At 62.4% G+C, this 57,671-nt stretch carries 32 protein-coding genes (1 of these 32 cut by a window edge); 15 read left to right on the top strand and 17 right to left on the bottom strand.

Annotated features, from left to right (window positions below):
* Nucleotides 1–227 precede the first annotated feature (227 nt).
* From HBN54_RS17490 to HBN54_RS17520, 7 genes are all read right to left on the bottom strand, one after another.
* Complete coding sequence (locus HBN54_RS17490; protein ID WP_168674519.1) at nucleotides 228–3,410, bottom strand: efflux RND transporter permease subunit; 3,183 nt, start codon at nucleotides 3,408–3,410, stop codon at nucleotides 228–230.
* A gap of 251 nt (nucleotides 3,411–3,661) precedes the next feature.
* Nucleotides 3,662–4,843, bottom strand: a complete 1,182-nt coding sequence (locus HBN54_RS17495) for an efflux RND transporter periplasmic adaptor subunit (protein WP_168674520.1) — start codon at nucleotides 4,841–4,843, stop codon at nucleotides 3,662–3,664.
* Complete coding sequence (locus tag HBN54_RS17500) at nucleotides 4,840–5,100, bottom strand: hypothetical protein (RefSeq protein WP_210428100.1); 261 nt, start codon at nucleotides 5,098–5,100, stop codon at nucleotides 4,840–4,842. The genes HBN54_RS17495 and HBN54_RS17500 overlap by 4 nt, the downstream gene beginning before the upstream one ends.
* Nucleotides 5,101–5,257: 157 nt before the next feature.
* The gene (locus HBN54_RS17505; RefSeq protein ID WP_168674522.1) at nucleotides 5,258–6,640 is read right to left on the bottom strand and encodes a sensor histidine kinase; all 1,383 of its coding nucleotides are present in this window, start codon (nucleotides 6,638–6,640) and stop codon (nucleotides 5,258–5,260) included.
* A 169-nt stretch (nucleotides 6,641–6,809) separates the two neighbouring features.
* Nucleotides 6,810–7,484, bottom strand: a complete 675-nt coding sequence (locus HBN54_RS17510; protein WP_168674523.1) for a response regulator transcription factor — start codon at nucleotides 7,482–7,484, stop codon at nucleotides 6,810–6,812.
* Nucleotides 7,485–7,565: 81 nt separating this feature from the next.
* On the bottom strand, nucleotides 7,566–7,931 hold the full coding sequence (locus tag HBN54_RS17515) for a hypothetical protein (RefSeq protein ID WP_168674524.1): 366 nt from the start codon (nucleotides 7,929–7,931) through the stop codon (nucleotides 7,566–7,568).
* 409 nt (nucleotides 7,932–8,340) lie between these two features.
* Complete coding sequence (locus tag HBN54_RS17520; protein WP_168674525.1) at nucleotides 8,341–9,582, bottom strand: replication initiation protein; 1,242 nt, start codon at nucleotides 9,580–9,582, stop codon at nucleotides 8,341–8,343.
* A gap of 1,410 nt (nucleotides 9,583–10,992) precedes the next feature.
* Here HBN54_RS17520 and HBN54_RS17525 point away from each other — a divergent pair.
* The 6 genes from HBN54_RS17525 to HBN54_RS17550 all read left to right on the top strand — a co-directional run bounded on the left by HBN54_RS17525 (nucleotide 10,993) and on the right by HBN54_RS17550 (nucleotide 19,449).
* Entirely contained in the window at nucleotides 10,993–11,370 is a 378-nt protein-coding gene (locus tag HBN54_RS17525; protein WP_168674526.1) for a hypothetical protein, read from the top strand.
* 127 nt (nucleotides 11,371–11,497) lie between these two features.
* On the top strand, nucleotides 11,498–12,175 hold the full coding sequence (locus tag HBN54_RS17530) for a response regulator transcription factor (RefSeq protein ID WP_168674527.1): 678 nt from the start codon (nucleotides 11,498–11,500) through the stop codon (nucleotides 12,173–12,175).
* A 123-nt stretch (nucleotides 12,176–12,298) separates the two neighbouring features.
* Nucleotides 12,299–13,870, top strand: a complete 1,572-nt coding sequence (locus HBN54_RS17535; RefSeq protein ID WP_168674528.1) for a TolC family protein — start codon at nucleotides 12,299–12,301, stop codon at nucleotides 13,868–13,870.
* Between the two features lie 61 nt (nucleotides 13,871–13,931).
* The gene (locus HBN54_RS17540) at nucleotides 13,932–15,071 is read left to right on the top strand and encodes an efflux RND transporter periplasmic adaptor subunit (protein WP_168674529.1); all 1,140 of its coding nucleotides are present in this window, start codon (nucleotides 13,932–13,934) and stop codon (nucleotides 15,069–15,071) included.
* A gap of 179 nt (nucleotides 15,072–15,250) precedes the next feature.
* Nucleotides 15,251–18,358, top strand: a complete 3,108-nt coding sequence (locus HBN54_RS17545) for an efflux RND transporter permease subunit (protein WP_168674530.1) — start codon at nucleotides 15,251–15,253, stop codon at nucleotides 18,356–18,358.
* 128 nt (nucleotides 18,359–18,486) lie between these two features.
* Nucleotides 18,487–19,449 carry a DUF2279 domain-containing protein gene (locus HBN54_RS17550; protein WP_317170246.1) on the top strand — a complete coding sequence of 321 codons (963 nt, stop codon included), beginning with the start codon at nucleotides 18,487–18,489 and terminating at the stop codon, nucleotides 19,447–19,449.
* 205 nt (nucleotides 19,450–19,654) lie between these two features.
* On the opposite strand, the gene HBN54_RS17555 is transcribed toward HBN54_RS17550, so the two are convergent.
* Genes HBN54_RS17555 through HBN54_RS17565 form a run of 3 tightly spaced genes read right to left on the bottom strand, consistent with a single transcriptional unit; the run spans nucleotide 19,655 to nucleotide 25,652 of the window.
* Nucleotides 19,655–20,494 (bottom strand): hypothetical protein, encoded by an 840-nt coding sequence (locus tag HBN54_RS17555; protein ID WP_168674531.1) that lies wholly within the window; start codon nucleotides 20,492–20,494, stop codon nucleotides 19,655–19,657.
* Nucleotides 20,494–21,216 (bottom strand): 4'-phosphopantetheinyl transferase family protein, encoded by a 723-nt coding sequence (locus HBN54_RS17560; protein WP_210428101.1) that lies wholly within the window; start codon nucleotides 21,214–21,216, stop codon nucleotides 20,494–20,496. Before HBN54_RS17560 ends, HBN54_RS17555 begins: the two co-directional genes overlap by 1 nt.
* Complete coding sequence (locus HBN54_RS17565) at nucleotides 21,198–25,652, bottom strand: Pls/PosA family non-ribosomal peptide synthetase (RefSeq protein WP_168674533.1); 4,455 nt, start codon at nucleotides 25,650–25,652, stop codon at nucleotides 21,198–21,200. Before HBN54_RS17565 ends, HBN54_RS17560 begins: the two co-directional genes overlap by 19 nt.
* A gap of 517 nt (nucleotides 25,653–26,169) precedes the next feature.
* Between HBN54_RS17565 and HBN54_RS17570 the strand changes: the two genes are divergently transcribed.
* From HBN54_RS17570 to HBN54_RS17595, 6 genes are all read left to right on the top strand, one after another.
* Entirely contained in the window at nucleotides 26,170–27,930 is a 1,761-nt protein-coding gene (locus HBN54_RS17570; RefSeq protein WP_168674534.1) for a HAMP domain-containing sensor histidine kinase, read from the top strand.
* A gap of 33 nt (nucleotides 27,931–27,963) precedes the next feature.
* Complete coding sequence (locus tag HBN54_RS17575) at nucleotides 27,964–30,006, top strand: KUP/HAK/KT family potassium transporter (protein WP_168674535.1); 2,043 nt, start codon at nucleotides 27,964–27,966, stop codon at nucleotides 30,004–30,006.
* Between the two features lie 387 nt (nucleotides 30,007–30,393).
* Nucleotides 30,394–30,834, top strand: a complete 441-nt coding sequence (locus HBN54_RS17580) for a hypothetical protein (RefSeq protein ID WP_168674536.1) — start codon at nucleotides 30,394–30,396, stop codon at nucleotides 30,832–30,834.
* 84 nt (nucleotides 30,835–30,918) lie between these two features.
* Nucleotides 30,919–33,012 carry a phosphate acetyltransferase gene (gene pta / locus HBN54_RS17585; protein ID WP_168674537.1) on the top strand — a complete coding sequence of 698 codons (2,094 nt, stop codon included), beginning with the start codon at nucleotides 30,919–30,921 and terminating at the stop codon, nucleotides 33,010–33,012.
* Between the two features lie 258 nt (nucleotides 33,013–33,270).
* Nucleotides 33,271–34,482, top strand: coding sequence for an acetate/propionate family kinase (locus HBN54_RS17590; RefSeq protein ID WP_168674538.1), 1,212 nt, complete (start codon nucleotides 33,271–33,273; stop codon nucleotides 34,480–34,482).
* 171 nt (nucleotides 34,483–34,653) lie between these two features.
* Nucleotides 34,654–35,052, top strand: coding sequence for a hypothetical protein (locus tag HBN54_RS17595; RefSeq protein WP_168674539.1), 399 nt, complete (start codon nucleotides 34,654–34,656; stop codon nucleotides 35,050–35,052).
* 237 nt (nucleotides 35,053–35,289) lie between these two features.
* On the opposite strand, the gene HBN54_RS17600 is transcribed toward HBN54_RS17595, so the two are convergent.
* From HBN54_RS17600 to katG, 4 genes are all read right to left on the bottom strand, one after another.
* Entirely contained in the window at nucleotides 35,290–35,850 is a 561-nt protein-coding gene (locus HBN54_RS17600; RefSeq protein WP_168674540.1) for a GAF domain-containing protein, read from the bottom strand.
* Nucleotides 35,851–36,156: 306 nt separating this feature from the next.
* The gene (locus HBN54_RS17605) at nucleotides 36,157–37,062 is read right to left on the bottom strand and encodes an alpha/beta fold hydrolase (protein ID WP_168674541.1); all 906 of its coding nucleotides are present in this window, start codon (nucleotides 37,060–37,062) and stop codon (nucleotides 36,157–36,159) included.
* Between the two features lie 278 nt (nucleotides 37,063–37,340).
* A complete protein-coding gene (locus HBN54_RS17610) occupies nucleotides 37,341–42,815 on the bottom strand; it encodes a T9SS type A sorting domain-containing protein (RefSeq protein WP_168674542.1) in 5,475 nt (1,824 codons plus the stop codon).
* 264 nt (nucleotides 42,816–43,079) lie between these two features.
* Complete coding sequence (gene katG / locus HBN54_RS17615) at nucleotides 43,080–45,374, bottom strand: catalase/peroxidase HPI (protein WP_168674543.1); 2,295 nt, start codon at nucleotides 45,372–45,374, stop codon at nucleotides 43,080–43,082.
* 359 nt (nucleotides 45,375–45,733) lie between these two features.
* On the opposite strand from katG, the gene HBN54_RS17620 reads away from it, so the two are divergent.
* On the top strand, nucleotides 45,734–47,779 hold the full coding sequence (locus HBN54_RS17620; RefSeq protein WP_168674544.1) for a HelD family protein: 2,046 nt from the start codon (nucleotides 45,734–45,736) through the stop codon (nucleotides 47,777–47,779).
* Nucleotides 47,780–48,013: 234 nt separating this feature from the next.
* On the opposite strand, the gene HBN54_RS17625 is transcribed toward HBN54_RS17620, so the two are convergent.
* From HBN54_RS17625 to HBN54_RS17635, 3 genes are all read right to left on the bottom strand, one after another.
* Nucleotides 48,014–50,302, bottom strand: a complete 2,289-nt coding sequence (locus HBN54_RS17625) for a glycoside hydrolase family 3 C-terminal domain-containing protein (RefSeq protein ID WP_168674545.1) — start codon at nucleotides 50,300–50,302, stop codon at nucleotides 48,014–48,016.
* Nucleotides 50,303–50,693: 391 nt separating this feature from the next.
* Nucleotides 50,694–52,199, bottom strand: a complete 1,506-nt coding sequence (locus HBN54_RS17630) for a RagB/SusD family nutrient uptake outer membrane protein (protein ID WP_168674546.1) — start codon at nucleotides 52,197–52,199, stop codon at nucleotides 50,694–50,696.
* A gap of 122 nt (nucleotides 52,200–52,321) precedes the next feature.
* Complete coding sequence (locus HBN54_RS17635; RefSeq protein WP_168674547.1) at nucleotides 52,322–55,549, bottom strand: SusC/RagA family TonB-linked outer membrane protein; 3,228 nt, start codon at nucleotides 55,547–55,549, stop codon at nucleotides 52,322–52,324.
* A 447-nt stretch (nucleotides 55,550–55,996) separates the two neighbouring features.
* Here HBN54_RS17635 and HBN54_RS17640 point away from each other — a divergent pair, with 447 nt between their 5' ends.
* Both HBN54_RS17640 and HBN54_RS17645 read left to right on the top strand, forming a co-directional pair.
* Nucleotides 55,997–56,785 carry an NUDIX hydrolase gene (locus HBN54_RS17640; RefSeq protein ID WP_168674548.1) on the top strand — a complete coding sequence of 263 codons (789 nt, stop codon included), beginning with the start codon at nucleotides 55,997–55,999 and terminating at the stop codon, nucleotides 56,783–56,785.
* Nucleotides 56,786–57,312: 527 nt separating this feature from the next.
* A protein-coding gene (locus HBN54_RS17645) for a site-specific integrase (RefSeq protein WP_168674549.1) crosses the window boundary here: on the top strand, nucleotides 57,313–57,671 show its 5' end (the start). 604 nt of this gene lie beyond the right edge of the window; the window shows 359 of its 963 coding nt (coding positions 1–359); its start codon is at nucleotides 57,313–57,315; its stop codon lies off the right edge, out of view.

Genomic DNA, 57,671 nt, shown 5'->3' on the forward strand with positions numbered 1-57,671 from the left:
TGGTTGATGAAGTGGGGCTGGCCTTGCGGTAACCCCACCCCCTAACCCCCTCCCCGATGGGGAGGGGGGACTAGTTTCGAATTTTAAAAATCAGTGCAATAAATTGATTTATAATGTTTTAACTAACAAATCACGCCATTACTAGAAACTAGTTCCCCCTCCCCATCGGGGAGGGGGTGAGGGGGTGGGGTGAGGAGGTGGGGTTACCGCAGGGCCAGCAGCGCAGTCTACACCACCAGCTCCCGCTCTTCCTCCTCCACCGTCACCCCAGCATCATCCTCCAGATTCTTCACCTTCTCCAGCGAAGCAAACAGCACGTACAGCCCCGGAATGAGCACCATGCCGAAGAGCGTACCGATGAGCATACCGCCCGCCGCCGCCGTGCCGATGGAGCGGTTGCCCAGCGCCCCGGCCCCGCTGGCCATAACCAGCGGCACGAGGCCCGCGATGAAGGCAAACGACGTCATCAGGATGGGGCGCAGGCGGGATACCGCGCCTTCGATAGCGGCCGCCATCACGGTGGCCCCGGCGCGGCGGCGCTGCTCCGCGAATTCGATGATGAGAATGGCGTTTTTGCCCAGCAGGCCCACCAGCATCACCAGCGCTACCTGCGCGTAAATGTTGTTTTCGAGGCCCAGGAGCTTGAGGCTTAGGAAGGCGCCGAAGATGCCCGTGGGCAGGCTCAGCAGCACCGGCAGGGGCAGTAGCAGGCTTTCGTACTGCGCAGCCAGCAGCAGGTACACGAAAATGAGCACCACGCCGAACACGTACAGGGCCTGGTCGCCACTCAGGATTTGCTCGCGGGTCATGCCGCTCCACTCGTACGCGTAGCCGCTCGGCAGCACTTTGGCAGCCACCTTTTCGATGGCCGTGATGGCATCGCCCGACGAGAAGCCGGGGGCCGCGTCGCCGTTGAGCATGGCCGAGGTGTACATGTTGTAGCGCGTGAGCTGGTCGGGGCCGAACACGCGCTCCAGCCGCACGAACGTGGAGAAGGGCACCATCTCGCCCCGGTTGTTTTTCACGTGCAGGGCCAGCAGGTCGTCGGGGCGGCCGCGGTACTCGGGACCGGCCTGCACCATCACCTTATACATCTGCCCGAAGCGGATGAAGTTGCTGGCATAATACGAGCCCATCAGGGTTTGCAGGGTGCTCATGGCCGCGTCGATGGTCACGCCCTTTTTGGCGGCCATGTCCTGGTCGACGTGGATGAGGTACTGCGGGAAGTTGGGGTCGAAGCTGGTGAAGGCCCCGCCGATGGCCGGGTCCTTGCGCAGCGCGGTGAGGAAGGTCTGCGCGACCTCGGCGGTTTTTTGTAGGTTGCCGGTGCCCGACTTATCCAGCAGGCGCAGCTCGAAGCCGCTGCTGTTGCCAAAGCCCGGCACCGTGGGCGGCGGCAGGAACTGAATTTCCGCGTCGCTGATATTCTTGGTTTTTTCTTCCAGCTCAGCAATGAACTCGGCCACCGACTGCGTCCGCTCGTCCCAGGGCTTGAGGTTAATCATGCCCATGCCGTAGCTCGCGCCGGCCACCTCGTTCACCAGGCTGTAGCCGGCCAGCGTCGACACCGATTCCACGGGTTTGAGCTGGTTGGCAATGCGCTGCACCTGCGCCAGCACGGCCTCGGTGCGCTCCACGGTGGCCCCGGCGGGCGTGGTCACGTTGATGTACACCATGCCCTGGTCCTCGGTCGGGATGAAGCCCGAAGGCAGGATTTTATTTACCCCCCAGGTGGCCACGCAGAAAATCAGGAGCATAGCCAGCGTCACCACGCGCCGCCCGGCCACGGCCGACAGTAAGCGCTGGTAGCGGTTCGAGAGCGCATCATAGCGCTTGTTGAAGCCGGCAAAAAACCGGCCCATCAAGCCCTTCGGCTTTTCGCCTTCGGCCAGCGGCGTGTGCTTGAGCATGAGGGCGCAAAGCGCCGGCGTGAGCGTCACGGCATTGATGCCCGAAATGACGATGGCAATGGCCAGCGTGAGCGAAAACTGGCGGTAGAACACGCCCACGGGGCCATCCATGAAGGAGACCGGGATGAATACGGCCGACATCACCAGCGTGATGGCAATGAGCGAGGAGCTGATTTCCGACATCGCCTCGTAGGTGGCGGCGCGGGCCGGCAGGTGCTTCTCCTGCATCTTGGCGTGCACCGCTTCTACCACCACAATGGCGTTGTCGACCACAATCCCGATGGCCAGCACCAGCGCAAACAGCGTGAGCAGGTTAATCGAGAAGCCAAGCATCTGCATGAAAGCCAGCGTGCCGATGAGCGCCACCGGCACCGCCAGTGCCGGAATCAGCGTGGAGCGCCAGTCCTGCAGAAACAGGTACACGATAACGAACACCAGCAAAAACGCCTCCACCAGCGTCCGCATTACTTCGTGAATACTCGCGTCGAGAAAGCGCGACACGTCGTAGGCAATGCTGTATTTCATGCCCGGCGGGAAGCTCGTGGCCTGCAATTCGGCCATGCGCTTTTTCACGTTGGCAATGACCTCCGAGGCGTTGGAGCCGGGCCGCTGCTTGAGCATGATGGCCGCCGAGGGCTGCCCGTTTTCCTTCGACGACATGCCGTAGGTCAGCGAGCCAAATTCCACGTCGGCCACCTCCCGCAGGCGCAGCACCGAGCCGTCGGCATTGGCCCGTACCACGAGGTCGCGGTACTGCTCAGGCTCGAAAAACTTGCCCGTGTAGCGCAGCACGTACTGCATGGACTGCGCCGCCGCGTCGGCCCGGCCGGCGCTCTCGCCCGATTTGCCGGGGGCCGCCTCCACGTTCTGCGCCCGGATGGCGGCAATCACCTCCTCCGTGCCCACGTCGTAAGCCGCCAGCCGGTCGGGCTTCAGCCACACGCGCATCGAATATTCCCGCGAGCCCATAATTTCGGCAAAGCCCACCCCATCGATGCGCTTGAGCTCCTGCAATACGTTGATATCGGCGAAGTTGTAAATGAACTTCTCGCCCGCCGCCTTGTCGTCGCTCGTCACGTTGAGGTAGAGCAGCATGGAGTTCACCTCCTTCTCCGTCGTCACGCCGGCCTTGATTACCTCCTCCGGCAGCTCGTCCAGAATGGTCGTCACGCGGTTTTGCACGCCTACGGCGGCCAGGTCGGGGTCGGTGCCCACCTTGAAAAACACCGTGATGAGCGTCACGCCGTTGTTGGAGCTCACCGAGTTCATGTACGTCATGCCCGGCACACCATTGATGGCGCGCTCCAGCGGCGTGGCCACGGCCTTGGCGCACACCTCGGCGTTGGCCCCGGTGTACTTGGCCGTCACCGTCACCGAGGGCGGCACGATGTCAGGAAACTGCGTGATGGGCAGCGTGAACAACGCCAGCCCACCCAGCAGCACCAGAAACACCGAAATAACCAGCGACAGAATCGGCCGACGAATGAAGATATTGAACATGAAGCGGTTATGCTATTTGATAAATAGGTTCTGGCGCGAGTTTAGCGTAGCGTAACTCGTGACCAGCTTTCGGGCGAGGCTGTGCCTCGCAACAGCACGATGTCGTTGCCCGATGCCGTCGCCCGAACCCAGCGGCGCGGCCCCGGCTTGCCGCTGGCGCGGCAGGGGAGGCGCAGCCTCCCCCTCATTTTCGGCACGAGTTACGCTGCGCTAAACTCGCGCCAGCCCCGGGCCTAAACTCGTGCCAGCCGCTACCGCGCCGCCAGCAGCGAGTCCAGCACCATGGGCCGGGGCGTGATTTTCTGGCCGTCTTTCAGGCCTGCCACGCCTTCATACACCACCCGGTCGCCGGGCTGCAGGCCGGTGCTCACCACGTAGAAATCGCCGGTGCGGGTCTGGGGCACGAAGTTGCGCCGGTGCACGGTATTGGCGTTATCCACCACGTACACGTAGTTTTTATCCTGAATTTCGAACACCGCCCGCTGCGGCAGCAGCAGCGCCGTGGGCAGCGTGTTGGTGAGGCGGATGCGGCCCGACGCGCCGTGCTTGAGCATGCGCTGCGGGTTGGCAAACCGGGCCCGGAAGGCCAGCGAGCCGGTATTGGGGTTGAACTCGCTTTCGGTGGTTTCGATGCGGCCCTCCTGCGGGTAGGTCGAGCCATCGGCCAGCGTAAGCCGCACCGAGTCGGAATGGCGGTCGGGGTGCAGCTGGCGGGCCTTCACATACTGCAGGTATTCGCCCTCGCCTACGTTAAAATAGGCGTACACCTCGTTCAGGTCCGACACGCTGGTCAGCAGCGTGCCTTCCTCCACCACACTCCCCATCTTAAGCGGAATGCGGTCGATAATGCCATCAAACGGCGCGCGGATGAGTGTGTATTCCAGGCTGGTGCGGGCACTGGCCACGCCCGCGCGGGCTTCGGCCACGCGGCCAGCGGCATCCTGCACCTTGCTATTAGCCAGGTCCAGGTCGGTTTTGGCCACAATTTTCTTCTCCACCAGCTGTTGCACCCGGCCCCGCTCCAGGCGGGCCGCACTCGCCTGCGCCTCCGCGCTGATAAGGGCCGCCTGCGCCTGGCTGAGCCGGTGCTGGTAGGCCGTGGCATTGAGCCGGAACAGCAGCTCGCCCTTTTTCACGGGCCGCCCCTCATCCACATAAATATGCTCCAGAAAGCCCGCCACCTGCGCCCGCACTTCCACGTTGCGCACGGCCTGCACGTCGGCCACGTAGTCGTGAAACAGCTCCTGCTCGGAGGCTTTCATCGTCACGACTGGCAGCACATCCAGCGCTACCGCCGTTGGGTTTTTGCCATCGGCCGAGCAGCTGCTCAGCGTTGCGGCCAGGGCCAGCGTGCCCGCCCAATAGGTATAGTGGCTCCACGTCAATTGCCTGGGCCCGGAATTCGGACACAATTTTACCAGTAAATCAGTCATTTAGGGGAATAAAAAGCGGGGGAGGGAGTCGGCGAGGCAGCGGCGGTGGGGTATGCCCGCAGCATCACCAGCAGGCTGTCCTGCCGCTGCCGTTGGCCCTGGCACTGCGTGAGCAGGCGCTGCGTGTGGTGCAGCTCGGCCGTGGCAGCAGTCAGCTCCTGGCTGTCGTCCTCGGGCAGGGAGTCGTCGTGGGTTTTCAGCAGCAATACGTTGAAGACCAACGACAGCGCCAGTACCCCGCCCAGCAGCAGCGCCATCCAATTAGTCGGTTCAGACTCAGAATCCATCATCGTGTTCGGGGCGCTGCCTGGCGCTAGGTGGAGGTGGCAGCAAAGGACCCGACCAGACTTAAGAACGAGATGAGAAGCGAATGAGAAAACATGAGAAAGCGGCTTGCGCGCTAATCGTCCTCCGCTACAGCGGCAGCACCGGCAGCCATACCGCCGCCACGGTGCCCTGGCCGGGCACCGACGTCAGCTCCAGCCGGCCGCCGTGGCGCTGAATGATGCGCTGCGTGAGGGGCAGGCCCAGGCCGTAGCCCGGCCGCCCCTGCGCCCCAGCCGACCGGTACAGGGGCTCATAAATGTGGCTGAGCTCCTCGGGCGAGAGGCCGGGGCCTTCGTCGGCCACGCGCAGGCGCAGGGTGTGCGGGTCGGCGTAGGCTATTTCGGTGCGCACCGGGCCCGCCGAGTATTTGCCGGCATTGTCGAGCAGGTTGAGCAGGGCGGTGGTCAGCAGCTCGGCATTGCCGGCCAGCATGAACAGGTCGGCTTCGGTTTCTGTGGGCAGGTTGGCGAAAGTCACCCGCCATTCGCGGCCGGGGTACTCGCCGCGTACCTGTAACAGGGCCTGGGTCAGGCATTCGTCGAGGCGCACGGGCGTGAAGGCCGGCAGGGCCCCATCTACCTTGGCCAGGTTGAGCAGGCCGTTGGTGAGGGCGCTGAGCCGGCGGGCGGCGTCCAGGCTTTGGGTGATGCTCTGGCGGGCTTCCGGCAGGGTGGTGTCGTATTCCAGGGCCGTTTCCAGGGTGCCCACCAGGCCGGTGAGGGGCGTGCGCAGCTCGTGCGAGGCATTGGACAGAAAGCTCTTCTGCGTCTCAAAAGCCTGTTCCAGCCCGGCCAGCATGGTGTTGAAATCCTGGGCCAGTAGGGCCAGCTCGTCGCGGCCGTTGCCTTCGGGCAGCCGGCGGCCCAGGCTGGTGGCCGAGATGCGCCGCGCCTGCTGGCTGATGCGCGTGACGGGCCGCAGGGCGCTGCCCGCAAAAAACCAGGCCGCGGCAATAGTGAGCAGCAGCGCGCCCATGTTGGCCAGCAGCAGCAGCCGGCCCAGGCGCTCCTGCTGCGCCCGCCCCACCCGGTCCTCCGCCGATACGAAGATGCGGTAGTGCCCCGCACCGGCCGGCGCCGGGTAAGCCAGTCCGATGGTTTCCAGCCAGCCCCGAGCCCGGTAGCTCATCTGCCGGCCGGCACCCAATCCCGCCAGCCGGGCCCGGTTGGCGGCCTGGTCGATGTGGTCGTCACTGCTGTAAAACAGCCTATTATCCGGGCCGTAGATGCTGATTTCTTCGCGGGGCAGCGTGAGCAGGTCACCCCGACGCGAGCGGTGCGTCAGGTCGGTTTCCAGCGTGGGCAGGCGCAGCAGCAGGCGGCCCGCCAGCGTGGCACTATTCGCCAGGCGATGCTCAAAGCGCTGCGCCCGCATCGCCGCATTGAAATAGTACACAAAAGCCGAGAAGCTCAACTGAATGCCCAGCACCAGCAGGGTAAAGCGCAGCATCAGCTTATTGCGAATCAGCATGGTGTTTTTAGGGTAGGAGGGTGTGGGGGTATGGGGGTAGGAGGGTAGGAGGGTGTGGGGGTAGGAGAGTGTGGGGGTAGGAGGGTAGGAGTAGCTGGAATTGACTTCAAAACTCCTATCCGCTTACCCCCACACCCTCCTACCCCCACACCCTCATACCCTGAAAACGCTACTCCGCCCGCATCACATACCCCATACCCACCACGGTATGAATGAGCTTGGACGAGAAATTCCGGTCGATTTTCTTACGCAGGTAGCCGATATACACATCAATGATATTGGTAGTCGTGTCGAAATCGACTTCCCATACCCGCTCAGCAATGTCCACGCGCGACACGATGCGGCCCTGATTCAGCAGCAGGTGCTCCAGCAGCGAGTATTCGCGGGTGGTGAGGTCGATGCGCTGCCCGGCCCGCGTCACAATCTTGGAATCGAGGTTCAGCACCAGGTCGGCCAGGTGCAGCCGCTGCGGCGTGCTGGTTTCGGCGTAGCGCTTGGTGAGGGCCCGCACCCGCAGCAGCAGCTCCCGAAAGGCGAAGGGCTTCACCAGGTAGTCATCGGCCCCGGCCGCGAAGCCGGCTTCCTTGTCGGCCAGGCTGTCGAGGGCCGTGAGCAGTAGGATGGGCACCCGCAGCTGCCCGCCGCGCATGAGCTGGCACAGCTCCACCCCGTTGAGGTAGGGCAGGTTCACGTCCAGAATCACCATCTCGTAGGGCTGCTGCTGGTAGAGCGACCAGCCCGAACGGCCGTCGAAGGCCACCGTCAGCTCGTAGCCCTCGTGCTCAAACCCTTTCTTGACAAACGATGCCACCTGCGGGTCGTCTTCGACTAATAAAATTTTCATACTTCCAGTTAGTAGCAACCAGCGGGCCCTTCCAGGGGCCGCCAGGCTTTGTAGCCGCATCGCCCGGGCCAGGCCATTGACTCAGCGTTTTTCCAGTAAGTATATCGTTTCTGTGGTTGCCCCCACACCCACGGTGCTTTGGGCCACGCTCACCAGCCGCCACTGCTGGTTGTACAGGCTATTCAATTTTACGAGCTCCGCCTGATGCAGCTCCACGGCTGCCGAAGTGCTATTGCGCTCATTGCCAATCTTGATGGCGGGCAGGGCCTGCACTTCCTTCCGGCCATCGGGCCATAAGGTCGTCAGCTCCAGCGTTCCGGATAAAGGGCCGGGCCGCCCACTACCTATCAGCATGAGGTAGCCTTTCGAGGCATCCGGACTGGGATAAAAGGCCCAGGAGCCGAGGGAAGTCAGCGCAAGACCAAGGAGGACCAACTTTTTTTTCATGGCGATGATGAATTTTGGATGAAGTTGAAACGACAAAATTAGAGTCTGTTCAGGAAGTAGCTCCTTCGGTTTATCCCGCTATCACCTGACACTCCGCATTTGCCAGGCAATGGACAGCCCTATCAGGTTCACGACGCAGCCTCGATAACCCAGGTGGCCGATTACCCAACATGCCGCACTCTACCCGGTATGCCTGACAAGACGCATGGAAGCAATTCGGAAAGCGGGGCTGAATGGACGATGCGCATCGATTTCGCCCACGCCTGAACCAGAACCTGAAAAGCCCCTAATCGCGCTGATAACCGTCTTTACCAGTAGTTACGGGCGCACGCTGCCGGGCACAACCACCGCCCACACCACCAAAATGCGGCCAGGCACCCGCCCAATTTTTCATTCAATCAGAACCGCGTTAGTGCCGCAAAATCAGCACCTGCTGTCCTTCCCTGACGTCAAGAACGAAACCCTGACTGAGGTATATGCGCTCAATGTGTTGTTCAAAAGTCGGGGCGCGGTCCGCCTGCTTGGCAAAGGGCCCGGGCGTTTCATACATTTCCCGTACTTCCTCCAACTGATATATTGTTTCGGCCGGAGCCACAGCAACCGGTTTGACAACAGATTTGCGAACGGGCTTCACGGCAGGAGCTGGTAGCACCTCCTGGCTACGACGGAATTCTTCCAGCAGTAGTTTGCCCGTAATGCACTTATAAGCATAATCAGCAGGCTTACGAATCTTGGCTTTACGTGGGCGCTGAAGCACTTCTACCACATAATCCAGGTAGTCAACCGGGTACTGGCCCTCCACCAGATGCCGGCGAATGACCTCGCAGCCAGCTTCTGCAACCCCCATTGCCAGCAAGCTCATCGCCCAGGGCTCCATTGCAGTGGCAGGCTTGGCGACTGCAAACGGCAATTTGGTAGCAGATGGCTCCAATACCAACGGTCCCGCATTGAAGGTAAAGCGGATTTGCTTGACTGCTTTGCCTACTCGCAGCAGTTCCATCTCGAACCGCAAGTCCGTGTCAGCCAACTCTTCCTGCGCTTTGTCCAGAACCTTTGCTTTAAAGTTGTTGAACCGGTCCGTGTACTCTTCAGGCCGGATTCCCAGTCGAAAGCGCAGGTCTTCTACCGTGAACGTGCGCGCACCAAACGTGCGGTACTCCGAAAGCAACCAGTAAATCTTAAACGAATGACTGCTATTGAGGCTCTTAAGCTCGGCCGTCAGGCTTTTTGTGAAGTTTCCACGTTGCGTGAGTTGCAGCAGGTAAGGGACAAAATCAGGGTTGACTTTGACAAAAAGCCCCCCACGCTGCCGCATGTAGCGCGCTTTGGTAATAAAGGAGATGTATTCGTAGTCTGGTTTGCTGACGCGCTCACCCTTCGGGCCCAGTAGCTCTACGTATAACGTGCGGTTCAGCAAGCGCTTAGCTAAGCTCTTAATCTGCGAGTAAGCACTTCCCCCCGTTTCATCGCCAACTAGCTCGGGAGCAGGGATGAAGTATTCCTTGAACTCCTCGTCGTCCGGATGAATACGGGACAAAATCGCGGTAAAAGCCCGCCATTCGAGTGTATTTAACACGAACGAGCTATTAATCAGCGCATTATGCTGACGCACTTCCGGGCGCGGAGGAATGACGGTTAGCTGGTTATCCACGAAACGGCAATTTGGTAGCAGATGAGGCTTCAAGTTACGCACTCCCCCAATATCAGTCGGCAATTTGGTAGCAGATAGCCGCAGTTAGGTAACCGGGAAACGGCAATCTGGTAGCAGATAACGGCAATCTGGTAGCAGATGCCACCTACCCAAAACGGCAATTTGGTAGTCGGGAAACGGCAATTTGGTAGTCGGGAAACGGCAATTTGGTAGCAGATAACGGCAATTTGGTAGCAGATGAGGGGTATAAAATATTATGATTCAATTAGTTATGGAGCCTGTAAGACTTATAAGACTTATAAGTAAATAAAGACTAGCTAGGTGTTTTTTTGATTTGTTAAAATCTGCGGTGAACAGCTCAATGAAAGCCAACGACGAGTTTGGCTCCGCACACCCGGGGGGCGGGCCGCCAACCGCTGATGAAGGCAGGCAGTGAGGCAGGGTGAGGCATAGCGCAAGGGTCAAGCGGAAATGCCAGTTGGAGCCACTGCGCCGGGTTTTTGCAAGTTCAGGGTATGCCGATAACAGCCGGTTTAGCGGCCCGTCTGCGCTAACGGCCTTATACTACGTAAAGCTGTAGCCTGCTTATAACTTTCTGATTACAAACAATAAGTAGCTCGATACTTATAGCCCTTGTTGACTCATTGCAAAAGAAGGCCATGATTTGCGACTACATCGCCGTGTGAGTGCTTCCGACCAGCCGTTGCCAGCGCAACGGCTGGTCGGAAGCACTCACACGGCGATGTAGTCGCGCAGCTGCTCCAGCGTGAGCTAGCCCTGCTAGAAGGCCTAGCCCGGCCCCACTGTCGAAGGCAGCGTAGCGCTGCTGCCGAATCTGCTGGTAATCGGACTTTGGGCGCAGGTTGTCGGCCGCGATGAGGAAGCGGGCAAACAGGTCTATGCCGCCGACGTGGGCGTGGAACAGGTCCTGTAATGGCTCACTAAAGTACTCAATGAGCCAAGTGGCCAAGACTGGCTTTTGAGCAAGGGGCCTCCCAGAAAACAGAAAAATAACACGTTAACGAACGGATGGTGCGCCGCCGGATGTAGCGCGCGACCCTGGAGATGCGCGGGCACCGGGCAACCTCGTTCACCCCGCGCTGGCCCGCGCTCGGGGTCTGCTCGGCGGCAGCAGACATGAAGGTGGCCAGAAAGCGAAATCAGCACCGCAAATTTCGACGTGCAAGGTGTAGGACAAATGAATAAATAAATCATTATATTACTCATAAGACATTCATTTCATGGGCATTAATCTTGTATCCTCATACGGTTGGCATTGCCAGCCGGTGCCCATCGCCTTCGGGTGAAAGTGGCCTTCCGGGAGCAGTATTTTAAGTAATAGATACTTCGATGTCCGGCATGCTTTTTTGCGGAATTTCCTTATTGTGCCTCGTGCCTCCGAACCTGAGAATGGCACGTGCTCAGACTCCCGTGCGGACTAATTCGTGGCGCTCCAGCCCACCAGCAGGCACGCCCCAGCCCACTAACTATACCTGCTGGGGTCTGGGCGAGGGCACCTGCCTCCCTCATTCCTGCGGCCCCGCCCAAACCGTTTTCAATGAAACCGAAGCCACCTCAGGCTACGCCCCCGCCGACGATACGGAGTGGAACCTGCGATACACGCCCCTTTTCGGGGCCGGTAGCCGCCAGCGGCGCGCCGCCATCACCCAAAGCTGGGAAGGTAGCAGTGCCGCCCGGGTAGGCGCGGCCCGCGAGCTGCCGGCCAGCCTGGCCACGAATGGCCTGGCTCGTCCACTGCGCCGTTCGTGGCCGCGCGCCTGGACGTGACTAGGCGGGTCATCTGCATTCCGATGGTATTGATTTTCCTCAAAGGCACACTGCTGTAGCCGGCAGGTAACCGGGTGCCGTTCGGCGGCCACCCTTACCTGCTCCATTTATTTCCCAATCAACCTTTATGCGCGTTCTGGTCATTCATTCTGAAGAAGCTTTTTGCCAGCAGTTGTACCACTTCTTGCAGCAGGCCCACTACCTGGTCGACTGTACTGCCACCCACGCTGCCGCCGTTGAGCGGCTGGCCCGGCACGAATACGATTTTGTGCTGCTGGCCGCCGAACTGCCCGACGGCGACGGCCTGGCGCTGTTGCGCGCGGCCGTGCTCGACCCGCTGCAGCCGGCTTCGTTCATCGTCCTCACCGCCTCCGCAGGGGGCGTTCACCTTAAAGCCTTCGACCTGGGCGCCGACGATTGCCTGCCCAACACCGTGCTGCTGCCCGAGCTGGAACGCCGGATGCAGGCCATTGTGCGCCGCCGGTTCAGGCTGCAAGACCCCAAAATCCGGTTTGGCAACGGGTTTGTGATGGACCCGGCTGCCCACACCCTGCGCCATAATGCGTGCCTCGTGCCGCTCAGCAGCAAACAATTTGGTTTGCTACACTACCTATTGCTGCATCGCGGCTACCCCCTCACGCGCCAGCAATTGGGCGCTCATGTGTGGGGCGACGATGCGGCCAGCCAACGCGCCTCCAATTACATCGACGTGCACATCAAGAACCTGCGCAGGGCACTGGCCAGCTTCGCGTCGCCCAACTTCCTCGAAACCGTGCACAGCATCGGCTACCGCGTGGCCGCCTGAGGCCTGCGTGGCATTAGCAAGGCATGAAATTGGGTTATAATTTTGATAATCAGGAATATAAATCTACAACGCGCACTTCGGACGCAAGCCCGGCTCTCTCCTTAATACCGCCTTTTTACTGTCATGAAATCCTTCGGAACCGCCGCACTGCTGCTCGCCGTAGCCGTACTGGCCGGCCCGGCTGCGGCCCAGCGCCCGGCTACTACCACGCCCTCCTTCAGCATGAGCCGGCCCCCGGGTGGTACGCCCAGTAACACCCCGGCCCAAATGCCTGGGCAACCTGCTCCCGGCTACGGGCCGGCCGCCCGGCCATCAACACAACCGAAGCAGCCCAGTCAAACCAACAGTGGGACTGCTGCAAACTCCGCTTCACCATCGCCCTACGGGCAGTATCCGGCCATGCCGGGAGTGCTGCCTACCGGGGTGCCGGTGAGCGCAACGCCTGGCCCTACCGACACACTGCACGTCGACCTGGACCAGGCCCTGGCCCTGTTTATTCAGCGCAACTATAATTTGATTGCCCAACGCTTCAACGTGAACCTGGCCCAGGCAGCGGTGATTCAGGCCAAGCTGCGGGATAACCCCAATATTTCGGTGGGGGCCAACGCCTATAATCCAGCCACCAAAACCCTGTTTCCGTTTGGTGCCAAACACGGTGCCGACGTGCCCGAAAACAACGGCAACGCCACGGGCAACACGGTGAACATTCAGGTGCAGCAGCTCATCAACCTGTCGCACTCCCGCGCCAAGCTCGTGCAGCTGAGCAGCACCAACGCCGAAGTGCAGCAGGCCGCTTTTGAGGATTTGATGCGCACGGGGCGCTACCAACTGGTGCAGACGTTTTACAACGTCATCGCGGAACGGCGGCGGCTCCTGTTGCTGCAGCAGCAGCGCGACCAGCTCGACCGCCTGCTCATCGGCTTCCAGGAGCAGCTGCGTCTGGGCACCGTGGCCGGCTTTGAGGTGACGCGCCTGGAGTTGGAGCGCGAAAGCCTGGAAAAAGACCACTCGGACCAGCTGGTGCAGTTGAGCGGCGATGAGGCGGCGCTACGGGTCTTCCTGGCCACGCCGGGCACCACGTTTGTAGCGCCCGAAGGGCAGCCACTGCTGCCCGACCCGCCGGCCACGCTGCCCACGCGGGCTGACCTCACCACGCTGGCGTACCAGGCCCGCCCCGACCTGCGCGCCGCTACCCGTCAGACCACTTATGCGCAGCAAAACCTTCGGCTCCAGCAGGCGCTGGCGGTGCCCAAGGTAGCGGTGGGGGCCTCCTACGCATCGTACGGCAGCACGTACGCCAATTTTTACATGCTGCAGGCCGCCATGGATGTGCCCGTGTTCAATCGCAACCAGGGCAACGTGCAGGCCGCGCAGGTGGGCATTCAGCAGAGCGGCAATGTGCTGAGCCAGGTGAACCTACAAGTAGAGCAGGACGTGGCCGCCGCCGTGGAGCAGCTGCAGCACGCCACGGATTTGCGCCGCCGCGTGACCCCGCGCTTCGTGGCCAGCATTCAGGACGTGAGCCGCAACGCCACCCGCGACTACCAGCTGCGCCTGATTGACCTGGTGAGCTTCATCGACAAAATCCGGGCTTATAAAGATGCCCAGATGCACCTCATCGACGTGGGCAACCGCCTGGAGCTGGCCAAGCAGCAAGTCAACTACGTCACGAATACCCCGGTTTTTACCAATTAATCCGCGTTGGCGGCGGCTGGTTAGTGGGCGCCTCGGCACATCTTTTTTTTCTCCAATTACTATGTTTTTGTCCTCCCGTTTGCTTTCGGGGCTGCTTTGTGCGGCCGTAGGAGCCGGTAGCCTCAGCGGCTGCGGTTCCAAATCGGAAGAGCTTCCCGTCAATACCAAAGACCTGAGCAGCGGCTACCGCACCGACACGGTGCACCTGCGCTCCCCCGAGCAGGATTTGCGGTTCACCGGTAAGGTGAGCTACGACCAGAGCCGGGTGGACCGGATTTTTCCGGTCGTGAGCGGGAACGTGCTGGACGTGAACGCCGCCCTGGGTGCGCGGGTAACTCAGGGGCAGCTCCTGGCCCGCGTGCAGAGTGCCGACGTGAGCGGCTACCTCAACACCTACAACGCGGCCAAAGCCGACCTGGCCGTGGCCGCCCGCAACGCCGCCAATACGGAGCAGCTCTACAAGTCCAGCTTCGCATCGCAGAGCGACCTAGTGGCGGCCCGGGCGCAGCTCGAAAAGGCCCGTTCTGCCTTTCGGGGAGCCGAGCAGGTGCTGAAAGTATATGGCGCCAATGGCAGCGGTGCCGCCAGCGGCAAGCCCGTATATACGGTGAAGGCGCCCGTGAGCGGCTTCGTAGTCGAGCGCAACATCAACCCCGGCATGCAGCTGCGGGCCGACAACACGATGCCGCTCTTCACCATTTCCAACCTAACGCGGGTGTGGGTGCTGATTAACGTGTACGAGTCGGACGCCGCCGTGGTGAAGGTCGGGCTGCCGGTCATCATCACCGCGCTGGCCTACCCGGACCGCACGTTCCAGGGCAAAATCACGAACGTTTCCAGCGTGGTCGACGCCGATACGCGGGTGCTGCAGGCCCGCGTCGAGCTGGATAATCCCGACGGCCTGCTCAAGCCCGACATGTTCTGCACCATCACCCTGAGCCAGCCCCAGGCCGGGCAGGCCCTGGCCGTGAACCCCACAGCCGTCATCTTTTCCAACGACCAGTACTACGTCATCCGCCGCAAGGCCGGCGCGCCCGAGCCTAGCCCCGAGCAGAATGCCAGCGTGGCCTACGAAGTGGTGCCGGTGAAGGTGCTGCGCTCCAGTGCGCGCTACCGCTTCGTGACCGGCGGCCTGCACGACGGCGACCTGGTGGTGACACAAGGCAGCCTGCTGCTATACAACGACTTAAAAGGTAGCTAAGGCAGCCGGCCAAGGCAAAAAACCGGGCAGAACGCCCGGCTCGACTGGCCACCGCCCCGCCTGCCCCGAAGCCGCCCGGCTGCTTCGCCACCACTCCATTTGATTACACCTGCGGCAGGGAGTTTTCGACTCTGCTCCGCTCAGCATGACCGGCCCCTGGCCGGGCCAATCAAATTCTCATGAATAAAATTATCAAGGGACTCATCGGCTTTTCGCTGCGGCATCCCTACGTCATCTTTTTCATCACCGCGCTGGTGGTGGTGGCCGGGGCCGTGTCGTTCTACTACACGCCCGTGGAGGCCTATCCCGACGTGACCAATACCGAGGTGGTCATTATCACGCAGTGGCCGGGCCGCTCGGCCGAGGAAGTGGAGCGCTTCATCTCCGTCCCGATTGAGACGGAGATGAACTCCATCACCCACAAAACGGTGATTCGCTCGATTAACCTGTTCGGGCTTTCGTTCATCAAAATCGTGTTCGAGGACGGCACCGACAACTTCAATGCCCGGATGGAAGCGGCCCAGAAACTGGCCAACGTGAACCTGCCCGACGGCGTGGCCGCCAATGTGCAGCCCCCCACCGGCCCCACCGGCGAGATTTATCGTTACACGCTCGTCTCCAAAACGCGCTCCGTGGCGGACCTGAAAACGCTGGAAGACTGGACGATTGAGAAAAACCTGCGCGCCGTGCCCGGCGTGGCCGACGTGGTGAGCTTCGGCGGCCGGGTCCGCACTTTCGAGGTAGCCGCCAACCCCGGCTTGCTGAGCAAATACGGCCTGACGGCGCTCGACGTGTACTCGGCCCTGCAAAAATCGAACGTGAACGTGGGTGGCGACGTGCTGCGCGAGGGCCAGCAGGCCTTCGTGGTGCGCGGCATCGGCATTGTGACCAGCGTGCCCGACATCGAGAAAATCATGATTAAAAACGTCAACGGCGTGCCCGTGCTCGTGCGGAGCATTGGTACGGTGCAGGCCAGCTACCTGCCGCCGCTGGGCGTGGTGGGCCGCGATGCCGACGACGACGTGGTGGAAGGCATCGTGCTCATGCGCAAGGGCGAAAATCCCGGGGCCGTGCTGCCCGTGCTCGAAGCCAAGGTGAAGGACCTGAACGAAACCATCCTGCCCAAGGACACCAAAATCAAGGTGTTCTACGACCGCACCGAGCTCAACCAGCACACCCTGCGCACCGTGGGCGAAAACGTAGCCATGGGCATCCTGCTGGTGACCATCGTGCTGCTGCTCTTCCTGGCCGACTGGCGCACCACGGTGACCGTGGCGCTGGTTATTCCGTTGGCCCTGCTTTTTGCCTTTATTCTGATGCGAATCAAGGGCATGAGTGCTAACTTGTTGAGCATCGGGGCCATCGACTTCGGCATTATTATCGACGGGGCCGTGGTGATGGTCGAGGGCCTATTTGTGATGCTGGCGCTCTGGGCCGAGCACGACGGCATGGAACGCTTCAACAAGCGGGCGAAGATGGGCCGCATCCTGAGCACGGGCCTGGAGATGGGCAAGTCCATCTTCACGTCAAAGCTCATCATCATCACGGCCTTTATCCCAATATTTTCCTTCCAGAAAGTCGAGGGCAAGCTATTTAGCCCACTGGCTTACACCATCAGCTTCGCGCTGCTCGGGGCCTTGCTGCTGGCCCTTACGCTGGTGCCGGTGCTATCCAGCATCCTGCTAAACAAGAACGTGCGCGAGCGCCACAACCCGCTCATCGAGTTCCTGAACCGGACCTACGCGCCCCTGCTCGACAAGGTGATGGCCTATCCGCGCCGGGCTATGGGCACGGCCCTGGTGGTCTTGGTGCTGGGCGTGGGCGCCTTCCACTTCGTGGGCACCGAGTTTCTTCCGCACCTCAACGAGGGCTCGATTTACGTGCGGGCTTCGATGCCGCTGAGCATCAGCCTGGAAGATTCGTACCACTACACCAAGCAATTCCGGCAAGTGTTTGAGAAGTACCCCGAGGTGCGGGGCGTGATTTCGCAAACCGGCCGCCCCAACGACGGCACCGACGCCACGGGCTTCTTCAACCAGGAGTTCTTCGTGGACCTGTTCCCGGCGGATGACTGGAAGCGCAAAATTTCCAAAGACGAGCTGATTGCCGAGATGCAGCACGATTTGAACCGCTTCCGCGGGGTCGACTTCAACTTCTCGCAGCCCATTTCCGACAACGTGGAGGAAGCCGTGTCGGGCGTGAAAGGCTCGCTGGCCATCAAAATCACCGGCCCCGACCTGGACCTGCTCGACAAAAAGGCCACGGCCGTGTACAACGTGATGCACAAAATCAAGGGCGTGGAAGACCTGGGTGTGTTCCGCAACCTGGGCCAGCCCGAGCTGCGCATCACCCTCGACCCCGACAAAATGGCCCAGTACGGCGTGGCGGCGGCCGATGCCAACGCCGTTATCGAAATGGCTATCGGCGGCAAGGCGGTCAGCTCGGTATTTGAGGGCGAGAAGAAATTCGACCTGCGGCTGCGCTACGACCAGCCCTTCCGCTCATCGGTGGAGGCCATCGGCGACTTGTTGGTACCGACGCTAAACGGTGGCAAAATCAAGCTGGGCGAATTGGCCGTTATCAAAAACGTGTCCGGCCCGGCCTTTATCTACCGCGAAGACAATGCCCGCTTCATCGCTGTGAAATTTTCGGTGCGCGGGCGTGACCTGGGCTCAACAGTAGCTGAGGCCCAGCAAAAAGTGGCCAAGACCGTGCCGCTGCCCGAAGGCTACCGCACCCAGTGGAACGGCGAGTTTGAAAACCAGCAGCGAGCCCAGCGCCAGCTCAGCATCGTGGTGCCGATTTCGATTCTGGCCATTTTCTTCATCCTCTTCGTGTCGTTCGGCAACGCCCTGGATTCGACGCTGGTGCTGCTCAACGTGCCCTTTGCCCTCATTGGCGGCATTGCGGCGCTGCTCATTACGGGCGTCAACTTCAGCATCTCGGCGGGCGTGGGCTTCATCGCCCTATTTGGCGTGGCCACCCAGGACGGCGTAATTCTGGTGAACAAGTTCCGCCACAACCTGCGCGATGGCATGGACCTGGTGCCCGCCATCAAGGAAGGCGCCAAATCGCGGCTACGCCCGGTCATCATGACGGCCCTGATGGCCTCGCTGGGCCTGCTGCCAGCTGCCCTCAGCCACGGCATCGGCTCCGAAACGCAGAAGCCGCTGGCCATTGTCGTCATCGGCGGGCTTATAACGGCCACCATCCTCTCCCTGCTGATTTTGCCCACGGTGTACGAGTGGGTGTACAGCAGCAAGAGCGAGCGGGCCCGCAAAAAGTAGCTGCTGTTGCGCAGGGCCGGCGGCGGCTTGGGTTGCTGGTTGAAACACCTGGCCCAACAGTGACCGGCATAGCATCAGGAAGTAAGTTTGCTTATCCAAACCGTTGATTAAATGCACGCCCACTAGTTGTGTCGTTTCGCACCATTCGCCTGATTGCCTGCCTGGGAAGCACGGCCGTAATCTTGGGCCACGCCCCGGTGGCGGCGCAAGCACTGCCGCCGTTCCCGGCACCGCCCGACCCGACCAGCCACCCGGATGGCATCAACTCCGGGCGGCTGGTGGGCGTGGTGGTGGGCACGACCGTGCTCTACGCCCTCAGCACCTACCTGTTGGGCAAAACGTGGTACACCCGACGCGTGCCTTTCCATTTCTTCAACGACAATAACGAGTGGCTGCAAATGGACAAGGTGGGCCACGCCACCACGGCCTACGCCATTAGCCGGGGCGAATACGAGCTATTTCGGTGGAGCGGCGTGCCTGACCGGACTGCGGCCCTCACTGGCGGGGCTATTGCGCTGCTGTTCCAAAGCACGATTGAAGTGTTCGACGGCCATTCCCAAGGCTGGGGATTTTCCAAGGGCGACATGGCGGCCAATGCGGCCGGCGTGGCCCTGTTTGTGGGCCAGCAAGTCGGCCTGGGCCAGCAACCCCTGAGCCTTCGCTATGGCTTTCGGAGCAGTATTTACCCGCAGTACCGGCCGGAATTGCTGGGCCGCCGCCGTTTTGCCCAACTGCTGAAGGACTACAACGGCCAGCAGTACTGGCTCTCAGTCAATGTAGCGAGCGTGCTGCCCGTCGGCCCCTCCTTTCCGCGCTGGCTGAACCTCGACCTAGGTTACAGCGGCAGTGGCATGACCGGGGGTAGCGCCAACCCGCCGCTGTACGGGGCTGATGGCCGGCCCCTCGTTTTCCGGCGTGTGCGCCAGTTCTACCTGGCCCCTGACCTCGACCTGGCCCGGCTGGTTCCCGTTGGTTCCACCGGCCATATGCTGCTCGGGACCACGCAGTTCCTTAAGCTGCCAACCCCGTCCCTGGAATTCAACCCGCGCGACGGCTGGCGCTGGCACCCGGTCCGGGCGGCGGCCGATTGACGCTGCTCTTCGAACCCGGTGCAAAGTGGCTCACGGGTTATTATACTCGTTACGAAGTAGGGTGCGGGGCCTGCCCCCGCCCGTCGTTCGCATGGTTTCAACGATACCGTTCAACGACGGGCGGGGGCAGGCCCCGCACCCTACTTCGTAACGAGTATAACACATTGCAAAACTGTGTTTTGCACGATAATCTTATGCCTGCCTGCTACTTCGCGGGGAGGCGCAGGATGAGCGCCGCACTCAGGTAGCCGAACGCGGGCGGAGCCTGGGTTTCTCCGCGAACCCGCAGCGGGGCCAGCAGGTGGCCGGCCAGGTTCAGGGCCAGCGGTCCGCGCTGCACTTCCAGCGGGAAGCTGAACTCGTAGGCCAGCGGCACTAGGCGCAGGCTGGGCTGGTCGATTTTGGCAAAGTTCTGGTCGAGCGGCGTGGCCAGGGTGCCGAAGCGCAACAGCGCCAGCGAAGAGCCCCAGTCTAGCTCCGCCGCTGGCGTAAAGCTCACCTTATCAAAGCCCAGCCAGTGCCCTTTTTCCAGCGGTACACTCAGGTTCAGACCAAGCGTGTGGGCCTGGAAATGGTCGAACAAGAAGTTGTAGTCCAGGCCCAGCGCCACCGGGCCAAGGGCATATTGGGTGTAGGCTTCCAGGTTGTTGCGCAGCACCGAATCCTTCTTCGTGATGCGCCCGGCGTAGAACGTGCGGCTGCCCGACAGCGAGTAGCTCCAGTTATCGGTAAACTCGCCGGCGTAGCCCAGCTCCAGGCTGGTGTACACGTAGCCCGGCCGCACAGGGCTGAAATACAGGCCTTCGAGCCGACCGTAAAGGCCATTGGCGGCTGAGTAGCTCACCTGCGGGTTGAGGGAGTAGGCGTGGCTGCCGTATTCGCGGCCCAGATAGCTGGTGCGCGCCTCATAATCGAGCCGCAGCTCCCAGCCGGCGCTGCTATCGGCCGCCACCACGGGCGGGGCCGGGTTGGGGGCAGCGGGCGGCAGCACCTGGCCGGCAGCAAAAAATGGCAACGCCCACAACAGGGCCACGAAAAACTTCATCAGGGAAATGGAAGGGCCGCCACCGGCAGCCGGGATGGAAAATCGAAATGCTGCCAGCTGACGGCCGTTGGTGCCGCGCAGGCCAGGGCACCCGCGTGGCCCTCATCTACCACAAAGCCCTGAAGCTGGCCGGGGCCGGGCACTTGCCAGGCAATGGCCGAACCGCGCCGCCGCGCCACCGAGAAGCCCGCGAACGGCAGCGCCAGCCCCATGCCCGAGCACTTGGCCCAGGCTTCCTTGCGGGTCCAGATGGCATAGAACAGCGCCCGCCACGCGGAGCGCCCCGCCGCCCGCAGCACGGCGCGCTCGGCCGGCGAAAACAGGTAGTCGACCAAGGCGGCCGCCCCGGCTACGGGCCGGATAGCTTCGAGGTCGACGCCCACCTCGCCCTGGTTGGAAACGGCCAGCAAGGCCCAGTCGGCGCGGTAGCTCAGGTTGAACCACAAGGGTGGGGCCGTGGTCAGGACAGGCTTCCGGCGCGCGTCCACGCCCAGGGCCAGCACGGCCGGGGGCTGGTGGGTATAGTGCCCCAGCACGGCCCGCAAAAAGACGTGCGCCCCGGCATAAGCCTGCGCGGGCCTGGCCGCCAGAAACCGCGCATGCCGGGCCTGCTCGGCGGCCGAGAGGGTAGCCAGCGCGGCCGGGGGCACCGGGCCGAGACGGGCCCGCCAGCAGTGATAAAAAGGCAATGGGGATGCCGCCATTACGGCACGAACGAGCACGGAATGCCCTGCCAGGTAGTGTGGGCGGGCAGCCGCTCGCCCTTCATCAGCAGCGAGAGGCTGCGCAGACGGGCCCCGGCCTCCATCTCCGAATCATATAGCACCACGGCCGACACGCCCACCGAGGCCCCGGCGCCAATGCGCAGGTGCGACATCTTCATCACCCGGTCCTCAAAGAGGTGGGTCTGGACGGTGACGCCGCTGGCCAGCTCGGCCTGGTCGCCGACATGGGCCAGGTCAAACTCCGTGATTTCGGTGGTATCCAGGTACACACGCTTGCCAAAGTCAGAACCCATCCAGCGGAAGAAAATGGCCGCGAACGGCGTACCCAGCAGCAGCGCTTCCCAGAACGGATACACGTAGCTTTCGCACAGGGAGTTAACCAATTCGCTACGCCAGACGAAGGACGACCACAGCGGCTTCTCGGCCGGCACGTAGCGTCCGATTATCGTCCATTTGAGCGCCACCGTGAGCAGGGTCAGGCTGAAAATGGAGGCCAGAAAAATACCGGTGCCGCCCAGCACCACGCGCCAGAAGGGCAGGGCCGGGTGCTCGACGCAGTAGTGATAGAGCAGCCCGAAGCTCAGGAAAGCGAAGCAATAGGGGAGCGTTATTTTGAAGAACTCAATCAGCCCCCGGGCCAGCACCAGCCGGCGGGGTGGGGCAAAGGTGAGGCTGGCCGGAAAGGCGTGGCTGTCCGGCCGGTTGGGCAGGGCAAAGGCTGGCGAGCCCACCCAGGAGGTGTCGTCGGCCGGCGTGGTGGCCGGGGCCGTAGATAGGGCCCCAATCAGGATGCCGCTGCCCAGTGTGGTGCCGCCGGGCACCACCGCGCTATTGCCGATAAACGAGCGCGCTCCGATAACCGTGGGCGCGATGGTGAGCACCCCGCGCTGCACCCGCGGCGCGCCAATGCTGACCGAGTCAGCCAGAAAAGCCTCCGCGCCTACCGTCAGCTGGTCCACCGAGAGGTGATTGAGGGTGGAAACCTCGGCCCGCCGGCCGATGCGCGCGCCCAGCAGCCGCAGGTAAAACGGCGTGTAGATAGTGGCGTAGAGCGGCCGTAGCAGGCGCAGGCTCTCGGCCAGAATGGCGTCGACGAACCACTGCTGCACGTAGGCCCGGCTGTGGAGCGAGTGCGTGGCCGCGCCGCGCCGGCTGGTGCCCATCCGCACAAACAAGGCCGATACCAGGATGGAAAGCACCACGTACAGCGTGGAGAGGGGCAGCAGCAGCGCCAGCGCCGCCAGCCAGCCGTAGCGCAGCACGGCCTCGTAGAACAGGCCCACCACCGGCAGGGCGCTGCCGGCCGGCAGCAGTTGTACCAGCAGCAGCGCGCCGGTTTGCAGGGCCAGGAAGCCCAGGCGGGTGCTTTGGCCGGGCCGAAGCACGGGCGGGCAGTCGGCCGGGGCCAGGGTGCGCACGCGCCGGGCCGGCGAGCCGGCCCACACCTCGTAGGCGGGCACTTCGTGGCCGGCGGCCAGCGCCGACAGGTCTTCGAGCACGGCCTCGGCCCCGAGGCGGGAGTTGTTGCGCAGCACCGCCCGCAGGCCCACGTAGGCATTTTCACCCACTTCGATGGGGCCCAGCAGCAGGCGGCCGGCTTCCACGCGGTAGCCCAGCAGGCCAGCCTCGGGGGCAATGCTGGCACCCGCGCCGATGGTAATCAGGTCGAAGGCCAGCAGGCGGTTGGAGTTGAGGTGAACATGCGGACCTATTTTCGCCCCCAGCAGGCGGTAAAAGGCATTGAGGTAAGGCGTGCCGGTGAGCAGGTAGGCGGGCACCGATTCGACAGCCTTTTTCACCAGCCAGAAGCGCAGGTAGTAGAAGCCCCACAGCGGGTAGTTGCCCGCCCGGAACCGCCCGATAACGAGCCACTTCACCGCCACCACCAGCAGGCCATACAGGGGCAGGTAGGCCAGCAGCGAGGCCAGCGACAGCCCCAGCAGCGGCAGCCAGTGCCAGTGCGCCATGCCCGTGCGGCGCAACGAAAACAGCAGCGTGGTGACGGGCAGCGCGTAGAATAAAGTAGCCGAAAGCAGCTGCAGCCCCGCCGTGACCGCCCGCACGCCCGCCGAAGCGGCGGGGCTGGTGGCGGCCGGCTCGGTGCTGAAGCCGGTCGTGGGCGCATCGGCCTCGGTGGGCGTTACCGCGGAGCGGGCCAGGCCCTCGATGGTACGGCCGGCGTAGAGGTCGCGCACCGAGAGGCCGGCAAACTCGGGCCGCCGCCGCAGCTCCGACACCAGCAGCGAGGCCAGCAGGGAGTTGCCGCCAAGGTCGAAAAAATCGTCGGTAACGGAAATGGCCTTCGTGCCGAAGCGCTGCTGCCACATGGGAAGGAGGGCCGCTTCGGCGGGCGTGCGCGGGGCCATCAGCACCCGGTCCGACTCCGCTGCGGTAGCCTGCGGGTAGGGCAGGGCCTTGCGGTCGACTTTGCCGCTGGTCAGGGCCGGGAAGCTGCCCATTTCCACGAACAGCGCCGGCACCATATAGGCGGCCAGTCGGGTGCGCAGAAAGGTGCGCAGCGCGGCTTCGTCCAGCGCGTGGCCGGCGGCCAGAATGAGGTAGGCAATGAGCCGGGGCACGTCGTCGGGGCCGGTTTTGAGGGCCACGGCGGCGTTGCGCACGCCCGGAAACTGCAAGAGCAGCGCCTCGATTTCGGCCAGCTCGATGCGGTAGCCGCGCAGCTTCACCTGCGTGTCGATGCGGCCCAGAAACTCCACTTCGCCGCCGGCCGTGAAGCGGCCCAAATCGCCGGTGCGGTAGAAGCGGCCGCGCAGGGCCGGCTGGGGGGCATCGGCTTCAATAAACTTGCTGGCCGTGAGCTCGGGCCGGTTGAGGTAGCCGGTGGCCAGCGCGGCTCCGCCCAAGCAGATTTCGCCCTCCAGGCCCGGGGCCACGGCCTGCCCGGCCTGGTCGAGCAGCCGCACCACGTAGCCCGGCACCGGCCGCCCAATGGTGAGCGGCCGGCCCGGCACATAGTCGGCGCTGGTGGCAATGACGGTGGCCTCCGTGGGCCCGTAGGTGTTCACAATGCGCCGGCCGGTCCCGCCCCAGGCCGCCAGCAGCTCGGCCGGGCACACCTCGCCGCCCAGAATGAGCAGGCGCACCGTGGCCACCGGCGCATTGAGCAGCGAGAGCAGCGTGGGCACCGTGGAAAACACCGTGACCCCCTGCGCCAGTAGAAACGCCGGCAACGCGTCGGGCGCTTTCATTACTTCGTCGGGCACCGGCACCAGCGCCGCGCCGGCGGCCCAGGCCAGCCATATTTCCTCCAGCGAGGCATCAAAGGCCACCGAAAAGCCCTGCGCCACCCGGTCCTCGGGGGTGGGCTGAAACAGGGCCTGCTCAGCCTGCACTAGGTGGCCGATGCTGCGGTGCGGCAGCACCACGCCCTTAGGCTGGCCGGTGGTGCCGGACGTGTAGATGACGTAGGCCGGCGAGTCGGGCGAAAGCACGGGGGCAGGTTCGGGCGACTGGCGCTCGGCCGGATAAGCTGGTCTTTTATGCAGGTTCAGGGCGGTACCGGCCCACTCACCGGGAGCGGGGGCCGGGCCGGTGGTCAGCAGCAGGCGCGCCCCGCAGTCGCTCAGAATAAAGGCCACCCGCTCGGCCGGAAAGCTTAAGTCCAAGGGCACGTAGGCGGCTCCGGCCTTGAGCACGGCCAACATGGCCACGTACAGCTCGGTCGATTTGGCGATGAACAGGCCCACGAAATCGCCGGGTTGCACGCCCGTGGCGCGTAGGTAGTCGGCTAGCGCGTTGGCGCGCTCGTCCAGCTCGCGGTAGCTCACGGGGCCGGCGGGCCCCAGCAGGGCCGGCCGCGCGGGGTGCCGCTGCGCCGTGGCTTCGAACCACTGGTGCAGCTGCGCGGGAGCGCCGGCGGGCAGCCGCACGGGGCTTTGGGCAAAGTCGGCCAGCTGCGCCAGCTCGGCGGTGCTCAGAAATTCCAGCTGGCCCACCGTAGTTTCGGTGGCGGCCCCGAGCTGCTCGAATACAGCCTGCAAATGGCCGGCAGTGGCGGGCCGGCCGGCAACGGCAAACGTCACGTCATCGCCCAAAAAGGTGACCGTGCTTTCCCAGGCGGGTGGCGCGTCGGCGCTGTCGGGTGTCATTTGCAGGTGCCAGGGCTGCATTGCCGGCTCCCAATGGGGTGGCAAAGCCGCCAGCGCCGTGCGGATTTGCTGCTCGGCCTCGGCAGCCAGCGCGCTCACCCGCTGTGCATCATCCAGCGAAAGATGCAGCTGAAGCACCGGAGCCAGCAAATCAGCCGGCGCGCCCAGCCGCACGGCCACGGGCAGCACCGTGGCCGTGCGCTCGGGCTGGTAGCGGTAGTGCACAAGGGCATAGGCGGCCATTGAGCCGGTCAGGGCCGCTAATGGTGCGGGCAGGACGAAAGTGTCGGCAATACCGCTGGCAAGCGTTTCGGTGGGGTTCATAGGTAAGCGACAGCAATGAGCAGACACAACAAGCGGATGGTGGATTCGATGGCGCAAGCCAGACTCCGTTTAATTCCTCGGAACAGCTCCTTTCCGGCTCACCGGCTGACCGTTGCAAACCACGTCCCGGCAGATGTTGATATGCTGAAGTATTTGCCTGAACCAGTTAATGAAAACCAGACCCGACGGCTGGAAGCAGGGCCGCTGTTTACTCGGTGATGACCGCCAAAATGCCGGCCGCCCGGCACTGGGCGGCGGCCTCAACACGCGCTGCTGCCCCATTGCCGGGGGCGGAATCCGGTGCCCTGACCCGCAAGCATATCATTCTGACAAACGCACCGGGTCATAATGGCCCGGTGCGCGGCCTTTGGGCGGTAGCGGCCGCGCTTTGAATAAATATAACCTCCTGAATATATTTTGGTTATAGCAATTGTAGCACGCCTGGCCCGTTCTGGTCTGGCATTCGCTGCGGCCGGCGCAGTCCTGGGGTGTTCCCATTCTCTTAGCCGGCCGCCTTATGTCACTCAAAGCAAAAATCACCTGGGGATTCGTGGCCATGCTGGCCCTGCTGGTTGGGCTGGGGGGCTACGCCTTCGATACCGTGCACCAGCTGGACCGGAATTCGCGCGCCATTCTGCAGGACAATTTCTACTCGGTGCAGCTGGGCCAGCGCATGTTGCAGGCGCTGGATGAGCTCGCGACCCCAGCCGCCGCGCCAGCCGCCCTGAACCGCTACAGCACAGCGCTAACCCGCGAGGCCGGCAACATCACCGAGCCCGGCGAGCAGCAGCTTGTCGACAGCATGGTGCAGGCCCTGGGTCGCTACGAGGATGCCCCGGCCGGCCGTCTGGCCACCGTGGCTGAGCTGCGCCGGCACACCCACCACATGGTGGCCCTGAACATGGCCGCCCTCACCCGCAAAAACGAGCAGGCCAACCGCACCGCCACCGCCGCCACCCGCCTGCTGCTAACCCTGTTGACCCTGGGCGCGCTACTGGCCCTAGCCCTGGTGCTGAGCGTGCCGGAAGCGGCCGTGGGCGGGCTGCGCAAGCTCACGGCCAGCATCAACCACGCGGCGGCGGGCAACTTTTCGGCCAGCATCCCGCAGGAAAGCACCGACGAGTTTGGCAGCGTGGCCCGGGCCTTCAACCGCCTGCTGGTGCACCTCAACGAGTACCGCACGGCCAACCTGGCCGAGCTGCTGACCGAGCGCAACCGGGTGGCCAGCATCGTGCAGACGCTGGAAGAGGGCCTGCTGCTGCTCGATGAAAGCCGGCAGGTGATTGTGGCCAATCCCGTGGCCTGCGCCCTGCTGGGGCTGCCGGAGGCCGAGGTGGTGGCCCGGCCGGCCGAGGAGCTGGCGCAGGCCAACCCGGTGTTTGGCCAGCTGCTGGCCTACGTGCAGCAGCCCGCCGCTCAGCGGGGCAGCACGCCCCTGGCCCTCACCGTGGGGGAAGGGGCCGAGGCCGTATTCTACCAGGTGGGCCTGCACGAGGCGACTTCGTTTAACGCGGCCACCGACCGCATGGAGTTCATCGGCTCCATCCTTGCGCTGCACAACGTGTCGGCCTTCAAGAAGCTGGACCAGACCAAGTCCGACTTCCTGGCCACCATCTCGCACGAGCTGAAAACGCCGCTTTCCAGCAGCAACTTCAATCTCAAGCTGCTGCTCGACCAGCGCATCGGGCCGCTCAATGCCGAGCAGGCCGACATCGTGAGCAGCCTGCGGCAGGAAAACAAGCGCCTGCTGCTCCTGGTGAGCGAGCTGCTGACGGTGGCCCGCCTCGAAGCCGGCGCCACCATTGCCCTCGACCTGCGCCCCACCGCCCTGGCTGCGCTGGTAGCCGCCGCCACCGAGCCCCTGCAGCTGCAGCTGCGCCCCAAGCACCTGGTGCTGGACGTGCAGCTGCCCCCCGACCTGCCACCGGTGCGGGCCGACCTGGAAAAGGCGGCCTGGGTGCTGCTCAACCTGCTGGCCAACGCCGTGCGCTACTCGCCCGAGGGCGGCCGGATTGTGGTTTCGGCCGCCGCCGGGCCCGATGGCCAAACGGTGCGGGTGGAGGTGCAGGACGATGGCCCGGGTATTGCCCCGGAGCACCAGCAGCGCATTTTCGAGCGGTTTGCGCAGGGTCCCGGGGCGGGGCCGGAAGCGGCCGCCGGCACCGGCCTGGGCCTGAGCATCTCCCGCGAATTTATCGTCAGCCAGGGCGGCACGCTGGGCGTGGAAAGCACGCCCGGCGCTGGCAGCACCTTCTATTTCACTTTGCCCGTGGCCTAGCGGCCACCCACCATTTCCTAATTTCTTTTCGGTATGTCCACGCTCACGGCTGCGCTTCCCACGGAAACCAGCATTCACAAACGCAGCATCACGGTGGCCGGCCTGCTGGTCACGCTCGGCATCATTTTCGGCGACATCGGCACCTCGCCGCTGTACGTGTTCAAGTCCATTCTCGGCGACCGGCCGGTAAGCGAGTTGCTCGTATATGGCGGCGTATCGGCCGTGTTCTGGACGCTCACGCTGCAAACCAGCATCAAATACATTCTGCTCACGCTGGAGGCCGATAACCACGGCGAGGGCGGTATTTTCTCGCTCTATTCACTGGTGAAGCACCGGGGCCGGTGGCTGCTGTGGCCGGCCATCATCGGGGCGGGCACGCTGCTGGCCGATGGCATCATCACGCCGCCCATTTCGGTATCGTCGGCAATTGAGGGGCTGAGGCTGCTCGACCCCACGTTGACCGAAACGACTATCATCACCATTGTGCTGGTCATCATCACGCTGCTGTTTGCGTTTCAGCAGTTTGGCACCAAGGTAGTAGGGGCTTCGTTTGGGCCCATCATGCTGGTGTGGTTCAGCACCATTGGCTCGCTGGGGCTGATTCAGATTTTCCACCACCCGGCCATTCTCCAGGCGCTGAACCCGCGGTACGCCATTGAGTTGCTGACGGTGTACCCCAAGGGATTCTGGCTGCTGGGCGCGGTGTTTCTGTGCACCACGGGCGCCGAGGCGCTGTATTCGGACCTGGGCCACTGCGGCCGCAAGAACATCCGGACGGCTTGGCTCTTCGTGAAAACGGCCCTCGTGCTCAACTACCTGGGCCAGGCTGCCTGGACCATGGACCACATGGGCCAGGTGCTGAGCAGCGACCAGAACCCCTTCTTCCTGATTGCGCCCACCTGGGGGCTGATTCCGCTGATTATCATCGCCACCATGGCCACCATCATCGCCTCGCAGGCCCTGATTTCGGGCTCGTACACGCTGATTTCCGAAGCGGTGAGTTTGAACTTCTGGCCCAAGGTGCGCATCCTGTTCCCGACCGACCAGCGCGGCCAGATTTACGTGCCGAGCATCAACTGGCTGCTATGGTTTGGCTGCGTGTGCGTGCAGCTCTGGTTCCAGACCAGCAGCAACATGGAGGCGGCATACGGCTTCTCCATCACGGTGGCCATGCTGATGACCAGCATTTTGCTCTCGCAGTATCTGCGCGGTGTGAAGCACTGGGCCATCCCGGTGGTGGGGCTGATTATGCTGGTATTTCTGACCGTCGAGTTGTCGTTTCTCATCGCCAACATCACCAAGCTGCTCAACCGGCTGGGCATCCTCGTCTTCGAGTGGGGCCTGATTCTGGGCATGTGGATGGGCTACAAAGGCCGCCAGATTAAGAACCGCTACCTCGACATGACCGACTGGGCCGACAACCTGCCCATTTTGCAGGAGCTGAGCCAGGACCAGACCGTGAGCAAGTACGCCTCGAACCTGGTGTACCTCACGCGCAGCAAAAACGCCCGCCAGATTGAGGCCCGCATTCTCTACTCCATCCTGCGCAAGAAGCCCAAGCGGGCCGACCGGTACTGGTTTCTCAACATCAGCCTGCTGAATGAGCCCTTCGGCATGCGCTACACCCTGGAGACGCTGGTGCCCGACGTGGCCTACAAAATCAACTTCCAGTTGGGCTTCCGCATCCAGCCGCGCATCAACCTGCTGTTCCGGCGCGTGCTGGAGGACATGGCCGGCAAGGGCGAAATCGACATCACCTCGCGCTATGCCACGCTGCAAAAGCACCACATGCCCGGCGACTTCCGCTTCGTGGTGCTCGACAAAGTGCTCAGCTTCGACAACCAGCTGTCGCTGAAAGAGCGGATTATCCTGCAGGGCTACTTCCTGTTCAATAAGCTGGCCATCAGCGACCAGCAGGCCTTTGGCCTGGATACCAGCGATGTGGCCGTGGAGCTGGTGCCCCTCACCATTCAGCCCCACCGCCCGCTGGAGCTGCAGCGCATAGCCCCGGAAAACGTTTCGGACCCGGTGCCGGCGGCCGCCCTGGCCGCCGAGGAGCTGGCCCTTAAGATTTGAGGACCCGCGCGGCCGTACCCCCGAATTTTAGCCGCCGCCCGCAAGGACACCAAAGTGTCGGCGGGGGCGGCCAATGCTTCCCCGTTCGCCTGGCTGCCAGGCGCTGGCCGGCAGTTCGGGTAAGCGCTGCGTTGGAGCACTGTACGCGAATCCGTCACTGTGCGGGAAGCAGTCCGGTACCAAACTGGCAGAAAGCCCGGCACACTAGCCGCCCTGTCGGTGCCTGCTTTAAAACGCTTTCTTTCAGGACTTGCGCAGTCGGCCGTTGGCAAGTGTCTGCGATGCGCTGCCCCCCATATGCATGTTCTTCGTATAGCCAGGATTGAGCCTGCTGCTCGCCTGTGTCGATGCCATTGTCGGCTTCCTGAGAAAACGAACCCACCAAGCATGCGTAATACTTTTATCCGCAACGGATTCATTGCCGCCGGGCTGGTCAATATTCTGGCCGTGCTGTTCCTGTCGCGGGCCTTCACGAATGCGGTTATTCCGGAAACTGACCCGGTAGTCATGTCCAATTTTGGCTTGCTGATGATTGCCGTCTGGGGGCTGGTTTTTCTGGCCGTGGCCACCCGCTACCAGTACGTGAAGTGGGCCGTGGGCGCATTCGTGGTCGAAAAGCTGGTGTACGCCGTGGTCTGGTTCCGTTGGATTACGACCCACGATGTGGGCGCCGTGTACGCCAGGGACTTGTTTGCCGGCGTGTTCTACTCGGTTTACGGGCTCAACGACTTTATCTTCTTTCTCTTCTTCGGGGCGGTGTTCTACCAGCTTCACCGCTTGGATGCAAAGCCGCTCAGTGAGGGGGCGCTCAAAGAGCGAAAAATATAGCACGACCTACTTAAAAAATGCCGTTATTACAGCATAAGCTCAGCCATTGGTCAACGGATGCGGGCACGGCTGCGTTAGGTAAGCATGACGAAAGCTGTTTTCATTGCCGCCGCCGAGCCCTACAGCGGGAAGTCGCTGATTACGCTGGGGCTGGTAAATATGCTGCTGGGCCAAACGCGGCAGGTGGGCTACTTCAAGCCGCTCATCGACTACGACCCCGCCCAGGAGCCCGACCCGCGCCTGGCCACCATCAGCAGCTACTTTAAGCTGCCGCTGCCCGCCGCCGATACCTACGCCTACACCCGTGCCGAGGCCCTGGCACTAATGGAAACCGGCGCGCAGGGCGAGCTGATTGACACCGTGATTCGCCGGTTTAAGCACTGGGAAGACACCTGCGATTTCACGGTGGTGGAGGGCAGCGACTTCGTGGGGCCGGGCACGGCGTTTGAGTTCGACGCCAACGTCTCGATTGCCAAAAACCTGGGTGTGCCCGTCATCCTGGTGGTGTCGGGGCAGGGCAAGAGCACGGCCCAGGTCGTGAGCGCCGTGCTCACCACGCTGCGCAACTTCGAGAGCCGCGAGGTGCCCGTGCTGCAAGTGGTGGCCAACCGCATTGCCCCGGCCCAGGTGGCCGATGTGCAGGCGCTGCTGCGCGACCAGCTGCCGGCCGAAGTGCTGCTCGCCCTCATCCCCGACGACCCAAACCTGCTGCACCCCACCATGCGCGAAATCCAGGCTGGGCTGGGGGGCAAGCTGCTGTTTGGAGAGGCGGGCCTGGGCAATCAGGTCGATAACTACGTGATTGGGGCCATGCAGGTGCCCAACTTCCTCAACTACCTCAAGGAGAATGTGCTGATTGTGACGCCGGGCGACCGTGGCGACATCATCGTGTGTGCCCTGCAGGCAGATTTGTCGGCCAACTACCCCAAGGTGGCGGGCATCGTGCTCTCCACCGGCACGGAGCCCGACGAGCCCGTGCGGCGGCTGCTCGAGGGCCTGCCCGATGCCGTGCCCATTCTGGCCGTAGCCACCGGCACCTTCGAAACCACCACGCGGGTGAGCGCCATCCGCTCGCGCCTCACGCCCGACAATCCCCGGAAAATTCAGCTGGCCATCAGCACTTTCGACCGTTACGTGGACGTGCCGGCGCTGCGCGAAAAGCTGGTCAGCTTCCAGTCCGAGGGGCTCACGCCCCACATGTTCCAGTACCGGCTCCTGCAATGGGCCCGGCGCTCGCGCCGCCACATCGTGCTGCCCGAGGGCAACGACGACCGCATTCTGCGCGCCGCCGCCCTGCTGCTGCACCAGAACGTGGTGGACCTCACCATTCTGGGTGACCCGGCCATGGTGGCCGCCTCCATCAAGCGCCTGGGCCTCACCATGCCAGCCGAGCACCTGCGCATCATCGACCCGGTGAATTCGGCCCTCTACGCCGGCTACGTGGAAACGTTTTACGAGCTGCGCAAGGACAAGGGCGTGAACCACGACATGGCCCGCGACCTGCTGCGCGATGTGTCGTACTTCGGCTCGATGATGGTGTACATGGGCGATGCCGACGGCATGGTTTCGGGGGCGGTGCACACCACGCAGCACACCATCCGGCCGGCGCTGCAGTTCATCAAAACCAAGCCCGGCGTGTCGGTGGTGTCGTCGGTGTTTTTCATGTGCCTGCCCGACCGCGTGGCGGTGTTCGGCGACTGCGCCGTGAACCCCAACCCCACGGCCGAGCAGCTGGCCGAAATCGCCATTTCCTCGGCCGATAGTAGCGCGGCCTTTGGCATCGAGCCCCGGGTAGCCATGCTCTCGTACTCGTCGGGCACCTCCGGCGCGGGGGCCGATGTAGAGAAGGTGCGCCAGGCCACCGAGCTGGTGCGCCAGCGCCGCCCCGACTTGAAAGTGGAAGGCCCCATCCAGTACGACGCGGCCGTGGACCCGCTCGTGGGCCGCCTGAAACTGCCCGATTCGGAAGTGGCCGGCCAGGCCAGCGTGCTCATCTTCCCCGATTTGAACACCGGCAACAACACCTACAAAGCCGTGCAGCGCGAAACCGGCGCGCTGGCCATCGGCCCGGTCCTGCAGGGCCTGAACAAGCCGGTGAACGACCTGAGCCGGGGCTGCACCGTGGACGACGTGTTCAACACCGTTGTTATTACCGCCATTCAAAGCCAGCAGGGGTAATTTTAGAGCAGTTTTCGGGTTTAGGTGCAGCTTAGGAGACCCGCAGGCAGTAGCGCGAACTTTGTAGTTCGCGTCCCCGCGCCGTTCGAACTGCTCTAACGGCGCGGGGACGCGAACGACAAAGTTCGCGCTATGTGTACACGAATCTGAAAACCGCTCTAATTATGAGTTATGAATTGAAAATGATGAATTACCCAAACCAGCAATTCGTAAAGCATTCATTTATAACTCATAATTTTTAATTCATAATTAAACAGGGTGAATATCTTCGTTCTCAATTCCGGCAGCAGCTCCATTAAGTATCAGCTATTTCGCTGGCCGGCCGAGCGGCCCGTGTGCAGCGGACTGGTAGAGCGCGTCGGCTCGGCGCAGGCCACCATTACCCACCAGGTTTTCGACCTGCAGGCCCCCGCCAACCCGCCGGCCGAAACCAAGCTAACCCTGCCGCTGGCCGACCACGAAGCGGGCCTGCACGAAGTGGTGCGCCTGCTAACGGCCGCGCCCGGCGGCATTATCGCAGACCCGGCCGATATTGCGATAGTCGGGCACCGGGTGGTGCACGGGGGCGAAACCTACGCGGCGGCCACGCGCATCACGCCTGCGGTGAAGGCCGAAATCAAGCGGCTGTTTGCGCTGGCCCCGCTGCACAATCCGGCCAACTACGTGGGCATTGAGGTGGCCGAGCGCGTGTTTGCGCAGGCCCGGCAAGTAGCAGTGTTCGATACGGCGTTTCACCAGACCCTGCCCGAACGCGCGTTTCGCTACGCCCTGCCCACGGCCCTCTACACCGAGCAGCGCATCCGTAAGTACGGCTTCCACGGCACCAGCCACCAGTACGTGGCCGCGCAGGCTGCCGCTTACCTCCAAAAGCCCGATGCCCGGCTCATCACCATTCACCTGGGCAACGGGTGCAGCATGGCTGCCGTGCGGGATGGGCAGTCGCTGGATACTAGCATGGGGTTCAGCCCGTTGGCGGGCCTGGTGATGGGCACCCGCTCGGGGGATATCGACCCGTCGGTGCTGCTGTACCTGCTGGGGCCGCTGGGCTACACCGCGGAGCAAGTGAACACCCTGCTCAACAAGGAAAGCGGCATGCTGGGCCTGACCGGCTCCAACGACATGCGCGACATCGGCGCGGCGCTGGCCGCTGGCGATGCCCGCGCCGCGCTGGCCTACGACCTCTACGCCTACCGCATTCGCCAGTACATCGGGGCCTACACCGCCGTACTTAACGGGCTGGATGCCATCGTTTTCACGGCGGGCGTGGGCGAAAACGATGCGCTGGTCCGCTCGCGGGTCTGTGAAAACATGGAGTTTTTCGGGCTCAACCTGGACGAGGATAAAAACCAGCAGCGCCTGCCCGGCCTGCGGGAGTTGAACCGGCCGGAAAGCCGGGTGAAAATCCTGGTTATTCCAACGGCCGAAGAGTTGGAGATTGCGCGGCAATGCGCGGACCTGCTTAGCAGGTAGTCCGTCGTAAGTAGTCAGTAATCACAGCAATGGCACCGGCCGGCTGCCAATTCCTGGGGGTTATTGGCCGCAGCGCAACAACCAGTGTGCATCTTTGCTTAGTAAACCCCATCGCCCCCCGCCCCAATGCTGCGTGGGTGGGGCCGCATACCCGCTCAGTTATTTTCTGTCATGGCCCAGCGCATTCTTCACGATACCCCCAGCCTCACCATCTCCTACAGCTACGCCGACGACTGGCTGTACCTCGACTGGCACGGCAAGCTCGATGACGAGTCCGTGATGGCTGGGGCCCTCAAAGTGCTTGAACTGCTGCAGCAGGAGCGGTGCGCCAAAGTGCTGAATGACAACACTCACGTTTACGGCCTATGGGCCGATGCAGCCAAATGGGGGAGCGATGTATTTTTCCCGCAACTCTACGCGGCTGGCTGCCGCTACTTCTCGTGGGTGCATTCGGCAGAGCGCTACAGCCAGCTTTCGGCCGAGCTGGCCGTGGAACAAACCGCTGCCGGCATAATTTTTATGTCGTTTTCCAACCTGTCTACTGCCTCCGAGTGGCTTCGCAGTATGTAAGGGCGAAGGGTGCCCCTGGCCTTTTTGCTTCGCCTTAGAGCGGTTTTCAGATTCGTGTACACGTAGCGCGAACTTTGTAGTTCGCGTCCCCGCGCCGTTAGAACGGCTCTGACAGCGTGGGGACGCGAACTACAAAGTTCGCGTTACTGCTTGCTGGCCTCCTAAACTGTATAAACCTGAAAACTGCTCTGAGCCCCTTGCACCGGCTGCTTTTTTAGTGCAGACTATTTGCCGGGTTTAGGCCTTGCGGGCCAGCTGCTGCTTCAACTCGGCTAGCTGCCGGTCATTTTCCTGGGCCGCCAGTCGTGCGGCCAGGCGTAGCTCAATCTCGTCCATCGCAATAGCGGCCAAGTCCTGCAATATCAGTTTCTGGCCCTCGGTCAGGTAGCGCTGCTTCTGGTCGATGAGGCAAAACGTGCCCAGCATGTGGCCGTCGTGGGTCTGTAGCGGGGCGGCGGCGTAAAACCGTAGGCCAAACTCGCCTGCTACCAGTGGGTTGGCCAGGGTACGCGGGTCGCGGCGGGCATCCTCCACAATGTAAACCTCCTCCGAAAGAATAGCTGAGTCGCACAGCCCGCCGCCCCGGTCAATCTGCGCCGCGTCCAGGCCGTGGCGCGACTTAAACCAGATACGGTCCTCGTCTACCAGGCTAATGAGGGCTATGGGCATGTTAAAAACCTTGGCCGCCAGCCCGGCCAGGCGGTTCATGCTGCCATCTTCCGGCGTATCCAGGATATTGTAGCGCCTCAATACCTGCAGGCGCGCGGCTTCCGGGTTCGTTTCAATGGTCGTTATCATAGCGGAAGGAAAATGGGGCGGTGGACTGTTAGTCGGGCCGGGTTGCTCCCGTGGAGCTTCCCGGCCTTCGTTTAACGCCTACGCACATTTGGAGGGGTATGACAAACGCGCTGCGGAATAAAAGCAACCCAAAGAGGGCTGCGAACAGCCCAAAGATACCCATGGTGTCCCCAACGACAAGGATAATAACAGCGGCTTGAGCAGGGCTGGGCCCCATCACTGACCAATCAGTATTGAAGCGTAGCGCCCGTACCACGATAGCCGTTTAATCATTCCAGAAAACCGCCCAATTAGTACCCTATGGCCTTATTTCTCATCTAAAAACAGGAATATCTTCCGGTATGCCTCCTCCAGCTCGCTCGCGGAAGGGCTATGTTGACCCTCCGGCACGTAGAGCACGGTGTTTTTTTGCCGGTTCTGCTGGAGCTGGTCCACAAAGCCAGTAAACGTAACGGGCGGCACCTGGTCATCCTGGCCCCCGTGCCAGATAAAAAAGGGCGGGTCGCGCGGGTCCAGATAAGTGAGGGGTTCGTATTGCCGGGTAGTTTCTTTTGGCGCGTACCCGACGGTTTCGGGGAACAGCGCCAGACCGATTTCTTTCATGACGGGCACCGGATGATTCATGAAAACCGCTTCCACGACATCTAGCCCGCCCACCGGGCCGGAAAAGTTGACCACGCCGGCAATGTGGATGCCCGGTACGAGCGGGTGCGGGTAGGTGGGGTCGTTGGCGGTCACGGCCACCAGGCTGGCGATGTGGGCACCAGCGGAAAAGCCCGTCAGCACAACCCGCTCCAGGTTCAGGGGGTAGGTGCTGCGGTGCGCCGCCAGGAAGTTGAGGGCCAGCGTTAAATCTTCCGAGGCCACGGGAATGCCCCGCTTGAGCCGGTAGTTGAGGTTAACGACGGTGACACCTTTCTTCAAATAAGGCTGAATGTACCGTTCTTCCCGGGTTTTGTCGCTGAGGTAATATCCTCCGCCGTGCAGGAAAACAACGGTGTAGTTTTTGGCGTGGCGCTTCGCACCGTCGGCCGAGCGGTAAACGTCCATGGTTTGCTCCTTGTCGGCCCCGTAGGGCACATCCTTGGTCACGACGTAGGTAGCCTGAACCTGGTCCGGGGTTTTGTCGGCCACGGCCGCCAGTTTCATGGAACAGGAGGCCAGGGCCATCGTAGCGGCCACCACGCGGAGCCAAATCAGGGGGGAGTGCATAAGAGCGAAGCGTTGAGCGGAAGCCAGCGGATGGCCCCTGCCGTGTAAGGCGGGGGTGCGGAGCAGCGGAGGCCACTGCCCCGTTCCCGGCGGGGCTAAAAGTAACTACGGGCCGGCCTTGTTCTGAAAGTGGTCGGAATGGCAAACGCGCGTATCATTTCAGTGCGCCCCCGTCCACTTGCCTAGCTACTTCGCAACCGGCCCCGTACCTAGAAGCGTAAGCCGGTTCTGCCCAGCGGGCTCCAGGTAACTGAGGACTGCTTATTCCGAGCGATACGCTACTGCTTCAATAGCTTTTGCGCGCCCGCCAGCCCGCCATCGGCATTGCGAATGTAGACCAGGTACAGGCCCGGGCTCCAGCCGCTGACTTCCAGCTCCTGGTCAGCCTCCGTGGCCGGGCCGGCGAATACCAGGCGGCCATCGCTGGCATATATGTGCAGGGTTTGGCCAAGGTACAGCCCCAGGAGGCGCACGCTGCTCGTGGTGGGGTTGGGCACCAGCCGCACGGTGCTGGCGGTGCCGCAGGCCCCAGTTAAGACGGTAATGGGACTGTAAGTGCTGGTGTGGTCCAGGTCGATTAGCCGGAGGCGGTAGTAGTTCACCCCCGCGCCGGGCTGCTGGTCGAGGTAGCGGTAGGTGCTGCCGCCGGGGCTGTTGCGGCTCGTGATGGCCGCTATTTTCACGAACGAGCGGCCATCGGGGCTGCGCTCCAGCTCGAACCGGTCGCTCTGCGTTTCGCTGGCCGTGGTCCAGTCGAGCCGCACGTCGCAGGGGCCGCTGGCCGTAGCGGTAAAGCGGGCCAACGTTACGGGTAGGGGAGAGGCCCCCAGGGTCAGGCCCAGGCCAAACTGACTGAAGCTGCTCAGGCCCAGGCGCAGGGCGTAGCCATTGGCCCGCAGGCGGCCGGCGCCGCCGTCGGGGTTGAGGCTGCCGCCGCCGCCGGTCCAGTCGGCCGCGTCGGTGCTGGTGTCGGGGCGTTTGAGGATGGCGAAGTAATTGTCGGTCAGGCTACTGAAGGGTAATAGGCTCACTTTGGCGTCGTAGCTGCCGGCGCTGGGCTGGGTGCCGGGCGTGAGCGTCCAGACCCCGGCGCTGTGCACGGTGCTGTACGGGGTGCGGTAGCCGGGCTCGTGGTAGGTCAGGTTGGCATCGGTGCCGGGCTTGGGGCCAAAGCTGGCATCTATGGTGCCGAAGCCCGCGCCGCGCAGATTATTGTCAATCAACTCATAAAGTGCATATTGGCTGGCCGTGCCCACGGGGAAGGCATACGTGGCCGCCACATTGGGAGTGAGGGCGCGGCGCAGGGTGCCGGCCACGTAGCTGCCGGCGCTGTAGCCGCTGAGGCTGGGGGCGCTGGCGTTGCCGTGCACCCATTTGCGGCTGCCCGTGGTGATGAGGCCGGCATTGAGCACCAGATTGCCGCTGGTGCTGGCATCCGTAGCGAGCGTGAGGCCGGCGGGGTTGTTCACCACCACGCTGCCGAAGGTGCCGCCGGTCAGGGTCTGGGCGCTGCTGCCCTGGAAGGTGACCTGGCTGGTGGCGGCCGGCGTTACGGTGCCGGTATTCACCCAATTGCCGGCCACGGCCAGCTGGCCGTTGCTGCCCAGCGTGAGGGTGGTGCCGGCCGGCATGGTGAGCGTGTGCACGGCCGCTCCGGCCGCATTCAGCGTGGGCTGCACGGGTATGCTGGCTATCAGGCTGTTGCCCAGGCTCACCGAAGTAGTGTTGCGGTTGATGGTGGCGTCGGTGGTAGCGTTGGGCAGGGTGCCGCTGGCCCAGTTGTGGCAATCGAGCCAGTTGCCGTCGGCCGCAATACTGTTGCCGCTCCAGGTGCCGGCCGGCCCGGCCAGGAGGGCATCGGTCACGAGCGGAAAGGTGCTCAGGTTGGTGTTGCTGGTGCTGCCGCAGCCGCTGTTGGCCGCCGTGGTCAGCGCCACTACCTGGTACTGCGTGGTGGCGGCGCTGGTGGCGATGGGGTAGTAATAGGGCGTGGCGGGGGCGCTCACGTCCTCGTAGGTGTTGGCCGTGAGGTTGTGAATGCGCAGGGTGAGCGGGAACTGCGCAGTGGTCAGCGCGAGGCCGGTTACGTTGTTGATGCCGTCGTAGGCCGTGAAATCGAGGCGAAGCGTGTGCGCGCCCTCGGCCGGGCAGGTGGTGCGGTTGGCGTAGTCGGCGCGGGGCAGGAAGCCGAAGCTCCAGCCCGGGTTATTGCCTTGGTCATTGGCCCCGTTGCGGCCGGCTTCGAAGTAGGCCCCGCCCGTGGCCCGGCTGTCGCGGATGTAGGTATAGTCGGCGCAAATGCCGCCCGTGGCCTTGGTCCAGGTAAACAGGCTGCCGTTCACGGTGCTTTGCAGCGTGACGGGGTTGTTGCTCAGGCCCACCGATGCCAGCGTGGCACTGGGGCCGAATTTGGTGGTGGTGGCAGCGGTGAAAACGTAGGCCCGGCCGGGAAAGAAAGTGAGCGTGCCGTTGATGGTATTGCTGCCCAGGATGTTGGTGGAGCCGGTGAGCTGGAGGTTGTGAAACGTGTTGTTCCCGGACAGCGCAATTACGGTTAAGGGGTTGTCAATCAACACGTCATTATACGACTGCCCGCCCCCGGTGAAGGCGCTGGCATTCACGGTGAGCAGGGAAGTGCCCGGCGTCACGGTCAGGTTGGCGGTTATGGCCACCACCCAGCTGCCATTCACGGTCAGCGGCGAAGCGCCCAGCTGCAGGGCCTTCGCCAGCACCCCCGACGTAGCGTAGTTGAGGATGCTGACGGGCTGGTCATTGGTCGAAAACGTGCCGGCCGTGTGCGTAATGCCGGCCGTGCTGCTGAACGGGTCGGCCAGCGTCACGCTGCCGCCGGGCACGTTCAGGTTGAGGTTGCCCGTCAGGCGCTGCCCGGCGCTGGTGAGGGTGCTGGCGGTGCCGGGGCCGAGAATCAGCAGGCCCCCGGCCAGGGCCAGGGTCATGTTGGGCGCGGCGGCCCAGGTCACGGAGCCGTACACGCTCAGCAGGTTGCCGGCCACGCTGCGCAGGGCCAGGTTTTTGCCGTTGGTCAGGCCACTGCAATCAATGCTGCGGCAGTTGGACGCGGCCAGGTCGATGGTCAGCGTCTGGCCAGTGGTCGTTACCGAGCCGGCATCCACCAGAACGTTATCAACGAGTGAGGGGGTGCATTCGCCGCCCGGCCCGCCGCTGCTCAGGCTCCAGTGCGCGGCATCGTTCCAGTTGCCGCCCCCGCCCACCCAGTACAAGGTGCGGGCCGGCGGGGGCGTGATGCTGATGCCCAGGTTATTGCCGTTGTCCAGCCCGCTCTGGTCCTGCCAGGTGGCGCCGCCCGAAAAAGCGGTGTACTGCATTATCACGTATTGCAACGGCCCGTTGCCGGCCGATACGAAGCTGGTGGCCGCCGCGCTCGAAGGGCCCGTGATGGTGATGAAGTTCGCGCACGTTCCGGTTGCATTGAGCGTGGCCCCGCTTCGGAACGCCTGGGTGGCGGCGTTCGGAAACAGGTAGGTTTTGCCCGGACTCAGCAACAGCTGCCCGTTGAGGTTGTTGTTGCTGCCGATGGTGGCCGACCCGTAGAACAGCAGGTTCTGAAACGTATCGGAAGCGGTGGTATTGCCGATTATCGTGGCCGAAGCGCCCCCGGTATTGTTGGCGAAAGTGACCGTGCCGTACGTGAGCCCCAGCCCGCCCCGGAAAATGCTATTGTAGAAGGCCGTGTTGTTGCCGTTGAGCAGGTTGATGGTGCTGCTGCCGGCGTTGAGCACGACGGGCGTGGTCGTGATGCCCGCCGCCGTAATGCTGGCCACGTCCCAGGCGTAGTTGCTCACGGCCGCATTGGCATCGTTGCGGGTGTTGGTGCCCAGCAGATTTAGCACGCTCGCGCCCAGGTTCACCGTTGGCGGCGATAGGCTCCGGGGCCCCGCCGGCCCCGAGCCGGTGCTGTACACCCCATAATTAAAGGCGTAGCCGCTGCTGAAAGCCTGCGCGCTGATAACATGGTCGTTGGTGGTGAACGTGCCCGACTCCACGAACACGCGCCCGGTGGTGGTCACGTCATCCAGCAGCGCGTAAGTGCCCCCTGGGGTCCGAAACCACAGGTGCGCCGCCAGCGGCTGGCCGGCCGTGGTGAGCGAGTAGCTGCCCCCGCCCGGCTGGCCCAGAAACACATCGGCCGCCAGCGCCTGCGTCAGGCTGGCTGGCCCCACCAGCGTCAGCGAGCCGGCCACCGTGAGCATGCACCGGGAGGTCGCGCTCAGCATGGGCTTGTTCGTCACGCCCGTCCAGTCCATGTCGCGGCACTGCTGGCCGGTCAGGTCCAGGGTCACGGCCTGGCCCGGGGCCGTGAAGGAATTGGCATCGAAATGCACGTTGGTGAATACATTGGGCAGGCAAGTAGCGCCCCCGGCAGGGCCGCCGCTGGTGCCGGCCCAGTGGCTGGCGTCGTGCCAGCGGCCGCTGTTGCCCACCCAGTAGAGGTCGGTCACGGGCAGGCCCGTGATGGCGATGCCCGAGGTGCCGCCCTGGTTGGCGCTGGCGGTGGCCACGGCGGCCCCGTTGGCCGGGTAGCCGCTGCTGCCATCCGTGAAGGTGAGGTCCTGCAGCACCGCGTAGCTGAGCGGAGCCGAGGCCCAGCCCCCGCTGCGCGCCAGAATGGCCGGGCTGCCCGCCAGCATCGACTGCACCGTGCCGAGGCCCGCGCAGCCGCCACTTGTGGCCAGGGTGGCCCCGCTGCCAAAGCTCAGCACCTTCGTGCTGCCCGTGCCCACCAGCAGCGCCGCATCGGGCCCCAGCGTGAGGCTGCCGCCGGCGCTGATGGTGGCGGCGCTGTTCAGCGTAGCCCGGCTGCTCACGGTAAGGGCATTGAACGACGAGTTGGCTACGTTGAAGACCACGCCATTTCCCGAATTCACGGCTACCGTATTGAAAGCAAATGCCTTGCCGGTGGTAAAGCTGACCGGGCTGGTGTAGTTGGTGAGGGCCCCGGCGCCCACGTTGAGGGTGCTGGTGCCGGCCGTCAGCGTTAGGTTGGGGTTGCTCAGGTTGAGCGCGCCGGGGGTGGCCTGCACCAATAGCGTGGTCGTGCTGCTGCCCAGGTCGAGGGTGCCCGCCACCGTGCTCGCCACAGCAGTTGAGCCCGTGTAGGTAGTCAGGGTACTGAATGTGAGCGAGACACTGCCAAAGCTCACCAGGCGAGCCGCCGAAATGTTCACCACCGCCCCCGATGCGCCGTTGAAAGTGCTGGTAAATGCCCAGCCGCCGGCGGCGTTGTCAAAGAGCAGCGTCGTCCCAAACGGTACGCCCTGCATATCCACCACCGCGCCGGTAGCGGCCGCCAGCATCCGGTGGGGCACGTTGATAACGGGCGTCGTGGCCATTGTGGCGGTGTAGTGCAAGTCGCCGTTTATCTCCAGCACGCCGCTGGCTCCCTGCACGAAGGTGGCCTGGCGCACGTTGCCGCTCCAGGTCATATCGCGGCAGGTCACGGTGCCCACAATGGTTACCCGCTGGCTGTTGGCTGTGAAAGAAGTGGCGTCGAAATACACGTTATCGATGTTTTTCGGCACGTTGGCGTAGGCATTGCCGGCCCCGCCGCTGGTGCTGGCCCAGTGGCTCATGTCGGTCCAGGTGCCGGTATTGCCCACCCAGTAGTAGCTGGCGGCGCGGGCAGTTGCACTCAGGCCCAGCAGGCAAAGCAGCAGGCAGAAGCACCTTAGCGCGGCGCTGGCCAGCCAAGAGCCAGGTAAAGAAAATCGCATAAAATATTCCGTGATGCCGGTTGCTAGGCCAACCGGGTACCAAAGAATATCAAACTAGCAAATACCTGTTAGTCAGTTTTTTACTAATTATTTCAGTTGATTGCTCTTCCTGGGTATGGAGTATTGTTCCAGCATCGGGAGCCGGGGGTTGTGCAGCAGCAGGGAAAGCAGCACAATGCAAGAGGCCCTGTCTGTATTAAAAACGACGCAATGGGCTTCGTTTTCAATACAGACAGGGCCTCATAATCTCCGGCGGAGTCGGCCTTAAACTTTCACGTCGTAGCGGTCAAGCATCATCACCTTATCCCACGCCTTCACAAAGGCCTTCACGAAGCGCTTGTGACCATCGCTGCCGGCGTACACTTCCGCAACAGCGCGTAACTGGCCGTTGGAGCCGAAGATTAGGTCGGACCGGGTGGCCACGAAGCGGCTTTCACCCGTCGCGCGGTTGTCGAGCGAGAAGGTCATGCCCTTCGCGTCCGCCTTCTTCCAATCGAAATCCGTGCTTGTGAGTACGGTGAAGAAATCATTGGTAAGCACCCCCACGCGGTCGGTAAAGATGCCGTAGGGGGAGCCGTCGTGGTTGGCGTTCATGGCCCGCAAGCCACCCGTCAGCGCTACCCACTCCGGCGAGGTGAGCGAGAGTAGCTGCGCCTTATCAAGGAACATTTCTTCCGGAGAAACGTCCTGCGAAATTTCACCAAACCCCTTGTCGAGGTAGTTGCGGAAGCCATCGGCCACGGGCTTCAGCCACGTAAACATCTCAATGTCGGTGAGTTCCTGCGTGGTGTCGCGGCGGCCCGGCGTGAAGGGCACCTCGGTGGCCACGCCCGCATCGGCCGCTGCTTTTTCGAGCGCGGCGCAACCGCCCAGCACGATGAGGTCGGCGAGCGATACTTTCCTGCCTCCCTGCTGCTGGCCGTTGAATTCGTCCATTATCGTGCGCAGGGCCGCAATAACCGGTACTGTGCGGCGGTTCACCGCCCAGTCCTTTTGCGGGGCCAGCGCGAGCCGCCCGCCATTGGCACCGCCGCGCTTGTCGCTACTGCGGTGCGTGACGGCGGCCGAAAACGCGGTGTACACCAAATCAGACCCGGAAATGCCCGCTGCCATAATCGACTTCTTCAGCGCCGCGATATCCGCAGCTTCGATTACAGTGTAGTCGGCTACCGGGATGGGGTCCTGCCAGAGCAGGTCGTTTTCGTTGCGCTTCTCGGCCCCGAGGTAGCGCTCGCGCGGGCCCATGTCGCGGTGGGTCAGCTTGTACCAGGCTTTGGAAAAGGCCTGGGTGAAGGCGTCGAAATCGTTGAGGAATTTCTCGCACACCTTGCGGTATTCGGGGTCTTCCTTCAGGGCGATGTCGGTCGTCATCATCATCAGGGCGTTCATCTGGCCGGGGATGTGCGCGTCGGGCGTTTTGGGTGCGCTCTTGTCAACCGGGGTCCACTGCATGGCACCGGCCGGGCTCTTGGTCTGCTCCCAGTCAAATTTGAACAGGTTGATGAGGTAGTCGTTGTCCCACTGGGTGGGGTTTGGCGTCCAGCTGCCCTCAATGCCGTTGGTCATTGTGTCTTCGGCATTGCCCTTGCCCCTGGGGTTGTGCCAGCCCAGGCCCATCTGCTCCATCGGCGCAATCTCGGGCTGGGCCCCGATTTCGGCGGCCGGCACCATGCCGTGGCTCTTGCCGAAGGCGTGGCCGCCGGCAATAAGGGCCACGGTCTCCTCGTCGTTCATTGCCATGCGGGAGAAGGAAATGCGAATATCCCGCGCCGAGCCCAGCGGGTCGCCCTTGCCGTAGGGGCCTTCGGGGTTCACGTAAATCAGGGACTGGTGCGTGGCCCCGAGCGGGTTTTCGAGGTCGTAGTCGGCATCGCCGTTCTGGCCGCGCCAGCGCTTGTCGCGCGTCACCATGCTGTCGGGCGTGTTTACTTTCTTGCCGTCCCACACCTCGGGGCCCCAGTACGTGCTATCGTCGGCCTCCCAGGCATCGTGGCGGCCGCCGGCGAAGCCGTAGGTGGGAAAGCCCATAACTTCCAGCGCGCAGTTGCCGGTCAGCACGATAAGGTCGGCCCAGGACAGGGCGCTGCCGTACTTCTGCTTGATGGGCCAGAGGAGGCGGCGCGACTTGTCGGTGTTGCCATTGTCCCACCAGCTGCTGATGGGCGCGAAGCGCTGCAGCGCCTCCCCGGCGCCCCCGCGGCCGTCGGCAATGCGGTAGGTACCGGCCGAGTGCCAGGCCATGCGAACCATCTGCGGGCCGTAGTTATGGTAGTCCGACGGCCACCAATCCACCGAAGAAGTCAGGAAGCCTTTGATTTCCTGCTTCAGCGCCTCCAGGTCGATGGCGTTGAATGCCTCGGCGTAGTTGAAGTCCTCCCCGAGCGGATTGGCCCCAGGGGCATTGTGGTGCAGCAGCTCCACGCGCAGCCGGTTGGGGTACCAGTCGGACAGGGTGGGCGAAGCGCCTTCCGCGCCGCCGATGCGGTCGCCGCCGAAGGGACATTTGCCGCCCATTTCGAATGTTGTGGTGTCGGTCTTGTCGTTGGTTATGTGCATCATACTGGTTTCGTGAAATGTCGTCGAATGTGGATAGGCCGTTGGTGGTGCGTCGCTGCATCACTAAGCAGCAACGCTTCAGGTTATTGTGAATCAAAAATCGCTGCTGGCCTTACCCTGGTCACAGGCTCAGGCAAATGGCAAATGCTAATGCATAAGCAAATCCATCCATAGCAGTTCAGGTTAAACGCAGGCGCGAGCCTTGCGGCCACATTCTAAGCAAACCTTAAGGCACCTGATGCGGGCGAAGTATTGGGGGCAGCACCATATAAATACCGGGCTGATTGAAAAGGTTATACCCAAAATTCGCCGGACCGAAATTTGACCTCACCTTTACGGGCTATTTTCCAAGTACTGTCGGGATGAACGCAACGCAACAAGAAGAGAAAGAATACCTGGAAGTAATTAAGGAGAAGCTGACGCTGGCCATTCGGCGGATAGACGGCTCCGTCCGGCAGTTTTCCGACGAGCTGCGGGAGAAAAAGGAGTACATCCATGAGCACCAGTCCGGCATGGACGATGCCGACATGGTGTCGGCCGGCCAATCTATTGACCGCATGGCGTTTACCGGCGAAGCAGCCGTGGGCCAGAAGCGGAAGCTGCTCAAGCTGGGGCAGTCGCCCTACTTTGGCCGCATCGACTTTGTACCCCAGGGGCAGGCAAAACTGCCGGTGTACATCGGGGTGTATTCCTTCATGGATGACCAGCGCCGCAGCCTCATCTACGACTGGCGGGCCCCGGTTTCGTCCATGTTTTATGATTTTGAACTGGGCGAAGCCGCCTTCGCCACGCCTTCGGGCCTGATTCAGGGCACCATTGAGCTGAAGCGGCAGTACAAAATCCGGGATGGCCGCCTGGAATTCATGCTCGAAAACGACGTGAACATTCACGACGACGTGCTGCAGCGCGAGCTGGCCAAGTCCTCCGACGACAAGCTGAAGAACATCGTGGCCACCATTCAGCGCGACCAGAACGCGGTTATTCGCAACGAAACCGCGCAGGTGATGGTCATTCAGGGCGTGGCCGGCTCGGGCAAAACCTCCATTGCCCTGCACCGCATTGCGTTCCTGCTCTACCGCTACCGCGAAACCATTGGGGCGAAGGACGTGCTCATTATCTCGCCCAACAAGGTTTTCGCCGACTACATCTCCAACGTGCTGCCCGAGCTGGGCGAAGAGCACATTCCCGAGCTGGGCATGGAAGAGCTGGCGGCCGATTTGCTCGACCACCGCTACTCGTTCCAGACCTTCTTCGAGCAGGTTTCCGCGCTGCTCGATAACCACGACCAGGCGTTTATTGAGCGCATCCGGTTCAAGTCGTCGTTCGAGTTCCTCAGCCAGCTCAACCAGTACCTTATTTACGTTGAGAACAACTACTTCACGGTGAAGGAGCTGCGGGTGGGTAGCACCGTGGTTCCCCTGCCGTTTATGCTGGCCAAGTTCAAGACCTTCCACCGGGTGCCGCTCCTGAAACGCTTTGCGCTGGTGGCCGAGGAAGTACGGGCCTACGTGCGCGATGCCACCAAGCGCAAGCTCACCGGGCACGAAAAAAACACGATTGGCGAGGCCATTCCCCGCATGTTCCGCTTCCATCAGGTGCTGGACCTGTACCGGGATTTCTACCGCTGGCTGGGCAAGCCCGACCTGTTCAACATCGACCACCGCCTGCACCTGGAATACGCCGACGTTTTTGCCCTCATCTACTTGCGCCTGCGCCTGGAAGGCATCAGTACCTACGACCACGTGAAGCACTTGCTGGTAGACGAGATGCAGGACTACACCCCCGTGCAGTATGCCGTGCTGTCGCGCATATTCCTGTGCCGCAAAACCATTCTGGGCGATGTCAGCCAGACGGTGAACCCGTACAGCTCTTCCTCGGCCGAAACCATCGAGCGCGTATTCCCGCAGGCCGATGTGGTGAAGCTGTACCGCAGCTACCGCTCTACCGTCGAGATTACGGCCTTCGCGCAGCGCATCACGCCCAACCCCCACATCATCCCCCTGGAGCGCCATGGGCAGGAACCCGTGGTAGCGCGCTTCGCCAGCAGAAACGAGGAGTTGCAGGCCATCCAGCAGCTGCTCACGGCCTTTTTCAGCTCCGGAAATCATTCCCTGGGCATCATCTGCAAAACTCTGCGGCAGGCCGAGGAAGTACACCAGGCGCTGGAAGCGCCCGGCATCTACCTGCTCACCGACGAGTCCACGACCTTCAAGGAAGGCGTCATCATCACCACTGCTCACCTGGCCAAGGGCCTGGAATTCGATGAAGTCATTCTGCCGTTCGTTTCTGCCCTTAACTATAAAACGGAGGTCGACAAAAGCATGCTCTACGTGGCCTGCACCCGGGCCATGCACCAGCTAACACTAACGCATACCGGTGATATCACGGCTTTCTTAGCCCTGCCGTAACATCGTTTTGGGGGGGATTTGACGAGGAATTAAAGCAGTTTTCAGGTTCGTGTACACGTAGCGCGAACTTTGTAGTTCGCGTCCCCGCGCCGTCAGCGTAGTTCTAACGGCGCGGGGACGCGAACTACAAAGTTCGCGCTACTGCCTGCGGGCCTCATAAGCTGTACCTAAACCCGAAAACTGCTCTAGGTAAGTGGTAGCCGGCGCACGGGCAGGGCGACGACGGTAGAACGGCTACAGCGTCACCCCGCCCGTCAGCCGGATATCGCGTGACGAGCTGCCCACCAGTACGTTGAACTTGCCCGGCTCCAGCACCCAGCTTTTCTTCGCCTCATCGTAATACTGAAACGCGCCGGCGTCCAGCGCCACGGTCAGGGCTTTGGATTCGCCAGGCTTCAAAAACACCTTTTCGAAGCCTTTGAGCTCCTTTTCGGGGCGCTTAACGCTGGCTTTTTCGTCCTTTACGTACACCTGTACTACCTCGGCGCCGGCTACTTTGCCGGTGTTGGTAACGGTCAGTTTCACGGTGGCGCTTTTGGGGCCGGGCGTTACGGTGAGGGCGCTGTATTTGAAGGTGGTGTAGCTCAGGCCGTGGCCGAAGGCGTATTGGGGGGCCACATTGTAGGTATCGTAGTAGCGGTAGCCCACCCAGATGTCGTCCTTGTAGGTCTGTTTCAGGGGTTCGCCGGGAGTGCTGGGGTACTCGCCCAGCTTCATGGCGGGGGCGTCTGCCAGCTTCACGGGGAAGGTGAAGGGCAGTTTGCCGGACGGGTTCACGTCGCCGAATAGAATGTGAGCCAGCGCGTTGCCGCCTTCCATGCCGGGGTACCAGGCTTCGAGCACAGCCCGGGACTGGCCGGCGAAGGCGGCCACCTCAATCGGCCCGCCGCCGAGCAGCACCACCACCGTATTGGCGTTGGCGGCCTGCACGGCCTGCACCAGCTCAACCTGGCCGAAGGGGAGTTGCAGGTCGGGCTTGTCGGTGCCTTCGGCGTCGTAGGCGTTGTCGCTCCACTTGGTGTAGTCGTAGCCGTGGAACGAGCCGCCCACGTAAATCACCACGTCGGCGGCTTTGGCGGCGGCCACGGCCTCGGCTATTAGCTTAGGGTCGGCCTTTTGGTCGCGGGCAATGGTGTAGCCCGGGCTGAAGGTGACCGTGGCCCCGCTGCCCAGCGCGTTCTTGATTCCCTGCAGGGCCGTAATCTCATATTTGGCCTTGAGTTGGGCGCTGCCGCCGCCGCCGGCGTTCTCGCGGGTAGCGTTGGCCCCGATAACGGCCACCGTTTTCACGGTCTTTTTCAGGGGCAGAATGCCGTCGTTTTTCAGCAGCACGATGCCTTCCTCGGCCACTTTCAGGGCTGTGGCCTGGTGCTCCTTCGTGTTGTAAGTGCCCGGCTGGCGCCTGGTGCCGCCCAGCATGTGCGTGGCAAACTCAACCCGCAAAATGCGCCGCACCTTGTCGTCGAGCAGTGGCAGCAGCGCAGGGTCTTTTTTGATGGCTTCAAGGGCGGGGTCGGCCAGGAAAAAACGGTTATAGAGGCTTTGGCTGCTGCCGTTTACCAGGTCGGGCTGGCCGGTTTCGCCCGAGGCCGTGGCGCTTTGGTCGAGGCCCTTGCTCATGAGCACCAGGTCGGTGCCCATTTCTAGGTCGGTGCCGTTGCGCAGGGCGTTTTGCGTGGAGTGCACCGAGCCCCAGTCACTAATTACCAGTCCCTTAAAACCCCATTCGCCCTTTAGAATAGTGTTCATCAGGTAGGCGTTTTCGGTGGCGTAGGTGCCCCGAAACTTGTTGTACGAGCCCATGAGCGAATACACGCCGCCCTGCTGCACGGCGGCCCGGAAGCCCGGCAGGTAGATTTCGCGCAGGGCCCGCTCGCTCACGTTCACGTCGATGTCGTCGCGGTGGACTTCCTGGTTGTTCAATGCGTAGTGCTTCACGCAGGCCGATACGCCCTGCGCCTGCACGCCCTTGATGTAGCCCACCACCATGCGCGACACCAGGTACGGGTCCTCGCTCAGGTACTCGAAATTGCGCCCGTTGAGTGGGGCGCGCACGATGTTGATGCCGGGGCCCAGAATCATGTCCTTGCCCCGGGCGCTGGCTTCCTGGCCCAGCACGGTGCCGTAGGCGTAGCCCAGGGCGGGGTTCCAGGTGGCGGCCAGGGTGTTGTTGGTGGGCAGGTAGGTGCCCGCGTCTTTGGCGTCTTTCACGCCGCGCCAGTCGCGGCCCTGCTCGGGGCGCACGCCATGCGGGCCGTCGGAGGTCATCAGCTCGGGGATGCCCAGGCGGGCAATGCCGCCCGAGGCGAAGGCCGAGTTGGCGTGAATCATCTTGATTTTCTCTTCCAGCGTCATTTGCTTAAGCAGGGCTTCGACTTGCGCATCATTCGCCGTGAGGGCGGCCTGCTGGTTGGTTACGGCGGTGGCTACGGGCTTGCGCTGGGCCGCCACCGGGCCGACCGCCGCGAACGTGGAAAAAGCAGCACCCAGAAAAACCGGGAAGCGGGGGAATTTAGGAGACATAAGAATAGTGAAAAAGCGCAGAGGCGGGCAGTAGCTACCGCTCGCCTCCACGGATGTAAATGCGGATTATCATTCCTGAAAAAACTTCCCCGGCCAGCCGATTTGCTGTTCCCACCACTCGGCGGCCGGCCGGTTCCGTTTTTGAAATGAAGCTGTTTAGAAAATCGGATTGCGCCGGTCTGACCGCCCTAGGCGGTCCGACCGGTTGTCGTTGGCATCGGCCCAACAAGCACTGGCGTCGTTCTCGCGGCAACCGGTCAGACCGCCTAGGGCGGTCAGACCGGAACAACGACTTTGGGCTGACTTTCCAAACAGCTTCAATAGCTTCATTCAGCAGGTCGCTGCTGGATTGGAATGCAGTATTTATTTAGGGGTGAGGATGTTGCGACGCTTAGTAGCCGGGGTTCTGGGTCAGGTTCCGGTTCACATCGCGCTCCACCTGCGGAATCGGGAGTAAGTCGTTGAACGACTTGATGCCTTTGGCGAGCAGGTTGGGGTTGTTGAGCAGCGTTTTGGTGCGTTTCAGGTCGTACCAGCGGTCCATCTCGAAGGCCAGCTCGTAGCGGCGCTCCTTCAGCACGGTGGCCTGGCTGGTGTTGGTGGCGGCGGGCAGGCCGGCGCGGGTCCGAATGGCGTTGAGGGCCGCCAGTGCGCCGGTACCGCCGGCCTCGGCCTTAATCAGGTACACATCGGCGAGGCGCAGAATGGGCACATTCAGGGGCGAATCCCAGATGGTGGACAGCGTGCCGGCGTAAAATTTGCGCACGTTGAAGCCGTTGGGGTCGCCTTCCAGCTTGGCGGGCTGCACCTGCACGTTGCCCTGGGCATCGCGGGGGCCGTCGGTGTAGAGGTCGCCGGGTACGAACATGGTCACGGCCTTGCGCCGGTCGCCGGTTTCGTAGCCGTCGGCAAACTCCTTCTCCGGGATATTGAAGCCGTAGCCGCCGCTGCTCACCACGTAGGGACTGCCGAAAAAGCGCGCGCCCCAGAACTCGTTGATGGCCGAGCCCGGCCCTTCGAGAATGTAACCATTGAGGCCGCTTTTGAACTGCACCTCAAACAGCGACTCCTTGCCGTTCTCGTTTTCCAGCTTGAAGTTGTCGCCATAGTTAGCCCACAGGCCTTTGCCATCGGCCAGAGCCGCGGTAATGGTCAAATCGGCCTGGCTGGCGGCATTGGTCATGTCGCCCTGCGTGAGATATACCTTGGCCAGCATGCCCATGGCCGAGAGCTTGCTGGCCCGGCCCACATCGTCGTTGGAGTAGGTAGAGGGCAGGGGCAGGTTTTTTATGGCCTCGGTCAGGTCGATGACAATCTGCGCGTAAACCTTAGCAGCCGGCTCGCGGCTTACGCTGGCGGCGGCGGCGGGGCTCACGGCGGGCGTCAGCACCAGCGGCACGTCGCCGTAGGCCCGCACCAGGTAGAAGTAGTACAGGGCCCGCAGAAACTGCGCCTCGCCCAGACACCGGCTCTTGATGGCGGCGTCGATTACCTTGATGTCGGGTACGTGCAGCAGCACCTGATTGGCCGCGCCAATGCCCAGATAGGCCCGCTGGAAGTGGTCGGTAATGACGGGGTTGCTGGGCGGAATCGTGTAGTTGTCGAGCTGTTGAAACTCGATGCCGTCGGCCGCGCCGCCACCGCCCACGTAGGAATTGTCGGCCATGATGTCCATCATCCACAGCGAATGATTGACCATGCCGGCCTGCTGCAGCTGCGTATACGCCGCGTTGGCAGCCTGAATGGCATCGGTCTGGGTGGTGTAGAACGTTTCGGTCGAGGCCGCGTTGCGCGGCTTGAGGTCCAGGTAGTCTTTGGTGCAGCCGCCGGTGCCGAGCAGCCCCAGCGTGAGCAGCATCGTGCTCAGGACTTGCTTTTTGAAAAGTAATGGGTTCATCAACTTGGTCAGTTAAGAGTCAGGAATGGGAGGAAGATGTGCTAAGGGCGTGTCGACCCGTGCTTAACCGGTAGTGCAAAGGCAGACCGGCAGCACACGCATTGCCAAGCGCTTATCACGGGCTAGAAGCCGAAGTTTACCCCGGCCAGGAAGGCGCGGGCCTGCGGGTAGATGCCGCGGTCGACGCCCAGGCTGTTGCCCTGGTTGCCCAGCTCCGGGTCGAAGCCGGTGTATTTGGTGAACGTGGCCAGGTTCTGGGCACTCACATACACGCGGATACGCTGGCTGTGCAGCGTGGTGAGCAGCGACTGGGGCAGGGTATAGCCCAGCGTGAGCAGCTTGATGCGCATGTAGGAGCCATTTTCCAGGTAGTGGCTCGATATGCGGTTGTTCTGGTTCGGGTCGTTGAACACGGCGCGGGGCACGGTGGTGTTGGTGTTCGTCGGCGTCCAGCGGTCCAGGGCAATGGTGCCGGCGTTGGAGGCTGCGGCCAGGCCGCCTTCCAGGTAGTAGCGGTTCAGGTTGTACACGTCGTTGCCCTGCGCGCCTTGCAGAAACACGTTCAGGTCAAAACCTTTGAAAGTGAACGTGTTGTTCAGGCCGTAGGTGAACTTTGGGTTGGGATTGCCGATGAAGGCCCGGTCGTCGTCATTCACCACGCCGTCGCCGTTCACATCCTTAAACTTGATGTCGCCGGGGGCCGTGCCCGAGCTCTGGTAAAAGCCGGTGGGCGACTTGGCGTTCAGCGCCGCCAGCTCATCTTTCGATTGAATAATGCCATCGGCCACAAAGCCGTAGAACGCGCCCAGCGGCTGGCCCACGTCGTAGCGCACCAGGCTGGACCCGCCCCGGATGCCCTGCCCGTTGAAGGGCTTGCCGATGCCGAGCGAGGTAATCTCGCTGCGATAGGCGGAGATATTCAGCGTCGTGCTCCAGGAAAAGCCCTGGTCGGCGCTCACAAAGTTGTTGGTGGTCACGGACAGGTCCACGCCCCGGTTGCGCGACGAGGCGGCGTTGGTCGGCACCGCGTCGCGGGTACCCGATACGTAGGTGGCCGGCACGTAGAGCAGCAGGTTGGGCGAGGTGCGGCTGTAGAGGTCGAGCGAGGCCGTTACCCGGTTCTTGAACAGGCCCAGGTCTACGCCCACATTGTACTGTACGTTAGTCTCCCAGGCAATGTCGGGGTTGGGCAGGCGGGTGGGCACGCTGCCCTGGGCCGTGCCCTGGCTGCCGGTGCCAAACACGTAGCCCGTGCCCGGCCCGCTATACGAGCTTATCGAAGAGTTGATGAGGGCGGTGTAAGCAAAGGTGCCGGCGTTCAGGGGGTTGCCTACTTTGCCGTAGCCTGCCCGCAGCTTCAGGTTGCTGATGGCCTCCACCTCCTTGAGGAAGTTTTCTTCCGACAGCCGCCAGCCCGCCGATACGCCGGGGAAGAAGCCGATGCTGTTCTGGCGCCCGAAGGCCGACGAGCCGTCGAAGCGGGCAATGGCCTGGAAGAGGTATTTGCCGGCAAACTCGTAGTTCAGGCGGCCAAAGTAGCTCAGCAGCCGACTGCGGCTGTTACCGCCGTTGTTGGCTATCTGGGCGTTAATGGGGCCCTGGTCCAAAATCTGTAGGGTGTTGGTGGGGTAGCCGGTGCGGCTGGCCCCCAGGTAAAAGTTGTCGAACTGCTGGGCCGACTGGCCGAGCAGCACAGTGAAGTGGTGGTTTGCCGCAATGGTGCGGTCGTAGGTGGCGGTGTTCTCAAGCAGGTAGCTGGGCGCGTAGTTGGAGCTGCTGCTCGCTGAGGCATTCTGGGGGTTGTATTTCGACGACCCCACGATGGATGGATTGAACTGGTCGTTCTGGTTGAACTGCAAATCGGCGCCCACACTGCTGCGCAGGCGCAGGCCGGTCAGGGGCTCCAGCTCGGCGTAGAACGTGGTGGTGGCCCGGTTGCGGTTGTTCTTGTTGGTGGCGCGCAGGGCCTTGGTCACCGGGTTTTCCTCGCCGAAATTGTCTTCCGGCGTGCTGCCGAACTCGTAAAACCCGCCCGTCGAATTATACACCGGCAGGAAAGGCGGCGCCTGAATAGCCAGCTGAATGGGGCCACCAAACTCGTCGTTCTCGCCGTTCAGCGGATGCTCTTCCTGGTGGCTGAGGGCCAGCGTATTGCCAATTTTCAGGATTTTAGACAGCTGCACCTCGCCATTGGTACGCAGGGTGAAGCGCTGGAAATCGGAGCCGATAATGATGCCGTCCTGCTGGAAATAGCCCGCGCTCACCGCGTAGCGTGCCTTTTCGCTGCCGCCGGTGGCCGAAATCGAGTAGTTCTGAATCTTGGCCTGCCGAAAAATCTGGTCCAGGTAGTTGGTGGAAGGCAGGGCCGCGATTTTGGCGGGCGTGTTGAAGCGGGAGTTCAGCGCCCGCGTATCGTTTGGAAACTGCGCGTTGTAGTTGTTGCGGGCCTCGTTATTGAGCTCGGCATACTGCTGCGCATTCAGCAGGCCCACCTTGTTCCACACGTTCTGCACGCCCACATAAGCGTCGATGTTTACATTGGAGGTGCCGGCCTTGCCGCGCTTGGTGGTAATGAGCACCACGCCGTTGGCGGCGCGCAGGCCGTAGATGGCCGTGGCCGACGCATCTTTCAGTACGTCAATGGTTTCAATGTCATTCGGGTTGATGTTGTTAATCTCCGTACCCGTGGCGTTGCCATTGCCATCTACCGCCGAGGGCAGCGGAAAGCCGTCCACCACATACAGCGGCGAGTTGTTGCCGGCCGAGGTGATGCCCCGCACCCGGATAGACGTGCCGCCCTGCCCGCCCGGCGCGCCGCCGTTGGACACCACCTGCACCCCCGCCGCCCGGCCCTGAATGGCCTGCGCGGGGTCGGCCACCGGCTGCGACGCAATGTCGCGGCCCGATACCGACGCCACGGCGCCCGTCACGCTCTGGCGCTCCTGGGTGCCGTAGCCCACCACCACTATTTCCTTCAGCGCCTGCGTATCGTCGGCCATCCGGATGGCCAGGCTCGTCGTAGCTCCCGTCACCGGTATTTCCTGCCGCACAAATCCTACCGAGCTGAAAACCAGCACGCTGTTTTCGGGAGCATTGAGGCTGAAGCTGCCATCGGCTCCGGTGGAGGTGCCAATGCTGGTGCCCTTCACGAGCACCGTCACGCCCGGCAGGCCCTCGCCGTTGGGCTGCGTCACGCGGCCCGACACCGGCACATCTGCCACCGGCTTTAGGGCCCACGGCGCCGCTGCGGCGCGCGGCCCCGCAACGGCGGGGCTCGCAATGGATGGCAGTCCGCTCACACCAAGGAGCACTGCGCTCTGCAAGAGGTTTTTGTAAGAGAATGGAAGCATACGTTTGAGATTAAGTGGGAATTTTTAGGGTAAAACGAAGTTTTTCAATCCTGACGCAAGGGCAATAGGCAAGCCGAGCCGGGCGCTGACAGCACCCTGGAAATCAATTCGAAATAGCGTATGAATCTGAGCCGGCTTATTGCAATAGCTTATCAATAAGCCTCTTGTGCGGTATTATCGTGCGTTCAGCTCGCATGGGTGGGCAGGAAACGATTGCTGAGTTTTAGCTATCAGGAAGCGAAGCGGGTGCGGGTCGCGGGACTTGATGAGAAGCGGCAGTAACGGGGGATGCTGGTAGCGGCCGTACGGGAAAGGGAGCAGCAGCCGGCCAGGCTGATAAGAGACGCTCAAGCGGGGTAGTCCGGGCGCCTTTTCTGCGATATTTGTAGGGTAAATGTAAACACAATTTTGTAATGCGTCTACTTTACGCAATGAAAAATTCCTGTTATGAATAATTCCGAAGACGTTGTTGATTTCGTGCACAATGGGCATAAGCGTTATTTGCCGCATTTATCCATCGATTGCGTCATATTTGGCTACCACGACCAGCAGCTGAAAATTTTGCTAATCCGCTACCACGACCAGGAAAACTGGAGCTTGCCCGGCGGCTTTGTGGAGCGCCGGGAAGCGTTAACCGCCGCCGCTCACCGCATTCTGTATGAAAAGACGCGGCTCACCAACCTGTTTTTGCAGCAGTTTTACACCTTCGGCGACAGTCCTATCCGGCTGGACCATATCGAAATCCAGAACAACCACAACAAGGTCTACGCGAAGGCCAACGTCGCCATCAGCGACGACCATTGGCTGTCGAAGCGCACGCTCTCGATTGGGTACTATGCCCTGGTAGACTACCAGGCCGTCACCATCACCCCGGAGTTTTTGGTGGAAGGGTACAGTTGGGTCGACATCAACAGCATTCCGCCGTTGCAGTACGACCACAACGAAATCATCGATAAGGCGCTGGTTACGCTTCGCTCGCAGATTTACCAGCAGGCCATTGGCCAGAACCTGTTGCCGGAGAAATTCACGCTGCCCGAAATTCACTCGCTGTACGAATCCATTCTGGACCGGCAGTTCGACCGCCGCAACTTCCGCAAAAAGCTGCTCGCCCTCGGCCTCGTCACGCAGCTGGAAGAGCGCCGGAAAATTGGGCAGCACCGCTCGCCCTTTCTATATGCCTTCAATCCGGAAATCGCGAATAAACCGTTTGAAGCAGGAGCAATGACAGCGTTTTAAATCGGATAGGTGTTTAGCTCAGTTATCAAGTTAAACCCGTCATAAGGGGTTTGCGAAAATGGAGTAGCGTGCGGGGGCAAGCTCCGCCCCTACATCCTGGAAGCCTCCATTAGCATAACCTGCCAAACTAGAGGTAAGGTCTCGCTGCATAATGCTGCTCCGGATAGTGAAGCTGTTTAGGAAGTGCCCGAAAATAGGAAGCTCGTCATTTCGAGCGCAACCGGGGAATCCCGCGTGAACAGTGGAACGACACCTGGAGCAGTTTTCAGGTTCGTGTACACGTAGCGCGAACTTTGTAGTTCGCGTCCCCGCGCCGTATCAACAATTCACTAATGGCGCGGGGACGCGAACTACAAAGTTCGCGCTACGTGTACACAACCCCGAGCGAGATTCCTCGGCTGCGCTCGGAATGACGTTCTGAACAGCTTCATTGATAAGGTCCGATAATGTTTACTTATCGGACCTTATCACTATCTTCGCTTTTGCCTCCCCGAAGTCGCGGTTTTACTCCTTTATATATAGGTCGCATGGAAAACGGTTCCGCTCTCTCGATTCCGGTCAGCTCGTCGGCGGCGCTCGCGCACCTGGCCGAGCACACCAACCGCTACGTGGAGGCCGGGCTGAGCGGCGCGGCCAACACGGCTAGGGCCTATGCCGGGGATTTGAAACGCTTTGGCTTGTGGTGCGCCGAACACAGCCTTGAGCCGCTGCCGGCCTCGGTCGATACGCTCGCGGGATTTGTGACGCACCTGGCCGAAACCGGCAAAAAGGTAGCCACCATTCAGCGGCACTGCGCGGCCGTGGCCAAGGCCCATGCCTTGCGTGGGGTTGACTCGCCCACAGACGACAAGAAGTTCAAGGTGCTCATGGAAGGTATTGCCCGGCT

The organism is Hymenobacter artigasi, from assembly GCF_012275535.1.
GTDB lineage: Bacteria > Bacteroidota > Bacteroidia > Cytophagales > Hymenobacteraceae > Hymenobacter > Hymenobacter artigasi.

Excerpts from the sequence above, each read along its gene's own strand:
- HBN54_RS17600 (WP_168674540.1), bottom strand. The coding sequence starts at position 35,850 with ATGATAACGACCATTGAAACGAACCCGGAAGCCGCGCGCCTGCAGGTA.
- HBN54_RS17495 (WP_168674520.1), bottom strand. The coding sequence starts at position 4,843 with ATGACTGATTTACTGGTAAAATTGTGTCCGAATTCCGGGCCCAGGCAA.
- HBN54_RS17610 (WP_168674542.1), bottom strand. The coding sequence starts at position 42,815 with ATGCGATTTTCTTTACCTGGCTCTTGGCTGGCCAGCGCCGCGCTAAGG.
- HBN54_RS17630 (WP_168674546.1), bottom strand. The coding sequence starts at position 52,199 with ATGAACCCATTACTTTTCAAAAAGCAAGTCCTGAGCACGATGCTGCTC.
- HBN54_RS17525 (WP_168674526.1), top strand. The coding sequence starts at position 10,993 with ATGGCACGTGCTCAGACTCCCGTGCGGACTAATTCGTGGCGCTCCAGC.
- HBN54_RS17580 (WP_168674536.1), top strand. The coding sequence starts at position 30,394 with ATGCGTAATACTTTTATCCGCAACGGATTCATTGCCGCCGGGCTGGTC.
- HBN54_RS17565 (WP_168674533.1), bottom strand. The coding sequence starts at position 25,652 with ATGAACCCCACCGAAACGCTTGCCAGCGGTATTGCCGACACTTTCGTC.
- HBN54_RS17535 (WP_168674528.1), top strand. The coding sequence starts at position 12,299 with ATGAAATCCTTCGGAACCGCCGCACTGCTGCTCGCCGTAGCCGTACTG.
- HBN54_RS17530 (WP_168674527.1), top strand. The coding sequence starts at position 11,498 with ATGCGCGTTCTGGTCATTCATTCTGAAGAAGCTTTTTGCCAGCAGTTG.
- katG (WP_168674543.1), bottom strand. The coding sequence starts at position 45,374 with ATGATGCACATAACCAACGACAAGACCGACACCACAACATTCGAAATG.
- HBN54_RS17555 (WP_168674531.1), bottom strand. The coding sequence starts at position 20,494 with ATGAAGTTTTTCGTGGCCCTGTTGTGGGCGTTGCCATTTTTTGCTGCC.
- HBN54_RS17540 (WP_168674529.1), top strand. The coding sequence starts at position 13,932 with ATGTTTTTGTCCTCCCGTTTGCTTTCGGGGCTGCTTTGTGCGGCCGTA.
- HBN54_RS17510 (WP_168674523.1), bottom strand. The coding sequence starts at position 7,484 with ATGAAAATTTTATTAGTCGAAGACGACCCGCAGGTGGCATCGTTTGTC.
- HBN54_RS17640 (WP_168674548.1), top strand. The coding sequence starts at position 55,997 with ATGAATAATTCCGAAGACGTTGTTGATTTCGTGCACAATGGGCATAAG.
- HBN54_RS17490 (WP_168674519.1), bottom strand. The coding sequence starts at position 3,410 with ATGTTCAATATCTTCATTCGTCGGCCGATTCTGTCGCTGGTTATTTCG.
- HBN54_RS17500 (WP_210428100.1), bottom strand. The coding sequence starts at position 5,100 with ATGGCGCTGCTGCTGGGCGGGGTACTGGCGCTGTCGTTGGTCTTCAAC.
- HBN54_RS17515 (WP_168674524.1), bottom strand. The coding sequence starts at position 7,931 with ATGAAAAAAAAGTTGGTCCTCCTTGGTCTTGCGCTGACTTCCCTCGGC.
- HBN54_RS17545 (WP_168674530.1), top strand. The coding sequence starts at position 15,251 with ATGAATAAAATTATCAAGGGACTCATCGGCTTTTCGCTGCGGCATCCC.
- HBN54_RS17620 (WP_168674544.1), top strand. The coding sequence starts at position 45,734 with ATGAACGCAACGCAACAAGAAGAGAAAGAATACCTGGAAGTAATTAAG.
- HBN54_RS17505 (WP_168674522.1), bottom strand. The coding sequence starts at position 6,640 with ATGCTGATTCGCAATAAGCTGATGCTGCGCTTTACCCTGCTGGTGCTG.
- HBN54_RS17595 (WP_168674539.1), top strand. The coding sequence starts at position 34,654 with ATGGCCCAGCGCATTCTTCACGATACCCCCAGCCTCACCATCTCCTAC.
- HBN54_RS17570 (WP_168674534.1), top strand. The coding sequence starts at position 26,170 with ATGTCACTCAAAGCAAAAATCACCTGGGGATTCGTGGCCATGCTGGCC.
- HBN54_RS17575 (WP_168674535.1), top strand. The coding sequence starts at position 27,964 with ATGTCCACGCTCACGGCTGCGCTTCCCACGGAAACCAGCATTCACAAA.
- HBN54_RS17635 (WP_168674547.1), bottom strand. The coding sequence starts at position 55,549 with ATGCTTCCATTCTCTTACAAAAACCTCTTGCAGAGCGCAGTGCTCCTT.
- HBN54_RS17625 (WP_168674545.1), bottom strand. The coding sequence starts at position 50,302 with ATGTCTCCTAAATTCCCCCGCTTCCCGGTTTTTCTGGGTGCTGCTTTT.
- HBN54_RS17605 (WP_168674541.1), bottom strand. The coding sequence starts at position 37,062 with ATGCACTCCCCCCTGATTTGGCTCCGCGTGGTGGCCGCTACGATGGCC.
- pta (WP_168674537.1), top strand. The coding sequence starts at position 30,919 with ATGACGAAAGCTGTTTTCATTGCCGCCGCCGAGCCCTACAGCGGGAAG.